Origin of the sequence: Paenibacillus sp. O199 (genome assembly GCF_001636635.1) — a bacterium.
GTDB classification, from domain to species: Bacteria; Bacillota; Bacilli; order Paenibacillales; family Paenibacillaceae; genus Paenibacillus; species Paenibacillus marchantiae.
The window spans coordinates 173,015-230,685 of record NZ_LGRP01000007.1 but is presented as its reverse complement, the minus strand read 5'-3'; the positions used below and the strand labels follow the sequence as shown (position 1 = coordinate 230,685).

Below are 57,671 nucleotides of genomic sequence, written 5' to 3'. Positions count from 1 at the left end.
TAGCGGTATCGCAACAAGTGGAGTAGTGCTGTCTACCTTGTGTGAGGCGGCGGATAAGGATTACGCGCTGACTGTACTTTCTGATGCTTGTCTGGATAGGGACCCTGAAGTTCATCGAGTTCTCGTAGAGAGCGTATTCCCCAAACAAGCTGATGTGCTGACAGTAGATGATTGGATAAATTCATTAATGTAAACCAATAAAATGGTCGAAGCGAAGGGATGGTAATTATGAGTGAGTTAGATCTTAATGTTTCACAAAAAGCAGCACTGAGCCTGTTTAGTGGGGAAAGTGGTGAAAATCCGTTTTCACTGATCAAGCAATTGCGTGAAACAGGTCCTGTTATTCCAGTATCCTTGCCAATGGGTGGTACAAATCGCGGGCAGTGGTTGGTCACACGAATGGAAGAAGCGTCACAGGTACTCAAAGATCATGCCCACTTCACGGTAGACCCACTCTCCATCGACGGCAATGAGAATATTCTGAAAGCCTATGTGGAAAACGTAGATCCAGATGCTCCTCCAACGTTCTTTACCGGAAAATCAATGCTCTCTGTAGATGATCCTGATCATCGGAGATTACGTCGACTGGTCTCCAAAGCCTTTACCCCCAAATATATGGAAAGTCTTCGTCCACGTGTGCAGCAGATCGCTGATGAATTACTGGATCAGGTTCAATCCCAGGGTGAGATGGACTTGGTCAAGGACTACGCCTTTCCCTTACCGATTCATGTGATATCCGATATGCTGGGAGTACCTAAAGCAGATCGCTCGCAAATCCAGACCTGGTCCTCCGCGATTGCACACGGTCTGGGCCTCGGAGTGCGTGAATCAGGAGTGGAGGAACACCTCAAAGCCTTCGGTGACTATACCGCACAACTGGTAGCTGAGAAACGCAAACATCCTGCGGATGATTTGATCAGTCAATTGATTGCTATAGAAGAAGAGGGCGATCGACTAAGTGAACCAGAACTGCTATCCATGATTACGTTATTGATCTTTGCTGGCCATGAGACGACATCCAATCTGATTGCTACGGGTGCAATGATGTTATTGGATCATCCTGAACAATTGGAGAAGCTTAAGGCTGATCTTAGTCTGGCACCTTCCGCTGTTGAAGAATTGCTACGTTTTAACGGGCCTGCAACCATTGCTGGACCTCGTTTTGCGACTCAGGATATAGAGCTGGCAGGGCAACAGATCAAAAAGGGAGATATGGTCATCCCCGTGCTGAAATCAGCCAATCGGGATGAACTTCAATTTGAACAGCCAGAGGATCTGGATGTTACACGTCATATTAATCGTCATCTGGCTTTTGGTCATGGCATTCATTCCTGCTTGGGAGCTCCACTTGCTCGTGTGGAGGGAGATATCGCCTTTACAACATTGTTAAGACGCATGCCTAATCTGCGACTTAATATTCCTCGGGAAAACATTGAGTGGCATTTGGCGCTAAGTTCTCAGAGCTTGGCTGCCTTACCTGTCGCATTTTAGCAGCAAGAGTTAGAGCTAGCTTCTATCGGCAAGAAAAAAATATATACCCAAAAAATCCGCCATGTTTGGCGGATTTCTTGGGTTAGGCTATAAGTTTTATGACGATAGGCAACACTCCAGGAATAAAGCTGTTTGATTTTGAACTTATGCTAGATTGATCATCGCACATTAACCGGAAATTGTATGAAAAACGAAGAAGAATGATGAAGTGAAAAGCAATTTGATACAAAATAAATGATTTGTTACAATATTATCGACTGAATTAAACTTTACGTTTAAATTTCCTGTTTCATAAATACATAAGAGGTGGTGAACGAATGCTTGAGCTGAGTTTTGATAATCCGGATGAACTGGTCACGGTCACGCATGCGTTATCGACTCGATCCAGAGTGGATATTCTCCGACTATTGATCTCCCAAAACCTGAATATCGTTGAAATCGCGGAAGCTCTCAAACTTCCCGTATCCACAGTAGCCAGCAACATCAAGGTTTTGGAAGCAGCAAGGCTGATTAATACCGAACTGCTGCCTGCCTCTCGCGGGGCGATGAAGGTATGCAGCCGCAATTACGATGATATTCATATTGCTCTTAATCTGGAGAAAGCAATTCCCAAAGGCGACATTCAGGTGTACGAAGTGGATATGCCTATCGGTCATTATAGTGATTGTGAAGTGTCACCCACATGCGGCATGGCGAATGGCGAGGGCATGATTATTCGTGAGGATGAACCCGCCAGCTTTTATCATCCGAAGCATGTCGGAGCGCAGATTATGTGGTTTCGTAAGGGATATGTCGAATATTTGATGCCACTGGAGATTCCGGCAGAAGCGGTAATCGAATCGCTGGAATTGTCCATGGAAATATGTTCTGAAGCGCCAAACTATGATCATAATTGGCCTTCCGATATCTCCGTATGGATTAACGGTGTGGAAATTGGTATGTGGACATGTCCTGGTGACTTTGGAGATCGGCGCGGAAAGCTCAACCCGGCGTGGTGGTTTGAATGGTCAACACAGTATGGTTTATTAAAGACATGGCGGGTGGATAAAAATAAGACGACGCTGGATATGGAGAAAATTTCAGCAGTGGATCTGGCTCAGCTTAACCTTCAAAACAGCCATAAGTTAAGGGTGCGGATCGGTATGAAGCCGGATGCGGTTCATCAAGGAGGCGTAAATCTCTTTGGGAGACAATTTGGAGATTATGACCAAAATATCAAGATGACTGTACATTATGCTGTTCATTAGAATGAGATGAGGAAGAAAGGCCTTGGTTGCAGATATTATGTAACTAAGGTCTTTTTTTATTTGATAATTACACTAAATATGTTTGAAAGCGTTGACAAGTGATAATTACCCTTATATAATCCCCTATAGATACAGTAATAATGTAATAAAACAATTATATCGTTTGTATCTACAAATTAGAGTAAAGGGGATACTCGCATGAAAAAAAAGATCGGCAGGTTAGCACTGACATTATTGCTCTCATTCTCAACCGTGTTAAGTGCATGTAGCGGAGGCAGTAATGAGGCGGGTGAGAGTGGCACTGGTGATGGAAAAGTGACATTGTCATTCTGGACATTGTTCGATGGTGGTGATGGCGCAAACATGCAGACATTAGTCGATGAATTCAACAAAACCCATCCGGACATTGAAGTGAAGAATACCAAATTGGCCTGGGGCGAGTATTATACGAAGCTCGTTACTGCTGTTGGTAACGGTAATGGACCGGACATTGGGATTTCCCATTCCTCCAGACTGCCCGATCTGATCAATCAGGGGGTTGTCACAGAGCTTGATACTCCGGCTACGGATGCAGGTGTAGATTGGAGCACCTATAACCAGAATCTCTTGGATGCGGTTACTGTAGAAGGTCAACATTATGCAGTCCCCATTGACACACATCCCTTTATCATGTTCTACAACAAAAAACTGCTAAAAGATGCAGGCTTGCTTGGTGAAGACGGAAAACCGATTCTGGAGCAATCGGCTGACGGGTTTTTGAGTTTCCTTCAAACTTTAAAAGAGAAGTTGCCTGCCAAAACGACCCCGTTTGCATTGTCCAATAATAATGATGACCCTTACCGCTTGTGGTGGTCGCTGTACTCCCAGTTGGGTGGTAACGACGTGGTGTCGGATGATCTGAAGTCCGCAGCCATTGATAAAGAGAAAGGCATCAAAGCCGCTGACTATATCCAGAAGCTTTATACCGAAGGCTATATCAAGAAGAATGATCCGGACTTCTATAAAAATTTTCAAAGTGGAACAGCCGCTATTATCATGACAGGGGTCTGGACGACAGGAACGTGGGAATCCACCAAAGGACTTGAGTTTGGTGCTATGCCAATTCCGAAATTCTACGACCAGGAAGCAACATGGGGAGATTCTCATACCATTGTTTTGCCACTGACTAAGGATGAGGATCCGGCTAAACGCAAAGCAGCGATGACTTTCGCCGACTGGGTTGCTGACAATGGTCAGGTGTGGGCGAAAGCCGGACATATTCCATCCAAGCCATCCGTGCTGGAAAAACAGGAATTCAAGGATCTGCCATACCGCAGTGATTATTCCGAAGTTGCGAGTGTAGTTAAATTCAGCAAACATTCCACCAAAAATGCACAAATCCGCGATGAAGCTGCCTTTAAATTTTTGAATGAAGTATGGATGAACAAAATGACTCCTGCGGATGCCATGAACAACATGGAGACAGCCATTCAGAAAATACTGAGCGAATAGAAGGAAGACGGGTCACGCAAGCCTGCGTAATCACCATCTCTAGACAAGAAATCGCCGGCTTGCGTGCCAATCAAAGGGGAGACGCATATGAAGATCAAAAAAATGAGAGCGGATATGCAAGCGCTGGTATTTCTGCTTCCATTCTTAATTATTTATGGTTTATTTACGATCTGGCCCATGATTAAAGGTGTGGAGATGACCTTCTACAAATGGACGTTGATCAAGAAAATGGATTTTATTGGCCTGGATAACTTCCGAAAAGTTTTTCAGGACAGAGAGGTTTGGGAAGCGATCTGGCATTCAACCTTCTTTGTTTTCTTGAGTACACCGACCATGATTATACTCGCGATTCTGCTGGCTTTGATTGCCAACCGAAAATCGTCTTTACAAAAGTTCTACCGCATCATCTTCTTTATACCAAGCGTACTCTCCGTTGCCGTCGCAGCTTATCTGGGTTTATTCGTATTTCAGCCTTATACGGGATTCGTCAATTCCGTCCTGCATCTTGTCAGGTTATTGCCTCAAAATTCCGAAATATTCTGGCTGACGGAAACGGGGCTCGCCTGGGTCGTTATTACCGTAATTACCTTGTGGTGGACAGTCGGATTTAACTTTATTTTGTATCTTTCCGCCATGCAGGAAATACCGGATGAAATTTATGAAGCAGCAAGGCTGGATGGTGCGAGTGATACACAAATATTTTGGAGGATTACTCTTCCTTATCTGAAGCCACTGACCAAAACCATTACCATGTTGCAGATTATCGCTTCCTACAAGGTCTTTATGCAGATTTATGTCATTACAGGCGGGGGACCGCTGGATCAGACACGTCCGATTATTCAGTTAATCTATCAGACCGGATTCAAGAACAACAACCTGGGCTATGCCGCAACGATGTCCTATATTTTATTCGTGATCCTGCTTGTGCTGTCGGCGCTGCAATACTGGATGACTAACCGGAAAGGGGCGGAATACTGATGAAATGGTTATATCGCACAGGTTCTGCGTTGATGGCGGTTATGTTTGCGGCCCCACTTGTGTGGATGCTGATGGTCTCCATCAAAGAAGAAGGCATGAAGATTATTACGGTCCTGGACTGGTTTAAACCGCCATATTCACTTGCCGTCTATAACGAAATTCTGACAACGACAAAGCTGTCACAGTGGGTGGTTAACAGTCTGTTCGTCGCTGTAGTTGTAACAGTACTGACTGTGATTTTCGCTGCCATGGCTGGATTCGCTCTGTCCAAAGTACCGTTTCGTTTCCGTACATTTGTTTTCTTCTTCATTCTTGGCGGATTGCTGATTCCGGGTGAAGCAACCATTATTCCGCTCTATCAGGTAGCCAAGGATTTGCATTTGCTGAACTCATACAGTGGATTGATTATTCCTGCTTTGGCTTCACCAGTAGCTGTCATAGTGCTCAAAAGCTTCTTCGATGGGGTTCCCAATGATCTGCTGGAGAGTGTGCAAATTGACGGGGGAGGCTTTTGGCGAATCTTTACCAGCATCATGCTGCCTTTGACACGTCCGGCCATGGCATCGATGGCGATTCTGACATTTATCGGTTCGTGGAACAATTTCTTATGGCCATTCCTTTCCATAACCGATGATAATCTGTTTACGCTGCCAATGGGTATCCCAACGCTAATGGGTCAGTATTCAGAAGATTACGTCAAACCGATGGTTATCAATGCAGTGGCCTCTGTTCCCATCATTATATTGTTTATCATTTTTGAGAAACAGATTGTTAAAGGCATCAGCATGTCCGGTATTAAGGGTTAACACTTTTTCAGGCCTATGAGCCAAATACAGAGGAGATCGGAGAGAACAAGATGACAACTAAATTTTATAACAAGGATTATCCAAGACCGCAATTTGTACGCAATGAGTGGTTGGATTTGAATGGAGAATGGGATTTTAGTTTTGATGATAATCAGGCGGGTGAAAGCGAGCAGTGGTACGACCAGAATCAGTTTCCGGAAGGGACAAAAATCAAGGTTCCCTTTACCTATGAGACCCAAGCGAGCGGTATCGGAATCGAGACATTTCATCCTCTGGTCTGGTACCGCAGAAGTGTTCAGATTCCCCAGGAAGCAAAAGGAAAACGGAGCATTCTGCATTTTCAGGGAGTGGATTATCACGCAAAATGTTGGGTGAACGGAACGGTTGTTGGTGAACATGAAGGAGGGTACGCAGCGTTTTCATTCGACATTACCCCTTATATCACTTACGGCTCGGAGAATAACATTGTGCTTGAAGTAGAAGACAGTCAGAGCGCGATGCAGCCTCGGGGGAAACAACGCTGGGTGGATGACAATTTTGAATGTTTTTATGTGCAAAGTACCGGGATATGGAAAAGTGTCTGGCTGGAGCATGTGAGTGAAGCAAGGGTTGAAGCAGTTAAGATGACACCGGATATCGATCGTCATATGATTCGTGTGGACTTTCAATTGAATGGGATTGAAGGCAAGAACAACTTGCGTTTGGAGACACGGATTGAGTTAAAGGGTCAGCATGTGCAAACTATTAGCCTATCTCCAGACAGACCCTGGATGACCGTGGAAGCCAGTGTCAAACATGAAGCAGGCGGTCCGTGGAAACAGTCGTTATGGTCACCGGGCTCACCGAACCTGTACGATATCGAGTTTGTGATGTACGAAGATGAGAAAGAAATCGATCGGGTTCATTCCTATTTTGGTATGCGAAAAATATCGATTGAAAATGGGCAGATTCTGCTGAACAATGCTCCGTTGTACCAAAGAATGATTCTGGATCAGGGCTATTGGACAGAGAGCCATTTGACCCCACCTTCAGTGGAAGCGCTGATTGAGGATATCGATAAAATTGCCGAGATGGGATATAACGGAATCCGTAAACATATGAAACTGGAAGATCCACGCTTTTTGTATTGGTGTGATGTAAAAGGCATGTTGGTCTGGTCAGAGATGGCAGCAACTTTCGAGTTTAATGATGAGGCAGTGAGCCGATTCACCAAAGAATGGCTTGAAATTGTTCCCCAGCAATACAATCATCCCAGCATCATTACCTGGGTGCCATTTAATGAATCGTGGGGAATACCGACGATTGGTCACGAGGTAAGGCAGCAGCAATTCACGCAATCCATTTACCATCTAACCAAAGCCATTGATCCGTATCGTCCGGTCATTACCAACGACGGATGGGAGCATACGGTATCGGATATTTTGACAATCCATGATTATGTGGAGACGGGAGAAGCTTTTCTGGAACGGTATCAGGATAAGGACTTGATCGTAAATAACAAGATTGCTTCCAATCGATGGAAGTTTGCTTTTGCTGAAGGTTATCACTATAAAGGACAACCCATTATCATCAGTGAATTCGGCGGTATTGCTTTCCAATCGGATAAAGGCTGGGGTTATGGCAATCAGGTGGACTCAGTTGAAGCCTTTATTGAACGTTTCCGTTCCATCACCGAAGCGATCAAAGCCATTCCCTATATCTCGGGCTATTGTTATACACAGGTCACCGATGTGCAGCAGGAGATTAATGGTCTGTTGACGGAAGACCGTAAACCGAAAGTGCCACTGGAAGTGATCCGTAAAATCAATCTGGGGTGACAGGAGAGCTGAACATCATGCTACGACAGGATTATCCAAGGCCTCAATTTGTACGTAAAGATTGGCTGAGTTTGAATGGGGAATGGGAATTTGAATTCGATGATGATAACAAGGGACGTTCGGAAAAATGGAGTGAGGGCAAGCGAGCATTCAGCCGGCGAATCCAAGTGCCATTTGCTTTTCAAAGTCAACTTAGTGGCATTGCAGATCCGGAATTCCACGATAATGTATGGTACAAACGAACCTTTGACATTCCGAAGAACTTCACTGGCAAACGGCTGCTGCTGCACTTCGGAGCCGTGGACTATGAAGCCTCTGTCTGGGTCAATGGACAGCTTGTGGTTCGGCATGAAGGGGGACACACCCCTTTTCATGCCGACATTACGGATGCTCTGCTGGAAGGAAACAATACGCTGACCGTACAAGCGATAGATTATAGCAGGGATGTAACATTACCACGCGGGAAGCAGTTCTGGCAGGAGCAATCTGCCCAAATTTTCTATACCCGAACTACTGGAATATGGCAATCGGTGTGGCTTGAAGCTGTCGCACCCGTTCATCTACAGAAGGTGCGTCTCACTCCCGATGTCGATCGCAACGAGATCGAAGTTACGGCTCATCTTCAAAGGGAGCAAACAGAACCAAGGGATTGGCACGCACAGGATGTCAGGCTCCGTGTACAAATTGCCTATCAAGGAGAGCAGCTGTCTGAGGATGAATATCGGATTAGCGGCAGGACAGAGACCCGTACCATCGGACTTCACACCTTTAACGAGCATGGCCTTGGCAGGCTGTGGTCACCAGAGCAGCCCAATCTGTATGACATTCATTTCACTGTATTGGTGGATGGTGTGCCTGTCGATGAGGTCGATAGCTATTTCGGCATGCGCAAAATCTCTATTGAACAAGGTAAGCTGTTTCTGAATAACCGTCCTTATTATATGAAGCTTGTTCTGGATCAAGGGTATTTCCCGGATGGAAATCTGACTCCACCGAGTGACGAGGCCATCCGGCGTGATGTGGAATTAACGAAGGAACTGGGGTTTAACGGCGCCAGAAAACACCAGAAGATTGAAGATCCGAGATATCTGTACTGGTGTGATCAACTGGGACTGCTGGTGTGGGGAGAGATGGCGAATGCGTACGATTTCTCGGATCAATACGTCGCCCAGATAACAAGGGAATGGCAGGAGGCGCTGGAAAGGGACTACAACCATCCATGTGTTGTGGTCTGGGTACCTCTTAATGAAAGCTGGGGTGTTCCGAACATCCTGACCAGCAAGGAGCAGCAGTATCATGCCTTGTCGATGTATTATTTGACCAAGTCACTGGATTCTACCCGTCCGGTCATTTCCAATGATGGCTGGGAGATGGTTCAGACCGACTTGTATAACATCCATGATTATGAATGGAGAAGAGAGGTTCTGGAGGAACGCTACCGCACTCGTGAAAATGCGGTAAAAGCCCTTCCGGGCAGTCGAAAGCTTAGCGTGGGTAACTATCGTTATGAAGGACAGCCCGTTTTAATTACCGAATTCGGTGGAATCGGGTATAAAAAAAGTGACTGGGAAGGCTGGGGTTACTCCGGAGCGGAAAATGACGAGGATTTTGCACAGCGATTGCATGCCGTAGTACAGCCACTATTGGATTCTCCAGTAGTAGAAGGATTTTGTTACACCCAGCTGACGGACGTGGAACAGGAAATTAACGGTCTGCTGACGTATGACCGACAGCCCAAGATGCCGATGGAACAGATTCGGGCGATTATTGAAGGACATTATCCATCGTCGGCCGGCGAATAAGGAGGGGAATACGTGTTGAATACAAAGGAGAAAAGTAGATCCTGGGAAGGCGATTTTCAAGGGGAAAAGGCCATTTACCTTCGCTTTGGTTCCAGTGAGGCTGTTATGCTACCGGAGATCGGTGGTAATCTGGTCGCTTATCGTGATCTTGAACGGGGGCTTCGCTTCCTTCATGAACCTTCACCGGAAGAGATGGATTCATTCAAGGCAAGACCCATGATTCACGGGATCCCGGTTCTGTTTCCGCCAAATCGCTATGAGGACGGGCGGTTTGCCTGGAACGGGCAGACGCTTCAGTTTCCGGTCAATGAGGAAGCAACAGGCAATCATTTGCATGGATTTTTGTATAATGCGCCCTGGGTTGTGGATGAGTATGGGCATACCGAGAATGAAAGCCATGTCTCGGTGTCCATAACTGTTGACGAAACTCATCCGATATACGTATGCTTTCCTTTTCAATTCAGTATTACATTACGCTACTCGCTGAGCAGTGATGGACTAATGCAGCATGTCCGCATTCGCAATCATGGAAGCTCCAGCATGCCGTGCCTGATCGCTTTTCATACTTCAATTAACGCTCCCTTTAATTCCGGGGGATCGGCTCGTGATTACAAGCTCAAGCTAACCATTGGAGACAGATGGGAATTAGATCAACGTATGCTGCCAACGACCTGTTTTCGGCCCTTGATTCAGGAGGAAGAGCAGATGCGTGACTCCGGGGTATATCCCTTCTTTGCAGAAATGGATAATCATTATACTGCTGTACCGCAAAACGGGAGAAACCGGATGGAGCTTCAGGATACGAGGAATGGAATGACCCTGATCTACGATGTGGGAACTTCTTATAAACAATGGATGATTTGGAACAATCATGCGGAAGAAGGGTTTTTCTGCCCCGAACCGCAGATTAATCTTGTGAATGCACCAAATCTGGATATGCAGGCCGAGGAAGCTGGATTATTTAGTTTGCAGCCGGGAGAAATCTGGGAGGAAACGAGCAGATTATATCTGCGTCATTCGTAAAAATAAAGATGAAGGGGAGCAGCCAGGACAGCTAATGCTGTGATCGCTGCTCCTTTTAAAAACCATTGAAGGCAGTGAATTCAGCCTGTCGTCGCCACACTGAATTAAAATAAGATAATGCCTGCTGCTCCAGCCACACTAAGAATCAGAAGGGGATGAAGCTTGTACTTGAGCAGAAGAAACAAACAAACTCCGCTAATAAGTAGTGTCGCAATCCATACCCAGCTTATGCCTGAGTTTTCACTTGGATATCCAAAATGAATGGCAGCATAGATAATGAGTCCCGTCGTTACGGGGCGCAAGCCATATAAAGAGGACTTTACCCATGAATTGTCGTGCATCCGATAAAATAAGGCGGAGAGTAGCACAATTACGACGAGTGAAGGCAAAATCATACCTGCAGTAGAGACAGCGGCTCCGATATAACCTGCCGTCCGATAACCAATCAACGTTGCGGCATTGGTTGCAATCGAGCCTGGCGTCATACCGGCCAGCGCTACGGTTTGTTGGAATTCAGCGCTTGTCAGCCATCCTTTTTCCGTTACCTCGTGTTGAATGATCGGGATAACGGCGTAACCGCCACCAAATGAAACGAGGCCTACACGTATAAACATCATGAACAGGTCCCAGTACATCTCAATCGCTCCGATTCGTCTTACTTAAATGTAATATTCCAGTTCCGGGTAGCTGCCTGTTACAGACTTCTTCTCCATTTTCACTTGAAGGCCCAGCCGTTTTTTGATCCGAATCACGGCCATGCCGCATATCAATCCCGAAATAATAAGATAGAGGGGATGGATTCCTGCAAACAGAAGAACAGCTACGGTCACAATGGCAGCTATCGCTGTTGTTGTATCTAAGATAGAATACCTGGCCGTCCGATAAGTTGCCATGCTAATTAGTGCAATAATTCCACCGTTCATTCCTTTTAAAGCAGCTTCAACTTTGGGTTGGTTACGAAATAGGATGGCGAACACGCTGATCAGGATCACAATCAAAAACGTGGGACATGTCACGCCCATGACGGCATACACAGCTCCCGCAATTCCTGCCTGGCGATGTCCGATCATCGCAGCGGCATTGACGCCAACTCCTCCGGGAGCAGAGCCGGCAAGCGATATAAGCTCACCGATCTCGTCCTCTTGTATCCATTTTTTCTTGTTCACCACTTCGCGTTCAATAATAGGCAGCATTGCATATCCGCCTCCAAATGTGGAAGGGCCGATGCAAAAGAAAGTCCAAAAAAGCTGTGTCAGTAACATAAATTGTTCTTTCAGGTTTTGGATGCTACCCTTATCCTTTCCATCACGCATGATGAATTCGAGGCATCGGCATGGACTCCTTGCCAAGCTCAGCCCAGATGTATTTGAGCAGAAGCTCAGACTTGAGCTGGGTGTACTCAGGTTCATTCCACAAGTTAAAACGTTCATCGGGATCCTGTTCAAGATCGAAAAGTTCACCATAGATTTGATTGTAATAGACGGTGATTTTATACCGCTGTTCGACATATGTTTTTTGATGAATCGTCGTGGGTTCGTGTCGAAATTCGCAGAGAGCATGATTACGAACGGCTTCCTTGGCGCCCATCCACACTTTCTTCTGATCGATGCCCGTCATGGCGTGCGGAATTGCAATGTTGCAAAGAGACAAGAAGGTAGGAGCCAGATCGACCAGCGATTGTATGGCATTTGATTTTTTCGCAGCAGGCACCTCACCAGGGTATCTTACGATAAATGGGATTTTGATAAGATCTTCGTAATGGAATCCACCCTTGGCCTGAAGACCATGCTGTCCGAAGAAATGACCATGATCGGTTGTGAAAACGACGATTGTATCGTCTGCAATACCCAACTCATCCAGCTTATCGAGAATTTTGCCAATATATTTATCCATCATGCTGATCATTCCGTAATACACGCTGACCAATTTTTTCTTGTCATACGCCGTTAGCCGGGATTTGTCGCCATATTCATAATAATGATGGGAACGGTAACCGTGAATGCCGAATCCGGTTTCAACCAGATGCTCAAAATTCGGATTCTCCTTCTGGGTCAGTTGAAAATGGGGTGGGTTACGATCATGCTCTCCAGGTGTTATCGACGGAATCGTCAGATCATCGGGGTCATACATCGAATCCCAAGGTTCCGGTACCAGATATTCCGGATGCGGATCGAAAAAGCTGGCCCACAGAAAAAATGGATCATCAGCATGGGTGTATTGCTCCAAAAGGGAATTGGTTCGTTCGGCTATCCAGGTGTTGTAGTGATATTTCTCAGGGATGGGCCACGTATACGTTACCGAAGGGTCCATCGTCCCAGTTGGGGGAAGGAAGTAATCTCTCCAGTTCGTACATCCCTGTTCTTCCAGCCATAGCGCGTAATGCTGACCGACATGCGCTTCATTCGTATGATTACGTGTTAACTCTACGTGGTCAAAGCCGTAAAATGGACCGTGGAAATGTCTCCAGCACTCCAAATCCTGTAAGATGGGATACGCTTCTGCCGACGGGTATTCCTCCGTAGATTTCAAAGGCTGAAAATGTGCCTTACCTACTAGGGCAGTGCGGTAGCCTGCCTCCTGGAAACTGTCTCCGACGGTATGACGGTCTTCAAGCAGTTTTGTGCCTAACGTCCAGGCTCCATGCTGACTGGGATACATACCTGTAATAATAGAAGCACGGCTAGGGGTACAGGTAGGGTTTGGGCAATAAGCCCGATCAAACGTTGTTCCTTGCCGGGCAAGACGGTCCAGATTGGGCGTGGAAATCTCAGACTGAAAAGCTCCGATCGTGTTCCAGTGCTGCTGGTCACTAGTGATTAGCAAAATGTTAGGTGTTCTCGACAAGTGTAATCGCCTCCTAGTAAGATGATATTGAAAAAAACGAGTTATAAAAATAGCCCGGTGTTATATTTTTATTGTCATTTTGTTATGATCAAACAAAATAGGAGAAGGAGGGAACTCCCTACGATGCAGGAATATGAGTATGAGCATGCAGAATTCATCTACTATAAGCCAGGTTATTTGGATAAAGAAGAACACATCTGGCCAGTCCGGGCAGGGCGAAGTATAGCCAAATCCAATTACCGAGTTGGCCCCAAACGTATCGAGTGTTACAGTCTTCATTTTGTGCATGAAGGTAGGGTCAGGCTTGAATTTGATGGCAAGCGAGTGGACCTGCAGAAGAATGATCTGTTTTGTCTGTTTCCCGGCAGAACCTATTACTATCACATGCTTCCCTCGGAATCTCCGCTGCAAATGAACTGGCTGGCATTGGATGGGCCTAAAGTCAAACCTTTATTGGAGCTGGCTGGTTTAACTCCGGAAAGTCCGTTTGGCAAACAGATGTGTTCTCCACAGGTCCAGGAAACGTCCGAACGACTGATTCATGCATTAGCATGTGTGGAACGGTGGAAGCCAGCAGTATCGCTGGAGTTGCATGGGTTGGTATATGGATTGTTAGCCAGCCTTGTTCCAGACACCAACTACGCACAGCCTACAGAACTAGCGGGCTGGATTCATGAATGCATGGATTACATGGAATTGCATGCAACAGAGGGTATTTCCGTGCAGCAGGTCGCCGACTTCGCAGGGGTACATCGTTCATACTTCTCCAACATGTTCACCACTCAGGTTGGACTGCCTCCGTTAAAATTCATGCAGAGAATACGAATGGATAAGGCCAAACAGCTTCTAAAGGATACGGATGCTACCGTTACGGAGATTGCTTTGTCGCTGGGTTATCCGAATCTATATTCATTTACCAGAGCATTCAAAATCTATTATAAAGTACCTCCAATCATGATGCGGAGAACCTCAAGCTGATCCTGAACAAACGCATGACCAGTAAGGAGAACGCTTACTTTTTTATTGGATCTTGAAAAAGGAGACTCCCACAATGAAGCTCTCTACATTGCAGAGATGGATTTCACCGAAACGCAGCATTCAAGGGAAAATTTTTATCGCTTTTATTGCCGTTACCCTAGTATCCATTATTTTAATTACGGTCATTGTTTATATGAGCATGCGTGAAACGATTACGCAAAATGCGATTACTTCGGTTTCGGACAGCATAAGGCAGGCAGATGAATCATTGAACATAATGCTGGAAGAGATCGACCGTCTGAATACGGTCGTGGTGACTAACAAAAACACGGTTATTGACACTTTGCTCAGTCCGAATGAGGAAATCAGTTACGAGTGGTTTCAGGAACAGAAGCGGATGGATGAATTTCTATCGTCCCTGATCGATTATAAGGCCTATATTTCACGGATAGCTGTGGTGGGCCTGAGCGGGAAGGTATTTTTCTCAGGTGGACCTTGGCTGGACAGGACCATCTTGGGTACGCCAATGATGAATTACATGCTGCAAAATGGATCAAAGCACGCATATTTCAAGCAGACAGGAGTATCAGATGCGGTTACCATTGGTCGGGAGATTCGTTATAACCGTGCGACCATAGGGTTTGTCATGGTGGATCTTAATTATGAGTTTATCCAGAAAACATATGACGTGAGACCAACTACAGATAGCATGATCTATGTGCTGGACAAGGGAAATCAATTCATCTATGAAACCCGAACTGACTCACCTCTTACTCCATCTTATCAGCAAATCAAGGAGATCAATCAGCAATTTAAAACGGATGGTGAAGCGGTCAGGCGGTACATTGATGGAAAAGAATATATCGTTGTTTGCCGTCAATCCGACTATACTGGGTGGAGTACTATTTCTTTGGTTCCGATGGATTCTCTGCTGACCGAATCGGTGAAGCTGCGCAAACTGTTGGCAGAGGTGTCCATTATCGTGTTTGTCGTTGTACTGATCGTTTCACTTCAAGTCTCTTCCCGAATTACCCTGAATATCCGAAAACTAAAATCACTGATGATGTTGGTGAAGGACGGAAATCTGACACTTCCCCAAAATGAGATTAAAAGTGAAGATGAGACAGGACAACTGTACCATGTCTTTAACGGTATGGTGGAAGAATTGAAAGATCTGCTCGAAGGAATCCGCGTCAGCGAGAAAGAGAAGCGGGAAGCTGAGCTTACTGCGCTCCAAGCACAAATCCATCCTCATTTTTTATACAATTCGCTCAATACGATCAAGTATCTGGCCAGGCTAAACGGAGTTCCAAACATTGAAGCGGTCTCGGGATCGTTGATAGAGCTCATGCGAAGTGTCCTCGGTAATTCAAGCGAATTTCTTACGGTGCGTGAAGAATTGGCATATGTTGAGCATTACATCTCCATCATGAAGTACAGATATATGAAGCCGATTCGGATGATTACCGAAATTGAGGATGACGCATTGCTGGAATGCCGGGTGTTGAAGCTGATGCTGCAGCCCCTGGTTGAAAATGCAATTATTCATGGAATCGGACCACTTGAACAGAATGGATTCGTGTTGATACGGGTGTATGAAGAAGGAAACAATCTCAATATTGATGTGGTGGACAACGGAAAGGGGATCACGGAGGAGCAACGGGAGTATTTACTGAAAGGTACGGGTACAAACGGAGAAACATCACGTTTTAGTGGAATGGGTGTACGTAATGTACACGAACGAATCGTTCGCACATACGGCGACTCATATGGTGTCCATTTGTGCAGTGAACCGGGGGTGTACACCAAAGCTGAAATTTGGCTCCCCAAACTGGAGAAAAGTATGGAAAATACCAAACGAGAGGTGATATAAGCCATGTTTCAGGTGCTACTCGTCGATGATGAACCGTTAGTACGCCATAATCTATGGACCTTATTGGACTGGGCTGACTATGGATTTGAATTATGCGGTCAGGCGCATAATGGGTTAATTGCTTTAACGATGATTGAGCAGTCGCCACCGCATATTGTCATTATTGATGTAGATATGCCTGAAATGAGCGGTGTAGAGCTCAATCGGACAATCAAGGAACGTTTTCCAGGGGTTAAGACGATTATGCTTAGCAGCTATGACGATTATGATTATGTGCGGGATTGCCTGAACAATGGCTCCATTGATTATTTGCTTAAGCATCGATTGGACGAGTCAACACTGCTCAACATCCTGAATAAAGCCGTATCGGAATTGCAGCAGGAGAATCGGTTGCGGGAGAAACAGGTCGCCGAGAGCATCATAGCCGAGAAAGTGAGTCCCGAGGATATGCGCGATTATTTGTTGTATTTGCTCAAAAGACAGACGAAGACAACGTACGGGTTTGAAGACGTTTCCCAGAAAGACAATCTATATCCGCATGCGTCCAGATATGCAACAGCAGCTTTACAGATTGTTCCGTTCCTGCTGCTGACAGAGTCATACAGTGACGTGCAGACCAATGGCCTGGTTCAGCAGGTCGTCGATATGATGCAGCAGAGCCTGGGTGATATCCATGAGCGGACAGCGGTGTACGTTGAGGAAGGGCGATTTGTTATCGTGTTTTCTTTCAGGGAACGAAGCGAGCACATCATGCAGCGTGAGGTAGATGGACAACTGCGGAAGATTCAGCATGCGTTGGAACTGTTCCTGAATCTGCAAAGTGTAACCGCAGTAGGGCCAATATGCACCAGTCTATCACAGCTTGCATCCAGTTACTGCTCCGCCGAATACGAACTCGATGGATCTTCGTCTGTGAAAACGCTCAGAAGCCATACCCTCCAAGTTAAAAGTCCATGTTCGGACAAGCGTTCACATGAAAACGATCAGAGTCAACGAGTTTCTCTGACCATTGAGGAGCACAAGCAGCTTCTGTTATCCATTGAAAGGTTTGACAAGCAAGGCGTGCATAAATTGATTTCCACTATTATTGCTTCGATTGACCACTTGCCTATCCATTCACATACGGTTCAGATGATTGTCAGCGAGCTCATGCAAACGGGTGATAAAGCATGGAGGACCTGCTTGCCTTCCACAGATCCAGCGGTAGCTAATCTGCCTTCAAGAAGCGAGCTTGGGCGCATGAAAACGATAAGAGAACTGGAGCAAGGCCTGCAGTCCTTTTTCTCCAGTCTGTTTCATTTGTTGAATCAACATCGTGTAATCGGTTCCTATTCTCGCCATGTCACGCAGACGATCCAATTCATTCTGGAGAGGTATTCCGGTTATGTCACATTGGAGATTGCGGCAAGCGTTATCGGCCTGAATGCCTCCTATTTAAGCAGAATATTCAAGGAGGAGACGCAGCGGACTTTTTCAGAATATCTGAATCAGGTTCGGATTGAAGCAGGGTGCAAGCTGCTGGACAGCGGCCGATACTCGATCAAAGAAATAAGTATGCAAGTGGGATTTACGACACACAACTACTTTTTTAAAGTATTCAAAGAAATAACGGGTTTAACACCGCAAGCGTATTTGAGCAATCCAGGAAAAAGGAAGGACGAAACGAAGCTCCCGTCTTTGCACTTGGGAAACTAGGCAGATAAGAGCAGAACTCTAAACTCGTAAAATATGTGGAGTAAAGGGTCATATTATTGTAATTACCTTCCATGCCCAGTGAATTATAATGAGCACACACCAACCGTGAACGCTTACAAATTACGTTGGTGATAAAGAATTGTGGGGGGCACAACTTTATGCGCAAACGCTGGGGAAGAAATATGATCATGATGATGATCGCTTCCAGTTTGATGCTGGCTGGATGCAATTCCGGTGGAACCAATAACGAAGCTTCACCAGAGGTTTCGAAGAACGACATTCATACGACCGGGTTTCCGATTGTGGACGAACCGGTGAATCTCAAGATGTTTACCCGAATTGCACCCGTAAATGGCCCTTTCAAGGAGATGCCGGTCTTTCAGGATTACGAGAAATTAAGCCATGTGAAGGTGGAATTCATTGAAGCACAGACGGATGGTTTTCAGGAGAAAAAAAATCTGTTGTTTGCTTCGAATGAACTGCCGGATGCCCTGTTCCGTTCAGGTATTTCCCCGCTTGAAGCCATCCGCTACGGCTCTGCCGGCCAATTGATCCCACTAGAAGGTCTTATCGATGAATATGCTCCGAATTTGAAGAAATTAATGGAACAATATCCCGAAATTCGCTCAGGCATTACTACACCAGAGGGCCATATTTATACGATTCCGGGTATTGTTACGCTAAGTGCGGCGCGTACGGATAAGAAATGGATCAATCAGATGTGGCTGGACAAGCTGAATCTGAAAGTGCCGGAGACCACCGAAGAACTTTACAATGTATTGCTTGCCTTCCGTGATGGTGATCCGAATGGAAACGGCAAACAGGATGAACTTCCGATGACAGCCCGCGTAGGATTGGCTGTTGTAAACGCGATGAGTGGGTCATTCGGATTGGATTCACAGCTCGGCTATAACATTAATATTGAAAATGACAAAGTTAGTATCTGGATGGGCAGCGACCAGAATAAAGAAATGCTGATGTACTTAAATAAGCTGTATAAGGAAAAGCTGTTGGATCAGGAAATATTTTCACATACGGAAGCGCAATATCTGGCCAAGCAGGGATCGGGAAATACAGGTTTTTTCTTTGACCAGACGAACAATAACTTCTTGTCGATCAAAGACCAATATACCGGTATCGCCCCACTGGAAGGTCCACAAGGTGACCGTTTACAGAGTCAGGCTCTGCCAGTAGCCAGGGATTTTGGAGCCTTTGCAATCACATCCGTCAATAAATATCCTGAAGTCACGATGCGTTGGATTGATTATTTCTACAGTGACGAGGGTTCTACCCTGCTCCGATTCGGAAGAGAAGGCGAGCATTACGAGATGAAGGATGGTATTCCTTACTATAAAGAGGACTTCTTGAAAGAAATCAGTAACCAGGCCAAAATTACGCCTTATGCCGGCGGAGGCACGCCACATCTCATCAGTGAACAGGTTGCTTCCTTTATCAATCCACCTCAGGTGCAGGAGGCGCAGCAAAAGCTCGATCCGTTCATGCCAAAAGTTCGCTATGCGGCTCCGATGTTTGATGAGCAAACCGCCCAGGAAGTTAACATCCTTCGAAATGATATCGATAAATATTACGAAGAACAGAGTACAAAATTTATAGTCGGTGCAATCGGTTTTGACAAGTGGGAGCAATTCCAGGCCACGCTCAAAAAGATGAGAGTTGAGGAACTGGATAAGTTGTATCAGGATGCCTTTGACAAGATGCAGAAATAATGCTGAAACATCATGGATGAGGAGCAGTTGCCTATGAAAAGCGTCAAAACCGATACAACGATGACGATGCCACGAAGCCATCCGAAAAAGAGTTCAGGCCTGTTAAGGCAAATGGGTAAAAGATTGGACCTGTACCTTATGCTGCTTCTGCCAGTCACTTGGTATGTGGTATTCCACTATGCCCCTATGTATGGACTGCAAATTGCGTTCAAAAATTTCAATCCGGCTAAAGGGATTCTGGGCAGCAGCTGGGAAGGCTTTGGACACTTCGAACGATTCTTTGATTCCTATTATTTCTGGAGACTTATATGGAATACATTATCCATTAACTTGTTCTCCTTATTGATTGCCTTTCCGATTCCGATTCTGCTGGCACTAATCATTAATGAAATTCGCAATAAAACCTTCAGCAAATGGCTGCAAAATATTACGTATATTCCCCACTTTATTTCAGTGGTCGTTATCGTTGGCATACTGAATGTGTTTCTCTCGCCCCATACGGGTCCAGTCAATCTGCTAATTGAGGCATTCGGAGGTACACCGATCCGTTTTCTTGAGGAAGCAGGTTGGTTCAAAACCATTTTTATCAGTTCGAATATATGGCAGAACATGGGCTGGCAATCCATCATCTATATTGCAGCCTTGAGCGGAGTGAACCCGCATTTGTATGAAGCTGCCAAGATGGATGGAGCATCAAGGCTAAGGCGGATTTGGCATATTTCGCTACCCGGCATCGCTCCGGTCGTCATCATTTTGCTCATTCTGGACATCGGTCATTTCATGAACGTAGGGTTTGAGAAAATTTTGCTGATGCAAAACAATCTCAATCTGGAATCGAGCGACGTCATTTCAACGTTTGTCTATACGACAGGTATCCTCAAGGGAGAATACAGCTATACAGCTGCTATCGGGCTTTTTAATTCAATCATTAATCTGCTGTTACTTTTACTGGTCAATCGGATTGCGCGGAAGACGTCTGAGACGAGCTTATGGTAAAGGAGGGTAAGATCCTATGTCCAAGCAGGCGACATTACAAGCCAGTTCCAATGAACGGATTTTCGATGTAATCATCTACATCATAGCCTCAATCATTATTATCGCTGTGCTGTACCCGCTGATTTTTATCGTGAGCGCTTCGTTCAGTGATCCCACAAAAGTATTAAACGGAGAAGTCTGGTTACTGCCCAAAGGACTGACGTTGGACGCCTACACGAATATTTTGCACAACGAGAAGATATGGGTGGGGTACCGCAATACGATATTTTATACGGTCGTGGGCACTGTGATTAACATTATCATGACCGTGTTGGCCGCATACCCTCTTTCCAGACCTGATCTTCCTGGACGTAATGTAATCATGGTGTTTATCACGCTAACGATGTTCTTCAGTGGCGGATTAATTCCAACGTATCTATTGGTCAAAAATCTGGGCATGGTGGATACGATGTGGGCTCTGATCATTCCCGGCGCAATCGCCACGTACAATCTAATCGTGATGAGAACGTATTTTCAGTCGAGTATTCCCTGGGAGCTTCAAGAAGCTGCCCACATGGATGGGTGCTCCAATTGGCGGCTGCTTGTGAGCATTATCCTGCCCCTGTCCAAGCCGATCCTGGCCGTGATGGTGCTGTTCTATGCCGTAGGCCATTGGAATTCTTTTTTTAACGCGCTCATCTATATTCGTAACGAAAATCTGCATCCGCTTCAGTTGGTACTGCGCGAAATTCTGCTGATCAGCCAATCCGATGCAGTGGACGGCAGCCTTGGTTTGGAAGACAAAATCCTGCTCGCGGAGAGCATCAAGTATGCGGTGATTATCGTCTCCAGTTTGCCTGTACTGTTGATGTATCCTTTTGTGCAGCGCCATTTTGTTAAAGGGGTCATGATTGGATCGATTAAAGGTTAAATCCATATCAACCACAATGATGGAGGACTTATGTTGAAATCAAACGCCAGAATTAGTATAGATTGTAGTCGTGTAAGCGAACACACGGTCAACCCTTATTTGTTTGGGCATTTTGTGGAAGACATCCGAGACCATATGGAAGCGATGCTTGCATTTCCATTGAAGGATATGGACTTTGAAAGCGAGGCTGAATCAAGCGCTTCTGTATCGGGAAGCTGGAGTACCTACACCAACGGAAGAAATACGCAATATGCAATGGAAGCCCCGGCTCCCAGACATTCGGGTCGCGCTCAGCGTATTCGTATCTTTAGTGATGATGAAGCGTACGCCGGGATTGCACAAAGCTGCGCATTGAAAGGGCCTATGGACTACACCGTTCGTATAGTTGCGCGAGCCTCCATCGAACTCCAGTATTTGATGGTGGAGGCGGTCGATAGACGTACGGAAGAAGTGCTCGGTCAGTTGAAAATCGAATTGCACAGCCATAACTGGCAGGATTATGAAGGACGGCTGACGATCCTACGTGCTTGTTCAGATGCAGAGATTCGGGTGTATGTTCCGACAGAGCATCCAAGATGGATCGATCATGTCTCCACGGGAATGCTCTGGCTGGACCATGTGTCTTTATTGCCTGTGGATCATATTGCTCTGGTAAAAAGCGAAATAATAGAGATGACCAGAGAACTAAACGCAGGCATGATGAGACTTGCAGGGAACTACATTAGCGCCTATCACTGGGAGCATGGCGTTGGGCCGATTCTGGAGAGGCCAGTCATGTACAACGAGGCATGGGGAGGATGGACCAGCAAATATTTCGGAACGGATGAATTTATCCGCTTTTGTTACGAGCTGGAGGTGGAACCTCTGATTTGTGTGAACGATGGATCGGGTACACCTCAAGAGGCCGCCCAATGGATTGAATATTGTAATGGAAGTGTAGATACCCCAATGGGGGCTCTTCGGGCGAAGAACGGATCTCCGGAACCATATCATGTGAAGTATTGGGAGATCGGCAACGAGGTGTGGGGGCAATGGCAAGTTGGAGTTTGCTCTGCGGAGCAATTTGCGGAGCGGACCGTACAGTTTGCCAAAACGATGAAGGAAGCAGATCCTTCCATTGTATTGCTGGCCTGTGGACATTACGAGCAGGATTGGAATAAAACTGTGCTTGCTCTGGCAGGGGAGTATATCGATTATTTAACATTACATTTATACCACGGCTACGGTCCCTTTGGCATGAATCGGGATACACCGGCTGAGGATCGGTATAAAGCAATGGCTAGTTATCCCGAGTGGACCCGGCACTATATACACCGAACAATGGAGGTCATTCATTCCGACATCAAACATCAGCATGTGAAGCTGGCCATCACCGAATATAACACGATGTACTATCCAAACACTGTGCGAAAAGGACTGCCAGACGAGCATACCCTTGGAGCAGCCGTGGCGAATGCCGCCAATCTGAATGAAATGATTCGTTGCAGCGATAGCGTGCAAATTGGCAGTTTCTCCGATCTGGTCAATGGTTGGCTTGGGGGATGTATCCGTGTCGGGGATTTCTATGCGGATCAATATCGGGGCAAGTATGCTGGATGGAGTGGACACCCACTCACGATCTATGGAACTCCAACCTATGAAGTATTAAAGCTTTACGCGAATCGGGATATTCATCATATCCTACCTGTAGAAGCTGAATGTGGAACATTCTCTGTAACTTCAAACCAAAAAACGCCTGTAGAGCTGGATGCACTCCCCGATCTGGATGTTGTAGCCGGAACGAATGTTGATGGCAGCAGGGTCACCTTGTTTATTGTGAACCGAAGCTTGGAGGAAGTATCGGTTGAGCTGGATTTACAAGTTTTCGATGTGAGTGAAGAGGGGACCTTATATGAGATTACCAGCGATTCGTACAATAACATCAACTCCGTGTTTCAACCCAATCATATCAAGTGCACAGAACGGAGTGTTTTGACCGAGGATTGGCAGCGTGGTTACGCATTACGTCCTTCATCCATCTATGTACTGGAGTTTGGAAAGGTAGACTAATTGTCTCGACATCCCGAACTGCAGACAAATAGGGTTTCAGAACCTGTACCTAAGTTCTGAAACCCTATTTTCTGTTCTGTGGTGTCTTGCCCACCAATCAATCCAATACTTGCCTGATGAAAGTAGGCATTTTAAATAATTACTTGTTTTCGCTTATACAAAACGGGTATTGCCGCTGCTATAAGGATCACACCCATAATGGCGGGTGCAGCATGACCAAGCGATACATAGATTTGACCTCCAATGATAGGACCAATCATTCTTGCTAAAGCCTGGATAGATTGGCTACCGCCTTGAACCCTGCCTTGTTCACTAGAATCGACAGATTTGGAGAGCATGCCATTGAAGGAAGGCCCGAAGATCGAATCACCAAAACCAAAGATAAACATGCCCACGATAAACAGTGGATAGAATGAGAACAAAGTAGACAGTGCAATGAGACTGTAACCTATAATCTCTGAAATCATTCCAAGAATGGCTATCTGTTTATCGCTAAGCTTTTTCAAAAGCTTAGGCATGATGAGACCTTGTGAGATGATGTCCTGGACACCCATAATCGAGAACATTAATCCAATTATTGCAGGCTTCCAATTGAAAGTATCCATTGAAAATTGTGAGAAAACGGCCTGTAAAGATCCGTTGGGTATCCAAAGTAAGAAGGCTGAGATCAGTAGTCTGTTTAAGTTTTTCATGGAAAGCAGGTTTGCAAGCTGTATGAATGGATTAAGTCTCACCAAAGTAATTTCTTTCAGTCTATGTTTCTTGGCAAGACTCTCAGGCATAAAAAAGAATCCATATATAACATTCACCAAAGTTATGATTGCTCCAAAATACATGGGTGCAGAATAATCAATCTTGGCGAGTAATCCGCCTACAGTCGGGCCAATGACGGTGCCTACACCTACAACCGCACTCACCCATCCAAAGTATTTGGTTCTCTGTTCGGGTGGGATGATGTCCGCAAAATATGCGAAGATTGTACCTATGCTTCCTCCTGTTATACCCTCGATTATACGCCCCGCAAAGAGTATCCATAGGGCTCCACCTATGCCGAAAACCAAGTATCCGATTGCGGAACCCAAAAGGCATACCAGGAGCAATGGACGACGGCCATATTTATCGCTCAGAGCTCCAAGCACGGGGGACGCAAAAAATACGCAAAAGGCATAAACAGAGGTCAGCAGCGTAACAACGATAGCTTGTTCTCCTGGACTGCTTGTATAAGGCTGTACTAGAAATGGGACAACAGGCGCGATAATACTGAAGCCTATTCCGCAAAGAAACACAGAGATCAGACCGAATAATAAAGCGTGTTTGTCTATGGTTTGTTCTGTGTTCTGTGTATGATGTGATCGTGATTTAAACATTAATTTCTCCTCTCAAACGTCGTGATTTTATTTCCTTGGAAACATTAATATCGTACAACTGCTTTGTTTCCTTGTCAACAAAATAATAACAATAAAAAAACAGCCTGTTCTCAAATAGAGTCCGGCTGCCTTTAGTTTAACTTTCATTATTGAGATTTATTCCGACTTCAGATCTGTACCCAGCTTCTTTATTTCTGCATCCAGATGCCGATTATACTTGTCCACGAAGTTAAGCATACTGTCAAATTGTTCGTCGGTTACCTGTTCGAATACAACTTTATCTCGCTCTTGAAACTCGTTGTGAAGATCCTCATGGATTTGATAAATGACTTTCCCTTGCTCTGTAAGCCTAAAATAGATCTCTTTCTTGTTATCCGATTTCTGATAGCTTTCGATCAGGCCTTTTTCTATGAGCTTCTTCGTTAATTTACTTATCGCACCTCGAGTCATATAAAAGGACTCTGCAAGCTTTGTTACATTGGAATCTGCATTTTTTTCAATGTATTCGATGCAATGTACTTCAGAAGGTTTATACCCCTTAAGACTTTCTTCCATCTTATCTTTATTAAGCCAAACCAGCTTGTTATATAAGTCCCTGAAACCCACTAAGACCTGTTCCTCTTTATTCATGGCCTATCCTCCCACCCATTGGTGCATTACAATATTATATTCAATTTTGGTTTCCAGTTCAAAAATATTGAAAACAATTATTTAGGAAGGGATCTATACGTGATAAAAGAGAGACAAAAGCTTCTAAATTACAGTGTAAATCAAGGTTAATTTCTGAATAAACTTTTTTCTTAACGACATACTACTTCAGAAGAGGTGGTAAAATTTGCAGCGAATCCATGAACAGGATCTTCACGATATTGAAAAGCAACTCTATGACCGTTTCGAAAAGAGCACGGATTTCAGCAATAAAGACGTGCTTATCGCCAATCAGAAATTCAGAGCATACTTCGTGAAAACGCTAGTCGATCTTCCGACAACGTTGTCCACAATAAATCAAGCGGCAAGTGGTAATGAGAACGAATCTTTTCTGAAAATGTTCAGTCCTTTTGAAGAAGAAGCATCCATGTCATTGGACGAACTATGCAACAATCTCCTGCATGGGAAACTTGTGTTGTTCAGCACAAAAGGATTAGCAGCAGTCATTGAACCGGAACCTCCTGGAATTTCACGGTCCGTAAGCTCGCCAGAGAGCGAAAATCCCCTTCAATCTGCATTCGATGCTTTTACAGAAGATATTGATAAAAATATAGGTTTGTTGCGAAAAAAAATGATATCCGACCAGTTGGTGATCGAAAGCAGAGAGACAGGGGTTCAGTCTACCAAGAAAATTGCCATGGTGTACATTGAGGGAGTTGCCCAACCGAAAGTCATTGCGGCAATTCGGGATAAGCTGGAACAAAATAAAGATAAGGAACTGAATACGGTAAGGGACCTGCTTAGTATACTGGGGCATCCCAGATTCTCAATAACGCCAACGTATATCTCTTCGGAGCTACCGGGTGAGATGGTACAGAATATGATGAACGGAAAAGTGGTTATTTTGATTGACCAATATTCGTTTGCTTTTGCTTTCCCAGCGATCATAACGGATTTGTGGTCAACTACGTTGGACGTCAACTACCCGTATCTATTTCAGGTGTTTTTACGAACCATCCGGGCGATTGGTGCACTTTTGGCTATCACACTTCCAGGTCTGTATATTGTGCTTAATTCGGTAAACCCGGAACTGTTGCGAATCCAGTTAGCCATCACGGTAGCCAAGAGCAGGGAAGGGGTCCCTTATCCTTCGTTGATCGAAATGCTGCTGGTAATGTTGCTTCTGGAGATGATTATCGAAGCCACGATTCGACTACCAAAGAACATCGGACCCACCATAACCATGATTGGCGGTATTCTGTTGGGTCAAGCCATTGTCCAAGCTAAACTTGTCAGTAATCTATTAATTATTATTCTAGTTGCCTCTGCGATCGCTAATTTTGTGCTGGCGGGTTATATGAATACGACGGGTATACGAATGTATAAATATGTTGTCATGATCATCAGTTCCTTCTTTGGGATATGGGGTCTTGAGGCTGCGATGATTTGGATTATATTGTATTTTTCCTCGTTGAGTACTTGCTCCGTTCCCTACTTAAGTTTAAGTGTGAAAGGAAAGGCTCAGGATGAATAAAGCCCAGATTCTTACTATGTTTGTTCTGCTTCACCTCGCTTCGATCTTTGCCATCTTTCCTGAACGGATCATCTCTGCGACTTCAAAAGGACACTGGGAACCCATAACGATCCTCTTTTTGGCAGAGCTACTGGTTCTATGGATGTACTTAAAAGCGTTGTCGCAGTTTCCGGGGAAAACAGTGGTGGATATCTGTAATGAATCACTGGGCAAATGGCTAACGAGACTGATCGTTCTGCCGATGTTGATCTTCCTATATATCGAGCTGTTATTGCTTATGTACTTCCAGTCTGTCGAAATCAAAGCTGTATTACTACAGAGAACACCGCCAGTAGCAACATCAGCTCTCTTTATCGTTCTGTGTTTCTATGCTGTTTGGAAGGGACTCGAGGTCATGATTCGGGCGAGCATCGGATTGTGTATTCTCTTGATGCCATTCATTTTTTTCTCCATGATGATCAGCATCCAGAATTTCAGAATCAGCTACATTTTTCCGATTTGGGATAGTGGAATGTCGTTTTTCTCCAATTCGGATTTCTATGTATGTACGGTCATTTCAGCCGGGTTCCTATTCCTTGGCATGATTCCCTCCAAGCAACGGCTTAGTTTTGGTAAAGCAGCTGCTGCGGTTGGTATCATATTTGTGTTTGCTTTGGGATCTGTATATGTTCCGCTTCTCGTATTCGGTCAGGAAACGGTAATTCATTTGCAATATCCCATGCTTATGGCATCGGATACCATTGATCTAGAGTGGGTTGTATTTGACTGGCTTCCAAGCTTCTACGTGGTAGCCTCCAGTGCGCTGGGTGTTCTAAAGGTTTCCGTTTTACTCTGGATTCTGGTGTCCCTGCTGAATCAGTTATTTATGCCGAAAATCAATCGATTATGGGTTCTTTCCGTGGTGTGCTTCACCTTGTACGTGTTCAGTCTCATGATACCGGATGTCAACGCTTTGAATTCATACCTGTACCTGAATTCTTTCTTTTGCGTTTATAGCGTTATCGGTTTTCCAATCATTGTATTCCTCGCGGCGCAATGGCAGCGAAAGAGGGTGAGTACATGAACATGCGCATCATCAAGACTCTGATTGTAGGCTTATCTATGATGATGTTACTTCCGGGATGTTGGGATACCAAGGATATTAACAAACAATATCTGCCTGTTGTCATGGGAGTGGGAAAGGGAAACACTGAAAAATACAGGATCATTCTCCAAATACCCGATGCATCAGGTAAAACCCAAATTCTTGACAAAGAAGCGAAATCCATCAGTAAAGCCATTGATTTGATTCGCACGGATTCCGAAAAAAGCATCGAATTGGTACATTTGAGATTATTGCTAATCGACAGGAAAGTCGCAGAGCAGGGAATTGATAACATCATCAATTTTGCTGTGAGAGCGAATGATATCTCGATTAAAGGCTTGGTAGGGGTTATTGACGGTGATTTTGAGAAGACGATGTATCATCAAATTTCGCCAACACCTGAAATTTCTTCCTACGACTTTTTTAGCCAGGATGCCGGGTGGACGCCCAATCAATCCATCGTCCGAATATGGGAAGCTTATCAAAACCAAAATTCATATACGGAAGACATGGCCATCCCCATGCTCAAAAACGGCGATCGAACTTTGTTCACCTTTAAAGGCACGGCCGTGATGCGGGATGACCGCATGGTAGGAACGCTCAATCAGGAAGAGACACTTTTGTTTAATTTATTTAAAGGGAAATATTCAGGGGGAACCATTGAAGTGGCACAGAACACGAGTGTTCTTATTCAAGACACCAAAATCAAACACAAGACCTCTTGGTCGGAGAACGGGCCATCCATCCTGACGGATATTCTTCTCAATGTAGTGATTACGGAAAGCCCTGAAAGTAAGGGTAACGCGGTGATTGAGAAAGAAATGAAAGAACAGATCAGCCAACAGTTTAATGAAACGGTAAGGAAGGTTCAATCTTTTAAATCGGATGTATTGGGTGTAGGCATGATATTTCGACCCCAACTGTCGGAGGGGAAATTAAAGGAATGGAAAACCAAGTGGTTTCCGAAGCTGGAGCAAAAGATCAACGTTCGTGTCAACGTTCTGAACGAAATTTATTTTAAAGAAAATGCCAATGATAATGATAGTCAGGGGCAAATGTTAAAAAAATAGCTTAGCATTGTTAACTACGCTATAAGCGAGGAAAATGCTATACCGTTATGAAGTCGCCCTGGTGGCGACTTTTTTTATAATATCAGAAAGGTTCAGCGTGAGTTTTTATTTATGAAAGATTCAGCTCCAATAACGTATTCACTTGTTCTTCCATGACATGAGGTGGATAGGGCATTTGGTTTATAAACCACCATTCCACAATTCCCACATACGCTGGCGCAAAGAATTGAAGCAAAATATCTTCACTTATCCCGCGATTTTTTCCCTCTTTCATGTCCCATCCGTTCTTTATATCCTTGATGACAAATTGGAGAAAACGGCTGCGAAAGAAGGGGGCTCCTTTACTTGTTAACATAGCTGAAAAGAATAAATAGTTGCTCTCAAAGTATTCAAACCAGCTCATTCCCCCATCTGTAGCATTCGTTTCAGATTCGGATTCACACAATACCTGTAGTTCGTTCACATGTTCCTCGATGAGCTTATCCAGTAAATCATACTTATCCAGATAGTGAAGATAGATGGTTCTGCGGCTAACATTCGCTGTGTCGGAAATATCCTGAATCGTAATCTGGTCAAAATGCTTTTGAGACATAAGTTCAATCAACGCTTTTTTAATGGCATCTTGAGATTTGAGTATTCTTCGATCCACTTTGGGCATTTCGAGTCACCTGACTTTCCTCTGTTTGTATCCAAATTTCCACGATCTGTGCACTAATGCACAAATCATCATCTTTTAGTCATTGTAGATAAGACGTACTTTCTATAATAATACACATAAGCGCAAAAATACATTCTTGTGTATTTATTTTTATCTGCGCCATTTGTAAGTTTAGAGAATGAATCAGAAATAGTGAAGGAGTTTTGCTTGTGGTCAAATCAAATCATGTACTCATGTATATATTAATTATCGGTGTTTTCGGCATCCTAACTACAGAGATGGGAGTCATTGGGATATTACCTCAAATAGCTGATTATTTTCATGTCAGTGTTTCCAAGGCTGGCTTACTCGTGAGTCTCTTTGCACTCGCTGTTGCGATTGCGGGTCCTACGATGCCTTTATTATTTTCCGGTATAAACCGTAAAACGGTGATGTTACTCGTGCTCGGTATTTTTGTTGCATGTAATATTATTTCCATCTTTGCACCAACGTTCACCGTTGCCCTCGTGGCTCGTATCATTCCGGGCTTTTTCCATCCCATTTATTGTTCATTGGCTTTGACCGTAGCAGCGACCTCTGTAAGCAGTGAAGAAGCTCCCAAAGCGGTATCTAAAGTAATGCTTGGAGTCACCGCAGGAATGGTACTTGGCGTACCAATCACAAACTATATCGCGAATGGAACATCGGTAGAAATGGCAATGGTATTCTTTGCGATCGTAAACGCGTTGGCATTTCTGGGTACATGGATATTTATCCCCTCTATGCCTGTTAAGGAAAAACTTGCGTATGGAGCACAATTGGGAATCTTAAAAAGAGGTATCACTTGGCTAGCCATCGCTGCAGTGATCCTTATGGCTTCGGCAACAGCAAGTGTGAATAGTTACATCGCAGAGTACTTGGGCTCTATCACTCATATTTCGGGAAAAACATTGAGTATCGTGTTATTTATATATGGTTTAGCCAGTCTAGTGGGAAACGTGGTGGGAGGCAGGCTGCTTTCTAAAAACACACGTAAAACCGTTATACTTTTTCCCGTAGTATTGGGCATCGTATATCTTTTATCCTTTTGGACGGGCACATCCACTGGACCTATGATTTTAACCGTGATTTTATGGGGAGTATGTTATGCAATAAGCAATCTAATTGGTCAGTATTGGATCACCTCTGCCGCGCCAGAAGCGCCCGATTTCTCGAATGGTTTGTTCCTTTCATGCGGTAATTTGGGAATAACCTTGGGAACTGCTGTAGGCGGGCTGTTCATCTCGGGGATTGGCACACAGTACATCGTGCTTGGAGGTGTATTGTTCCTGGTACTAAGTCTGTTATCCATTTTGCTGAGAATTCGATTATTTGACCCCGTAAAAAACAACATGTAAGCTAAGCAACCTTAAGTGACATACACAAAAGGGAAATGTTCATTATTCATCATCTTGCTTACCAAATAATGAACATTTCCCATCGTGTTGTTTACTAATGCACGTTTTATAGCCATTTGGGAATTGCGAGATTTTTTCTCATGCTTAATACTATACTCAAGAATAGTTATTCTTCCGTGTGTATCTTATGCAGGCATCAGAGCTATCTGCAAAGGTAGCAAAAACCATCCGAAAGCGAGGAATACGCAAATGGATTATGTGAAGCTTGGCAATACAGGTCTGGATGTGTCCCGTCTGTGCTTGGGCTGTATGGGATTTGGTACAGCCGTTCCTGGAGGCCATCAATGGGTCATTAATGAAGAGAACAGTCGTCCCGTTATTAAAAAGGCGTTGGATTTAGGCATCAATTTCTTTGATACAGCAAATGTATATTCAGCTGGAACCAGCGAGGAAGTGATTGGGCGCACCCTACGTGACTATGCCAATCGAGATGAAATTGTACTTGCAACGAAAATTAATGGTCGTATGCACCAAGGCCCAAATGGTGCCGGACTTTCCCGTAAGGCCATTATGAGTGAGATAGATAAAAGCCTGAAGCGGCTGGAAACAGATTATGTGGATTTGTATCAGATCCATCGCTGGGATTACACTACACCCATTGAAGAGACGATGGAAGCCTTACATGATGTGGTCAAAGCAGGAAAGGTAAGATACATAGGCGCTTCTGCGATGTACGCGTGGCAGTTTTTGAAAGCGTTACATGTAGCTGAGCAAAATGGGTGGACCCGCTTTGTATCCATGCAGGATCACTACAATCTTATCTATCGTGAGGAAGAAAGAGAGATGCTTCCGCTCTGTAAAGCTGAGAAAATCGGTGTGATTCCGTATAGTCCGCTTGCAGGAGGCCGATTGACAAGAGACCCTCAGGAAAAAACACATCGTTCCGAAACCGATCAGATTGCAAAGCAAAAATATGATGCAACTGCAGATACCGACCGATTGATCATTGATCAGGTTGCCGCGATCGCTGAGAAGCATGGGGTTCCTCGTGTACAAATCGCACTTGCCTGGTTACTGCAAAAGGAACCGGTCACAGCTCCCATCATTGGTGCTACCAAAATATCGCATCTGAAGGATGGTGTAGCCGCTCTTTCGATTAAGCTAACACCTGAAGAAATAGCATCGTTAGAAGAACCTTATGTGCCTCACCGAATTGTTGGTCATCAATAATCAAGATGATTGGATAAGGAAGATGGAAAAAACGTAAATTAACAGGTTCATCACATATACAAACAGAAGTCGCCTCATTGGCGGCTTCTTTATGTTTTTATCTGGCAATGCAGCATCGAATTTATTCGTTTTAGAGTGTAATGGAATTAAGCATTCTGAGATGGAGGAAGTCTTCGTAAAATAACATATCGCAGTGCTTACGATTATAAGGCTTGGTTAAGGGGATAATTGTTAATTGGAGAAAATCATTCACAATATACAGCTGTAAAGGAGCGGGATCATGTCCTTCTTTAGAACACTTTCCGTACGGGCAAAGGAAGACGAGTTGATGGACGATTTCTCCATGGGGGGAGAAGAATTGAGCGAAGCGCTCAAACATCTGAGAAGGCTGAACAAAATATTTGCTGCTCCCGCTCCAACCCGCGCAGGGGTGGAAAAGTTATGGAAAGCGATTGGCAGTCCAACTACGCTGACCCTTCTTGATGTGGGAGCAGGTTCAGGTGATGTGAACCAGAAGTTATTGCGCTGGGCGGACCAGAAGGGAGTTAAGCTTGAGATTACTCTGGTCGATCTGACAGAGGAGGCATGTGAGCAAGCGAGGAACCTTTTCCGGAATGAACCGAGAATCAAGGTTCGGCGTGCCGATGTCAAGGAATTGCCGGATGCCTCAGCAGACATCGTAACCGGCTCGCAATTTGTCCATCATTTTGAAGGAAAGCAACTCGTGGAGATGGTCTCGCATATGCTGCGTGCCTCCAAATATGGTGTTGTGATTAACGATATCCATCGGCATCCCATATCTTATGCGGCTGTCTGGGTAACCACTCGAATAATCTCACGCAATCGATACATTCGTCATGATGGACCGCTGTCTGTTGCAAAAGGCTTCACGGGAAGGGATTGGCGGGAATTGAAACAGCAGTTGAACCATGACACGCTGACCTATGAATGGAAGCCGTTGTTCCGCTATTCTGTCGTGATACCCCATCAAGGGACGTTATCATAGCGTCATTACATCAATAGGCAGTTATTATAAATGGACAATGAAAGGCGGGTGTTCTTACGTGTCTACACCATTGGATGCCATAGTCATCGGAGCGGGAATTGCCGGCAGTACCTGCGCGTTGCAGCTTGCCAGGCAAGGGCATCGGACACTGCTGCTGGATCGGCAGGAATTTCCACGTCACAAAACATGCGGTGAATTTATGTCACCTGAGACAACGGAGATGCTGGATTATTTGGGGATCAACCTTAGTGAACAAGAGATAAAGCCGAGTACCCTGGATCATGCCAAGATCATTATGCCTCAGGGAGGGGAGATCGAGGCGCCTTTGCCGGGATTGGCCTATGGCATTAGCCGATATGAGCTGGATCGGATTTTACACGAGCAGGCCACAGCTGCAGGCGTTGAGATCGTTACGAAGGCAACGATAACCAACATTCAGCAGTTAGATGACTGTAGCTATGAAGTCGAAGCCAAACAAGGACATGAACGAATTCAGTATCGAGCAAAAACCGTTATTGGAGCCCATGGCTCGAAGAAGCCGCGCGGGATGACCTCGCCAGCCGAGCTGCGGGATAAAACAGCATATGTTGGTGTCAAATCACACTATCGGGGGATCACCATTCCGCCACGGGTAGAGCTGTATTTTTGCAAGGGAGGATATGTCGGCATTTCTCCGATTGAGGATGGTATCGCAAATGTAGCTGCATTGCTGACACTTGATACGGTGCGGGGAAGCGGCAAGTCTGTAGAGGATATTTTGCAGGCAGCATCCCTAACCAACGAAAGATTGGCCGCGAGGCTTGCTGAGGGAAGCCCAGTTCCAGGAACACAGGTCTCGATCGCACCACTCCATCTCTCCAATGTTCCTGAACCGTGGTCCCAATATCCTCATATTGGGGATGCGATGCTGATGATCCCTCCCCTGTGTGGTGACGGGATGTCCATTGCACTTCGTTCCTCACTGCTGTGTGCTGAATGGACTGACAGGTATCTTCAAAGAAAGATCAACTTTACGCAGTGGCAGCAAGAGTATTCGAAAGAAGCCAATCTTGAATTCTCCCGACTGCTCCGGCGTGCACGAAGAATTCAGAAGCTGGCTTTTGCCAAAACGAATAAATTCTATCCTGGTTTGGCCCGGATGGTACCTGGTCTGGCGACTTATCTGGTTAAGGCAACACGGTTATCAGAAATCAATCTTGTCCATCGATCATAGATGGCAGCAAAGTGACATCCATAAAGTAAAATCCGTAGGAGTAGGGGGCGGCTTATGTCAGCCTCTTTTTTGTTGTTTCTCTGCCAATTTTGACGAGACCGTTTAGAAATCTGCCAAATACTCGTATAATAGAATCTAATTGTAGCTATAGAGACAAGAGTCTGATTTGAATTCGGGAGGCATTATTTTAAGATGAACTATTCATTTTCCAACCGGATTGCTGCATTGCAGCCATCCATCATTCGTGAGATCCTGAAGGCTTCTTCGGGCCAAAATGTAATTCCGTTCTCTGCGGGGAATCCCGCTCCGGAGACGTTCCCTATTGAGGCGATTCGCACATTTACTCAATCGATTCTGGAACAGGACCCGGTAACAGCACTGCAATACGGAATTACCGAAGGCTATGCCCCGCTGAGGGATACATTGACTACACATCTGAAGACAGGCTTTGACACGGGTAAAGCATCGGATGAACTGTTCATTGTATCTGGAGCACAGCAAGGAATTGAACTTGCTTGTAAAGTATTCTGTAATGAAGGCGATACGATTATCTGTGAGAGCCCGAGCTTTATCGGCTCACTGAACTCTTTCCGGGCTTCAGGTGCAAACCTGGTCGGCGTTCCGATGGAGACGGACGGTATGGATATCGGGAAGCTGGAGCATGCCCTGCAAACTGAGCAGAATGTAAAGATGATCTATGTGATTCCGAGCTTCCAAAACCCTACAGGTTTTACCACCAGCCTGGAGAAGCGCAAGGCAATTTATGATCTTGCCAAGAAGTATGGAGTTATGATTCTGGAAGATAACCCATACGGAGAACTTCGGTTTCGTGGAGAAGATGTAGCGACAATTAAATCGATGGATGATGAAGGTCTGGTTATTTACGTAGGTTCCTTCTCCAAGATTCTGTCCGCTGGCTTGCGTGTTGGTTATGTTCTGGCACCTTCCGAGGTTGTTCAGAAGATGGTTGTTGCCAAACAGGGAGAGGATGTACATACAGCCATGCTGCCGCAGATTCTGGCACACAAGTTCATGACTGAGTATAACTATGCAGAGCATATCAGCAGTATCCGTGCGATTTATCGCAGGAAGTCTGCCTTGATGATTGACAAGCTGCAGGAGCATATGGGTGAGTCCATTACCTTTACCCAACCGGATGGAGGACTGTTCCTCTGGTGTGATCTGCCGGCTCATATCCCGATGCTTGATTATGCCAAAACAGCCGCTGCGGAAGGCGTAGCTGTTGTTCCAGGAACAGCTTTTCTCGTCGATGAGAACGAACCCTGCAATGCGATCAGACTTAATTTCTCAACACCTTCCGATGAGCAAATTGTGAAGGGCATCGAAATTCTGGGACAGGTTCTGCACAAATTCTAATTGGAGGCATATTTCATGAATCAACGTTTTCGGATCACTCGATCCATGCAAGAAAATAACGAGGAGCAATCCATCTCCTTGGAAGAATGCAAACAGTATTTTGCATCCAAACCGGACTTCACGTACTCACCTGTTCTTACCGTCCAGGGACCGGAGAGCGTCATGTCCATCGATGGGGATTTCTTCATGTGGACGTATGAGAACCTGCAGATTCCATTTCGTCTGTATATGGGAGATCTGTATGTTGCCATTGTCAATGAAGCTGTCGTTCCGCAAATGATTGAAGTTGCAACGGATTTGCGATCCGATGTGGTTGAAGGGTAAGATAGAGGCTTGGAATGAAGTCATCCGTCCAATTGTAACCATAAAAGTGTCGGGAGAGTCGCCAATCTGGCGACTTTTTTGCTCTGAATCTATTCGTCAATTGCTTATTGAAATATTCAATCGATGGGGAATTGACGCTTAGGACCTGTTCGTGATAATTTATATAAATCACAAAATCCAATAAATCCAATGAGGGAAAGGGGTTTTACGCAATGTCGTCGATCGTACTTGCTGCCGCCGAAGATATTCGAAGCGAGGATTCGGAACTTTTAATCAAGGAGCTAAGCGAAGAACTGGGATTGTTATATGGCGGCGATGGGACAGCGGGATTTCAGCCATCCGATGTGGAGACACCGCGAGCAGCCTTTATTGTCGCGCGTTTGGATGGATATCCGGTAGGCTGCGGAGCCATCAGGCCCCTTGATGATACATCTGTGGAGGTCAAGCGTATGTATACACGTTCGGATTTCCGTCGTAAAGGTGTGGCCCAGGCCATTCTGGCCGAAGCAGAACGTCTTGCGCTCGAATTCGGCTACACCAATCTGAAGCTGCAGACTGGCCCCAAGCAGCCTGAGGCGGCGGCCCTTTATGAAAGAGTTGGGTACTATCGGATACCGATTTTTCACGGGGATTGGGATCGAGTACTTGCTTATCAGAAAGATCTGGTACTCAGTGCAACCCACAGAAACGAACACTCCTCATTGAACACATAGATATCATCTATAACAAACGAACCGAAATCTCTTGTCAGCATCCAGAGATTTCGGTTCGTTTTTTTTGGTGTGTGGAAAGCCAATGGAGTCAAGAATATCGAAATTCCTTTACTCTTTTATAACAGAGGCATTGACAGCGCCTTCCATCTGATTATTGTAGGTACGGAATAAGCCAAGGCGCCAAAAGGCTGCTCCTTTTAGATCATACCGCTTGGCAAGACCCAGTTTATCATCTATGGAAGATGAGGTTTCACTATTTAAGCTGATACCGAGCAAAAGCTTTTGTTTGGAAACGCCAGCATTTAACGCAAGCTGGATGGCCTGATCCACAAGACTGTTCGGCTCAGGAACCTGCGATTTGGTGCCGACCGGATTATATTGGTAAGCCATAATGATGATGTCGTCTGCCAACGAAGCGAGCGTTTTGTAATCATAGCCTTTATATGCACTATTTAATGGAGGTACAGCCAAAGATAAAGCGATGTCTTTAGGCAAGGAATCCTTCAATTGTTTGACATAATTGTTCAGCAACTTCTGCTGCTCTACTGCGTCTAGCTTAAAACCTAGTCCTTCAAAATCAAGAACAACCCCTCCGAAACCATTCTCAGCTATGGCAGCAGTTATGCCCTCAATGGACTTCTGGCGCATGCTGCTGTCACTCAACACCTTGGTCAGTTCCCCGTTTCCATCCAAAGAATAAACCATAAGATACGGTTTAATACTCTGTTTCGCTGCATCAGCAACGATGGATTTAGGTGTAACGTCACCGGCAGCAGCAGGAATTTGATACTCATCACCCTGAAGCGTAAATTGACCTTCACGATCGATGCGACTCCAGCCAAAAGCGACGGAGTTCATGGATGGTACCAAATCGATTTCCTTATAGGATTGCAGCGCATAGAAGGCTCTCAAATGCATTTCACGTTGAGGTGAAACAAGAGAGACGGTACGAGTTGACTGGTTCCAGCCTACATTAACACCGAACTGACTACTGAACGAACTGAGTGGAATAAGCACACGACCTTCCCGCTGAACGGGTGGCGCTGCGAGCTTAACTTTTTCTCCATTGACGGTTGCTGTGGTGCTTCCCACTTGAAGCAGGACTTCTGTCGCTTGACCTTTTACCTTTCCAATCGCTTTTACGGTTTGCGCCTTACTGTTCCATGTAATGCTAATTCCCAGGGCTTCGCCAACCGTCCGGAAAGGGACATAGGTAACACCTTTATCAATCAGAGGGGCTGCATCGAATTTCAGAGGAACATCATCTAGCAAGACTGAAATGGCCGGTGCAGCATAGGCATCATTAAGGTTTGCAGTGGTTCCGAGTAAGGATATGGCAAGAATAGTGGCAGCAGCAGTCTTTCCTATTCGTGTATGTAACATGTTTTTTGCATTCCTCCAACTCATCAAATATAGTAGAATTGCCTCTCATCTGAATCGTAATCTAGCATAAAATAGTATAGCAAAATTTTCATAGAGTTCCAATTACAAGATATGATAGGTTAAAGTAAATACGCAAAGAAACGGAAATTCGTACAATTTCGGTTTCTTTGCGCATAATCGCATTTCCATTTTTTTATTTTTAAAGGGAATGAAATCAGAGGAAGTTGAATGCTCATTTTACAGCTGTGGTATTACCCATTTTATTCGTATCGGCAGCCAGATTCGCTGCTTCTTCCTCCGCTTTGAGGATCGAGAAATAACCAAGTATATCCCCGATCACGTTTAACGTTAGTCCGATTTTAGCTAATTCCAAGGAAGTTAGCTCCTCGTTCATCAGGTTATTTCTTTTGCCTTTGGCCACGACGTCACCCCGAGAATCAATTTTATTTCAACATATGTTAATCATGCTCTGTATACTTATGTATACGCCTAATTGTTGGATTAAATGGGCGGAGCAATAATTGTCCCTTCGGACAGAAACTTCTGATTTTCTATTTGGTTCGAAGGATTTATATTGGCAGGGTAGTAAATCATAGGCTGGAATATTAACGAATGATATTATGAAGAGTAATAATTAAACCAGCGATATTAATTTTAGTCAGGAGGAGGAGAATGCTATTGGACTTTCGTGAAAAACTGGAGCGTTATGCAGCACTTGTGGTCAACGTTGGTGTTCATGTTCAGAAGGGACAAACGCTTGTCATAACCGCGCCAATATCGGCTGCACCGTTTGTTCGACTAGTTGTAAAACATGCTTATGAGGCCGGCGCTCATGATGTCTACATCGAGTGGAACGACGATGAGATTACGCGTTTAAAGTATGAACTTGCACCTGATTCGGTGTTCCACGAATACCCGGCGTTCCGGGCAGACGGTTGGGAGAATTTTGCCGAAAAAAATGCAGCTTTCCTGACGATCACGGCACCCAATCCCGATCTTCTGCATGGAATAGATCCACAGCGGATCATGAATTTGAATGCAGCCAAAGGAAAGGCATTAGCCAAATTTCGCAGCTACGGCATGTCCAACAAGGTCAGTTGGTCTATAGTTACGGTTCCATCAATGGCTTGGCTTCCAAGGTGTTTCCTCATGTTGTCGAGGAGCATTTGATTGATACGATGTGGGAAGCTATCTTTAACGTTACGCGGATTAATTCGGAAGACCCCGTTGAGGCATGGAAGACACATCTTGAGCTGCTTAGAAACAAGACAGAGCAGCTTAATCGTAAAAAGTATCGAGCACTTCGGTATCATGGACCTGGTACGGATCTGCGGATAGAACTGTCGCCTAAACATATCTGGGTAAGTGATGCGGATAACATCAACGAAAAGGGTGTTTCATTTTTGGCAAACATTCCGTCAGAAGAAGTATGGACTGTTCCGTTAAAGCAAGGGGTGAACGGCACGGTTCGCAGTACTAAGCCCCTAAGTTATGAAGGATATCTAATTGATGATTTCTCCTTGACGTTTGAAAACGGGAAAATTATTAATATTCAAGCAACGCAAGGGCTTGAGGTGCTAAAAAGATTAATTAGCATCGACGAAGGTGCGGCCTATCTGGGCGAGATTGCGTTGGTGCCGCATCATTCCCCGATTTCAGAATCAGGGCTTGTTTTTTACAATTCTCTCTTTGACGAAAATGCATCCAACCATCTCGCGATTGGTAATGCTTATCCATTCTGTCTTGAGGGAGGGAACGAAATGACTGAAGCGAAAAAGGCGGCAAACGGTGTCAACTCAAGCCTCATTCATGTCGATTTTATGATTGGATCGGCTAATATGGACATTGACGGAGAACTTGCAAATGGTGGATTGGAACCTGTGTTTCGTAACGGTAACTGGGCGTAGAATTAATAATCATAGATCAATAATTGGTAATAAAACGGAGGAGGATTCAAATGTCACCCAGAAACATTCTGAAGGACCAACAAATGAGAAAGGAACGCATTGAGCATATCTTAAATTCAGCCTTGCAAACCATGGCGAAACGTGGGATTGATTCAACCAATATTAAAGATATTGCCAAGGAAGCAAAACTTAGCGTAGGCAATATCTATACCTACTTTACTTCGAAGGACGAAATTTTCAGTGAAGTTCTGCGTCGAGGACAAACGATGTATGGGAGGACTATTGCACAAATAGCAGACATGGATATAGATCCTCGTGAAAAACTATTCGAGATTAGCAAAGGGTGGTTATCAAACGAGAGTAACTGGGCCTTCACCATCATGCTCCAAAGTATACGAACAAATCATGCTGTCAGCACTGAAATAAAACAAGCTGCAACCCAGAGATTTACGGACAATCTGGAACCTTTGGCAGAGATTTTTCGCCAAGGACAGGAGGCGGGCGGCATCATACAAGGAGATACTCGACAACTTGCATTTTATTTTGTAAGTCTGATTCAAGGTCTGACCTTGCAGCTCGCTCCCGGTTATGAAATACAAGTAGATATTGACCCCCAAAAAATTGTTCGTCTTTTTATGGAACCAGAAACAGTGGTATCAACCGCTGGTCTATTTGAAGGAAATAACGATTTAAGTTACATAAATAAAAAAATGTTTGACAGGTAAGAAATGGTATTGGTAATATATCGTATAACAAAACGAACCGAAATTCACTTTGTTGATTTGCAATCGTAGAGATTTACACTGCCCCGCTTTATTTGCAGTGGAAAGGGGTAAATCTCTTTTTTTTGCCTCAAAACCAAGTAAACATGTAAGTATTATTGATTAAATGTGAAAGGGTGTCTTTAATGTCTGGGGATATGCTTATGATCAGTGACCTGAACAAAACGTTTGTCGCCCCTGTAGGCGAAATCATTGCGTTAAACAACATTCAGCTCAAAGTTCGAAAAGGTGAATTAGTAACTATCATTGGTCCGAGCGGATGTGGAAAAAGCACTTTGCTTAAAATTGTGGCTGGCTTAGATACACAGTATACGGGAACCGTGCTGCTCAACGGCAAACCGATTGCAGGCCCCAGCATAGAGAAAGGATTCATTTTTCAGGAGCCCCGGCTATTTCCATGGTTAACGGTGGAGAAAAACATTGCAGCCAATCTCTCTCTTAGAGATCCTGTTGTCCGCCGAAAGGTGGAGGAACTAATTGAACTGGTCCGTTTAAAAGGGTTTGAAAAATCATATCCTCGTGAATTGTCAGGAGGTATGGCACAGCGCGTCGCCATTGCCAGAGCTTTGCTGCGTAACCCGGATGTATTGTTGCTGGATGAGCCTTTTGGAGCGCTCGACGCATTTACTCGGTCTCATTTGCAGGAAGTACTGCTTGATATTTGGCAACGCAATGGAACAACAATGTTGTTTGTAACCCACGATCTCGATGAAGCCGTCTTCCTAGGGGAACGAGTCGTCATTATGAATCCGCGTCCAGGTCATATTCGGAGTATTCTCTCGATTGATTTACCTTTTCCTCGAAAAAGATCAAGCAGTGCATTTCAGGAGATGCGGAGACTGGTATTAAATGAGTTCGAAAAAGTGGATGAGCCTTTATATGATGTAGGCGGCGGTATATAGCATTGTCCAAAGGATAAGAAGAATGTACAGCATATTAAAGGGAGAGTGGTTTATATGAAAAAATCTCATCTAGTTCTTGTTATGGTGCTCGCGTTGTCTTTATTGACTATGGCTTGTGCAACCAAAAGTTCAAATGAAAACGCAAGTGGTTCAGGCAAGAGCCAAAATGTAACCGTCAAAATTGGGATTCAGGGAAGTGGGGGCTTATTCGGTAAAGCACGTGAAGAAAAATGGTTTGAACAAGAATTTGAAAAAACAGGGGCCAAAGTGGAGTGGATTGAGTTTCAGAGCGGACCGCCCATGACAGAGGCTATTGCTTCCAATAAGCTGGATATCGCCAGCCTGGGGAACATGCCAATTATCGCAGCACAAGCAGCGAATATTCCTTTCAAAATCGTATCGCAAGTTCTAGACGGAAAAAATAACGTTGCAATTATTGTACCTGCCGGTAGTACCGCCAAGTCACTTAGTGACTTGAAAGGCAAGAAGATTGCCGTGACAAAAGGAAGCAATGCATATAACTTTCTATACCGTGGCTTGGAGAAGTCCGGTTTAACAGATAAAGATTTTGAAATCATTCAGCTACAGCCTGACGAGACACAGTCTGCGTTTGAAACCGGCAGTGTGGATGCCTGGGCGACATGGGACCCTTACATTACACTTAATACCTTAACGGGAAAAGGAAAAGTGTTGTCTGACGGAGAGCAGCTTGGCGTATTGTCTCCTTCGTTTACGATCGCGGGATCTGATTTTGCAGAGGAGCATCCAGAGCTTGTTACTCTGTACTTGAAGGTAGTTAATAAAGCATTGAAGTGGGAAAGCGAGCATGAAACCGAAGCGATCGACAGATATGCAGCTGAACGTAATGTTCCTGCCAGTGTTATTAGTGGGACATTCGAACGTTCCCGGATGATTAACACGCCAGTTAATGAAGATATCGTAGATGAAATGCAGCAAACAGCGGATTTTCAATATAAAGTGAAGAACATTCGGAATCAGGTTGTGATCAAAACTATAACGGACAATCAATATATCGACGCAGCTCTCAAGGATCCACTGAAATAAACATAATGACCCCTATAGAAGAGAGGCGTTCACTAGATGCAAATGCGTGCGGAAAAGGCGGTTATCCCGCCTTTAATTCAAAAGAAGAATTCGGTTAAGAGGAGAAAGCTTTACTTAAGAGCTAGCAATATGGGACTAGGGCTTATCGTTCCGGTGTCTTTGTTAATCGTGTGGGAGGTAGCCGGGGCTATGGGGTATTTGAACCCGGTGCTGCTTCCAACGCCAAGCAGCATATGGAAAGAGCTTGTCAGCATGACGGAGACGGGTGAACTTGTGAGGCATTTGGGCATATCGACGTGGAGAGCTCTACTTGGTTTTCTAATCGGAGGCGGTCTTGGTCTAAGCATGGGCTTGTGGGTCGGATTTTCTTACAAGACAGAGCGACTGTTGGACCCTTCTTTTCAAATGCTGCGGACGCTGCCGCACTTGGCCATTGCCCCCTTGTTCATTTTGTGGTTCGGTTTCGGTGAAACTTCAAAATTGCTGCTGATAGCCAAAGGCTCTTTCTTTCCACTGTATGTTAATACTTTTCTGGGTATCCGATCCGTTGACAGCAAGTTATTTGATGTAGGAAAGGTGCTGCAATTCAGCAAATGGCAGATGATCACGAAGTTAATTCTTCCAGCATCTCTGCCGAATATCTTTCTGGGGATACGTTTATCCGTCAGTGTCGCCTGGCTGGGTCTGGTCGTTGCGGAATTGATGGGTTCTAGTGCAGGCTTGGGATATCTGATCAATGATGCTAGATCGTTCTCACTCACCACCGTAGTGTTTGTGGGAATCATTGTTTTTGCTGTCGTGGGCAAACTGTCAGATTCCATCATTAAGCTTCTGGAGGCGAGAGCGCTACGGTGGCAAGACGGTTTTAAAGGAGAAGAAGCAAAATGAGCAAGCTGGAGATTGGTAAACAAACCGAACGAGCAGGAGATTGGCTGAGCAGAATTCCGGGTCGTCTTCACGGGTGGATTATTCCGTTGGCTATTCTCCTCATCTGGGAATTGGCTTCTGCCCTTCAGCTGGTTTCAGCGACCATGCTACCTGCTCCTTCCAAGATTGCAGAGCAGTTCATCCGTCTAATCTTGAACGGCGAGTTGCTGGAACATCTCGGGATCAGCTCCTATCGAGCGGGCTTGGGTTTTCTGCTTGGAACAGCTACGGGGCTCATGCTAGGCCTATCCACAGGGCTTGGAAAATTGGCGGAGCGCACACTTGACCCTTCATTACAGATGCTGCGGATGATCCCGCTTCTTTCCCTCATTCCATTATTCATTTTATGGTTTGGTGTAGGTGAGTTTTCAAAAATTCTAATGATTTCGCTAGGCGCGTTTTTTCCTGTTTATGTGAATACATTTCTCGGTATACGAAATGTTGATATGAAGCTGATTGAAGTCTCCCGGATTTACCAGTATTCAAGATGGGAGCTCCTTGGCAAGCTCATTATCCCTGCGGCACTTCCTAATATTCTGCTAGGAGTGAGACTGTCTTTGGGCGCGGCGTGGCTAGTCCTTGTTGTGGCTGAAATGATGGGAACCAGTGCAGGCGTCGGCTACATGATACAGGATGCTCGTGCTTACTCACAAACGGATATTGTATTTGTCGGTATTGTAGTCTTTGCGGTTGTAGGCAAGCTCTCGGATTCGGCTGTGCGACTGCTTGAAGACAGCTGGCTAAGCTGGCGAGATACGTTCAAGGGGTAATCCGATAATTGAAACAAGAAGGGAAGATTTATATGGGGACGAGACAAGAGCAGCTTCATCTAGGAGCATTCATTTATTATACAGGTCATCATCACTACGGCTGGCGCCGCTCGGATTCAGGAGCTGAACAGATTTTTGATTATAAATTTTACCGATCCATCGCACAGACAGCTGAACGAGGCAAGTTTGATATGATGTTTCTGGCTGATCTTCTCTATGTAATGGGTGCTGATCAATCGGCTGCAGGGATGCTGGACCCGCTAACGCTCCTGTCGGCATTGGCTACGGATACAGAAAAGCTGGGTTTGAGCGCCACGGTGTCGACTACCTATAACGAGCCGTATAACGTAGCTCGAAAATTTGCCACATTGGACCATATCAGTGAAGGCCGCGCAGGATGGAACATCGTGACCTCCCAATTGGATGTTGAAGCAAATAACTATGGACGAACAGAGCATCCTGAGCATGGGCTTCGATATAAAATGGCGCGGGAATTTGTCGAAGTAGCCACTCTGCTCTGGGATAGTTGGGAAGATCACTCCTTAATTGTGGATCGGCAGGCTGGACTATTTGCGGACCCATCTAAATTAAAGGAAGTTTCATATAAAGGGCAGTGGTATTCCACCCAAGGTACGATCAATGTACCTCGTTCGCCGCAAGGATACCCTGTACTCATCCAAGCTGGATCATCCGGACCGGGACAGGATTTTGCTGCCAACTATGGTGAAGTGATTTTCACGGCCCAACAGTCTCTGAATGCTGCGAAAGAGTTCTATAATAACGTCAAATCCAAACTCGCTCTATATGGACGCGAACAAAGCAGCATGAAAATAATGCCTGGTTTATCACCGATTCTGGGTAAGACGGAGGAGGAAGCTCAGCGAAAATATGGAGAGCTGCAGGAATTAATCCCTCCGGCAGCAGCAGTTGGTTTGTTATCTGGAATGCTTAAGTTTGACCTTTCGGAGTATCCTGTTGAAGGCCAGTTGCCTGACATTCCAGATCCCGTAGAAGCTTCCAATGGCATGAAAAGCCGGGTACAGCTGATTATGGACATGGCACGAAAAGATAAGTTGTCCATTCTCGAGCTGGGTCGGAGGCTGGTAGGGGCAAGAGGGCACATGCAGTTTGTGGGGACCTATGAACAACTGGCTGATTTGATGCAACAATGGTTTGAAGAATATGGTTGCGACGGATTTAACATCATGCCACCTGTTCTGCCGGGAGATTTGAATGAATTTGTGGATCATGTGGTGCCGATTCTTCAAGCACGTGGACTCTTCCGCACGGATTATACGGGCAGCACGCTTCGTGATCATCTTGGGCTGGATCGCCCGGGTATAAGTCATTTTCAAAAAGAGAAGACGTTAGATAAGACCTCCATAACAATATGAAAACAGCTGTTTCAGTCTGATTTTCAATTGCTGGTCTCCCTAATGAAGAAAGAGAAAAGAAGTCGCCTATTGGCGGCTTTTTTTCGTTTGGGACGATATAAGTTCTTGTTCCCAAATAAAAAAATTCATTTCTTTAAAACTATTTTCGACTCTCAGCTGTCTAACATGCGAAACAACATACAAAGTAAGCTTTATTAAAAATGCGGCAATAATCAAAATATACAGTCGCAACGGGGGTGGACAAACTGAGTAAGGAAAGTACAGCACTAACTGAACAGCAGTTCAGTGATCGTTTGGAGGCATGTAAAGAAAAGCTTTATCGCTTCGCGTTCTCTTATGTGAAAAATGAACAGGAAGCCTTGGAAATTATATCTGAGGCATCTTATAAAGGTTTTCTATCTTATGAAAAAGTGAAAAGTCCTGATTATTTTGAAACCTGGATGACCCGGATTGTCATCAACTGTTCTCTGGATCACATCAGACGAAAGAAGAAATACACGTATATGGAAGACAGTACAATACCGTTTGCAGCCGAGGAAAGTTCCATGGGGCTTGAAGAGCAATGGGATTTATACGAAGCACTTGATCATCTGCATCCCGAAGATAGGGCATTTATCGTTTTGAAATTTTTCCAGGATCAGCGATTCAAGGATATGGCGGAGGTACTGTCCCTGCCGGAAAGCACGGTGAAGACCAGGTTCTATAAGATCTTAAACAAACTCAAAAAACATCTGACCAAGGAAGAGGTTGATTTTACATGACAGGAAAAGAACGATATGAACAGATCAATATCCCATCCGGCCTTTCCGGAGTTATTCAGCAAGCCCGTCAGCGCGCACGAAACCAAAAGCGAAGAAAAATGATGATCTGGCGTAGTTCATCCCTGGTTGCTGCCTGTGCTGCGGTGATGATAACAGCTAACGTTCCAGGTGTAGCCAAGGCATTATCCGATGTACCTGTTATAGGTTCTGTCGTCAAAATTTTGCAAGTTGGTGGGGGCGGGGAGCGCACAGATGGGGTTTCGGTTACAACGACCAAAGAATCGGATACACTAAACATTAATTTTCAGATCGATGGTGAACAGATCACCTCTGCTCCATCGTATACTGTGGATCACAAAGAAGGGCCGAATCGTCTGATCTTCACCTTCAATGGGGTACGTCATCTGGATTATGACAAGTTGGAGAAGGATATTAAAGAACTTAAGAATGTAAAAGATGTCTATCAAAATATCATTTTGGATGATTCTGCGATTGGCTTTGTGGTTGAACTTAAAGATGATGTGGATTATTCCGTGTCAGAGTATCAGCAGCCTGGATATATTCAATTGAAGCTTTCTTCCGACGGGAAGTCAACGCAGTCGCATAAACTTTTCTTCGTACGGAGCGAAGACATGGAGCAGGGTGAAGCATTGGCTATGTTGGCTGAACAGTATTCTGCCGATGGCAGCAGCGTAGTGCAGACCCAAAATGGGAAATTCACCGTCGTTATGGGTGCCTTTGAGAATCGTGCAGATGCAGAGAAACACCTGAAAGAATTTACTGACCGGGAAGACTACAGTGAACCACTGCATGTCGACAGCTGGATGAGTAATGAAAATCCGCAATAATGGAAGAAGCCTGCCCTAGCGCAGGCTTTTTTGTTGTAACTATGAGATGTGCAAATCTGTAATCTTACATCGTTGTCAGTTTTGTGTAAGTTTGATCGATAGGAGCTGAAGTGGCCTTAATATACACTTAAATCAATTCAACGCACTACATTCACACCTTTAGGAGGCCAAACAATGAAAAGTGCATATGCGGATCTACTGAAAATATTAAGTGAAAACAAGCTATCTATTCGGATGAGGAGATCATTCGGATGTACCGAGATACTTGGGCTGAAATAGATTTAACGCAAATTCGCAAAAATATCATAGAGATCCGCAAATTTCTACCCCGTTCGACCAAATTAATGGCCGTTGTTAAAGCAAATGCATACGGGCATGGAGATATCGAGACAGCCAAAGAAGCAGTAGAGGCAGGCGCGGATTATTTAGCGTGTGCCTTCATTGAAGAAGCCATCCGCATTAGAAATGCCGGCTTAAAACAACCGATTCTTATTTTGACTCCGATTCGTCCTGAATTTGTACCTTTGGCTCTGGAACATGATTTGATGCTTACCGTTACACAAGCGTCTTGGTTTCATGAGATGAGAAAATACAAGCCTGTTCATACCGCGCATAGGTTATCTGTGCATGTGAAAATGGATACTGGACTTGGGCGAATCGGTATACGCACGCAAGAAGAGTGGCAAGAAATGGTTCCTTGGCTCAGAGCATCAGATGTAGTAGTCGACGGGTTCTATACCCACTTCGCGACTGCAGGTGAGGCAGGCAACTTTTATCTACAGCTTCAGATTCAACGCTTCCTGGAAATGAAAGAGTGGAGCAGTATATCGCGGATTCCGATCAATCATTATCACTGTGCGGGAAGTGTAGCAGCACTTCGATTTCCGGAATTGTGCATGGATATGGCTCGAATAGGAGCTGCAATCTATGGCTTTTATCCGGAAAAATTAGTGCCTAACATCCAACTAAAGCCAGCATTCAGTTTACACAGTAGACTCTTGCAAACGAAAAGATTAAAAAAAGGCGAATATGTGGGCTACAACAATGCTTATCAAACAGACTCAGATCAATGGATCGGAACAGTACCTATCGGCTATGCGGATGGATGGTCGCAGAGAATGCAAAATTCGGAGGTGTTAGTGGAGGGGTATCGTGCAGAAATTATAGGAAAAATCTCCATGGATCAATTGATGGTCAAGCTTCCCATGTATTTTCCGGAAGGATCAAAGGTGACCTTCATTGGCTATTCAGGTGACCAAGAAATTCAGATTCAGGAACTGGCCAATCATAACGGTGGTGTCTCTCAAGAAATAACGAGTTCCATCACGGACAGAGTGTTACGAATTTATAAAGAAGGTGGGGGAGTTCATCATGAAATCACGGGAAGTCGTACAAAAACATATTGAAATCAGCGTAAGTAACGAAGAGCGATTTCAAGGGCACTTAGTGTTAATAAATGATCAAAACCCAATCAGAAGGCAAGTACAAGTCCATCAACTAGAGTCATTGGATTCCTTGCCTTCAATAAAGAAGTTAAATGAGGAGATGCTTCTGGAGAAGCAGTGTTTCAATCAATTTCATGCTCTGCTTAAAGCTTGTGGGGGGACGGATGAAATTGTCGCCGTCAGCGCATATCGAACAAAAGAAGATCAAGTCCAGATCTATCAAGATTGTTTGATAGAACAAGGTTCGGAATATACTTCCAAATACGTAGCCTTACCTGACCATAGTGAACACCAAACGGGGTTGGCTATCGATGTAGGTAAATTGAAATCGAATATCGATTTTATTGCTCCTTCCTTTCCGGATACAGGCATTTACAAGTCCTTCAGACAACATGCCATACAATTCGGTTTTATCCTTCGATATAAACAAGAAAAAGAATCAATCACGCGTATTGCTTATGAGCCATGGCATTTTAGATATGTAGGATATCCCCATTCCAAAATCATGGAAGAGAACAATCTATGTTTAGAGGAGTACATCGATTTTGTACAGCAATATCGGTACTCTGGAGAGCAGCTTACGATTAAAGAAAAGGACATGACAATCCAGATATATTATGTTCCCGCGGATAAAGGGACATCTAGCCATATCCCGATCTTGAGTTGTGATTCTTATCGCATATCAGGAACGAATCGTGAAGGATTCATTGTTACGACATTCTCTAAAAATTAAGTTATAGCAATAAGGATGATCTAGATTCATATCACATTTTAGGAGGCTTTTACGATGCAGAAGAAGTCGATTGCGGTATTGTTTGGCGGATGTTCAGGTGAGTATAACGTTTCTTTGAGCTCAGCCGCTTCAGTGATTGAAAATTTGGATACCGAAAAATACAATCTTGTGTTAATTGGAATTACACAACAAGGTTCTTGGCTCAGATATAGTGGAACGGTTGAGGATATTCGCAATGATCGGTGGTATTTGCATCCGAGTTGTATCCCATCCTTTTTCTCGCCGAGTAGAGAAGTCAGAGGACTCATTGAGCTAGTTCATACGGAATATCATGTAACAACGATTGATGTTGTATTTCCAGTGCTTCACGGCAAATACGGTGAGGATGGAACCTTGCAAGGATTATTGGAACTGTCGGGTATACCGTTTGTTGGATGTGGCATGTTATCCTCTGCGTTATGTATGGACAAGGAACTGGCTCATAAACTGGTGCAGGCAGCAGGCATAGATACGCCGTGTTCCCTTACAATACATAGGAGTGAACGGATGGAAGAAGTGTTATCAGAAGCAGAAGCACTGGGCTTCCCACTCTTTGTTAAGCCGGCTAGATCAGGATCATCATTAGGCATATCGAAGGTGAACAATAGGAAAGAGTTGATTACTGGAATTGAACACGCCTTCATACACGACAGCAAAGTTGTCATTGAGCAAAATATTAATGGTTTTGAAGTGGGGTGTGCTGTATTGGGCAATTCTGATCCCAAAATCGGCATGATTGATGAGATTGAACTACAGGGGCACTTTTTTGACTTCTCGGAAAAGTACTCCTTGATCAGTTCGAAGATTCACTTGCCAGCCCGCATTAATGAGGACACTGCAATGAAGGTTAAAGAGAGTGCCTTGACTATTTATAAAACGCTTGGGTGCAGAGGGTTTGCGCGAGTAGATATGTTCCTGACCACTGACGGAAGAATGGTGTTCAATGAAGTTAACACGATACCTGGTTTCACGTCGAATTCCCGCTATCCTAACATGCTCCAAGCTAGCGGCATGACTTATGCAGATATTCTTAACCAGCTCATAGAGCTTGCCATTGATGAGAACTGAGAGCGGCCAAATGGAACATAAAACTGAAAAGAAATATTTGATTACCCATTGTGTAATAATACACAATGGGTAATAGTGTTATCATGAAGGAATGAAGACTAAATCTACCCTAACAGAAGGGCGGGCATTATTTAGCGATGAATAAATTAAGTTTGCGTGATATCAAAAGAGAGGCAACCACCAAAGCGCTGGCCAGCGCAGCGTTTGAACTTGCGGTTGAGCGGGGATTGGATGGATTCATTATCGATCATCTCGTTCAAAGGGCTGGGTACTCCAGAAAAACGTTTGCCAACCATTTCTCTTGTAAAGAAGAAGCGATAGCCATGGCGGCAATACTTACAACAGACCATTACGATGACGAGCCATTCAATGAAATTACACAACAAAACATACTGCCGTTGGATGCTCTATATGTATTGATAAAGAGATCACTAACCGCAGAGTATGTTTCTAAAATGCGTCAACTCGTATCGCTTACCAAACAGTACCCGACGCTCGAACCGTATCTTCTCAGCGTACTTTCTCGTTTGCAAGCTACGGCTCAGGAAACACTAACCGATTTATCCCAGGGACGGTATCCCCAAGGATACTCCCATCTTCTTTCGGGGGCTGTATACGGCGCTGTCCTCGCGATATTCGACGGAAGTATCAACGTGCTGCTTCCAGGGCAAGGGACAACAAATTCTCCTGGGGAGATGACGTTGGATCAATATTTGGATGACATGTTCAACTACTTGCGAACCGGATTTTAGAAAACTCCTGAAAGGATGGCGAATATGATAAGAGTTACAACTAAAATGATTGATAAACAATTAAGATTGAAAGGCAAACTGATTGATTTATTAATGAAATCTTCTCATGAAGAAAAGTGGCTTAACTCGATGAGGAAAATCAAAAAAAGATCGGATTCAACAGCGGGGAAAGACATCGACGGTTTACAGTGTAGTGAAGAATGGATACCACGTACAAGTGATGGCTCCAAGATACGTGTTCGAATTTATAAACCTCTACACGCCAAAGGTAATGCGCCAGGTGTCCTTTGGATACATGGAGGGGGATATGCCATGGGAAACCCGGAGCAATTCGGGGCAACCTACAAAAAATTAATCGATGCAGGGAACTGTGTAGTCGTTGCACCAGATTATCAATTATCGATTGATGCTCCCTATCCAGCAGCTTTAAATGATTGTTATGATACCCTTTTATGGATGAAAAGCCATGTGAAAGAACTTGGGATTAGAGAGGATCAACTCATGGTAGGCGGAGAAAGTGCTGGAGGGGGTCTAACCGCTGCACTTACTCTTTACGCCAGAGATAAGGGAGAAGTAAACATTGCATTTCAAATGCCGCTTTATCCCATGATCGATGATAGAATGATTACTGAATCCGCTAAGGACAATAATGCCCCCATTTGGAACTCTGATTATAATCAGTGGGCTTGGAAATTGTATCTTGGCGAATTGGTAGGGAAGGATGTACCTCCCTATGCGGCTGCTGCCCGAGCTACCGACTACAGCAATCTTCCTCCGACAGTCACTTTTGTTGGTGATTTAGAACCGTTTCGAGACGAAACGATTCAATATGTAGAAAACTTAAGAAAAGCAGGTGTACCTGTTGATTTTGAACTCTACAAAGGCTGCTATCATGGCTTTGATATCATTCAACCCAATGCAGAAGTGAGTAAAAAGGCAGTTTCAGTTTTTATTCAATCATTTAAATATGCAGTGGATCATTATTTTGCTGAGCAGACAGCGAAATAATGATATTAAAAGGCGGACATTCCATAGCATAGGAATGTCCGCCTTTTATAAACGAATTCTTGAATTATTTATCTATTCAACTTAAACCGTTGCTGCAACGTGCTTTTCACGAGCAATCTTGGTTGCATCAACCATGTTGCGCAAGGAAGCGACGGTTTCTTCGAGTCCACGAGTTTTGAGACCGCAATCCGGATTAATCCAGAACAATTTAGGGTCCAGCACACGCAAGGCGCGTTCGATCATGCTTGTCATTTCATCCACACTTGGAACACGTGGGCTATGGATATCGTATACGCCAAGTCCAATACCCAGTTTATAAGTGTTCAACTCAAAGCTGTGAATCAGTTCACCGTGACTGCGGGATGTCTCGATCGAAATAACATCGGCATCCATCGCTTCGATGGAATCAATCATGTCATGGAATTCGCAATAGCACATATGTGTGTGAATTTGAGTTGTGTCTTGAACCGTGCAAGTAGAGATACGGAAAGCTTTGACAGCCCAAGCCAGATAATCGGCTTGCTCGTTTTCCTTCAACGGCAGTCCTTCGCGAACTGCAGGCTCGTCGACCTGGATCATGCCAATACCTGCCTGCTCCAGTGCTTCGACTTCTTGTCTCAGTGCATACGCCAATTGATATGCGATATGCTCGCGCGGAATGTCTTCCCGTACAAATGACCAGTTCATGATGGTGATCGGTCCAGTCAGCATACCTTTTACAGGACGTTGTGTCTGGGACTGTGCATATTTGGTTTCTTCAACGGTCATTTCTCCGGTAAATGCAACGTCTCCGAAAATAATTGGTGGTTTTACGCAACGGGAACCGTATGATTGAACCCATCCGAATTGTGTAAAGGCAAACCCTGCAAGTTTTTCGCCAAAGAACTCTACCATGTCGGTACGCTCAAACTCACCATGTACGAGAACATCGATCTCGATCTCTTCCTGAATTTTGATCCAGATATCAATTTGATCCCGGATGAAGGCAGCATACTGCTCATTGTTCAACTCACCCTTACGCCACAATTGACGTGCTTTACGCACTTCTGCGGATTGTGGGAAGCTGCCGATAGTCGTTGTCGGGAAAAGTGGCAATTTCCATTTGTTCTGCTGCGCGATATGACGCTCGGCAAACGGTCGGGAACGTTCCGGCTGTTGAACGCTGAGTGTAGCCACGGCTTCTTGAACAGCAACACGATTGCGCTCTTCAGATTGCTGGAGAGCCTGGATCGTACGATCGGAATTTTCAATTTCAGCGATGATTTCAGCGTTTCTTGAAGACAATGCTTTCGTCAACAGAACGATCTCGTCCAACTTTTCATCTGCAAACGCCAGAGCATTTTTCAGTTCGGATGTGAGTTTAGTTTCACGCTCTGTCGTTACCGGAACATGAAGCAAACTGCATGAGGATTGCACGATTAAACGTTCAGGTGCCACGAGTTCAGCCAGTTCATCCAACAGCTTCAGTTTTCCTGGCAAAGAGGCTTTCCAGATCCCACGGCCGTCAATAACCCCAGCACCCAAAACTTTATCCGCTGGGAAACCGGACGCTTGAATGGACTGAATGTTACCCGTAGCTCCATGTACAAAATCAAGTCCGATACCTTGAACCGGTAGGGCAACAATGTTGCTATAGTTCTCTACGGATTCAAAGTAGGTTTGCAGCATAATGTTCAGACCTGGTACAGCAGATGCAAACGTCTCATAAATTTTACTCAGCAGATCTAGGTCAGCATCACTTGTTTTGGTAACGAGGATTGGCTCGTCAATCTGTACCCACTGAACTCCTTCATTTGCAAGCTCTTGAAGCACTTGTACATAGAGCGGAAGCAGGCGGTCCAGCCAAGCGTTCGTTTCGGATTTATCATATCCTTTGGACAGCTTCAGGAAGGTCAACGGTCCGACAAGAACCGGTTTTCCTTCAATACCGAGCTTCTCTTTAGCTTCGCGATAAGCAATAAGTGGTTTATTTTCCGTAAGGGCAGGGGAAGCACCGTCCAGTTCAGGCACGATATAGTGATAGTTCGTGTTAAACCATTTTGTCATTTCACTTGCTGCTGCATCTTTCGTTCCCCGTGCAATTCCGTAATAGACGGACAAAGGTACAGCGCCACCGTCATATGCAAACCGTTTTGGAACAATTCCGAACATAACGGCAGTATCCAGAATGTGATCATAGTAACTGAAATCATTGACAGGAATAAGATCGATACCTTTTTCTTGCTGCTTGCGCAGGTGATCTAACCGAATCTCCTGCAATTTTGCTTGAAAATCTGTTTCTTCGAGCTTACCTGACCAGAATGCCTCCAAGGCTTTCTTCCATTCCCGATCCGCACCAATTCGTGGATATCCCAATACACTGCTTTTTGCCATGACGTAAAACTCCTCTACAATATGTTACCAAAAAGTTATCACATATCCGGAGTTATAATGTAATTCCATTAAGTTATATCTAGCTATAGCCTATGGCTATACCAGAAAGAGGTTGAGAAAACCGCTGTCGATTCAGACTGGGTTAATCGATCGTTTTAGTATATAATGACGTTTGATTCAGAAAGGAGAGGTATCCATAATGCGCGGAATAGGGGCATTCACAGGTTCAAGGCATTTCCGATTGAATGAGGTTACTGAGGGTGTATTTGCTGCGATTGCAGTTCCCGGTACAGGTTCATTGGGCAATGCCACAATCGTTGACTTAGGCGATGAAACGCTAGTTGTGGACACATTCACGACGATACAGGCTGCAGAGGATTTGCAGGCAGCCGCTGAGTACCTCACGGGTAGAAAGGCTTCTTATGTAATCAACACGCATTGGCATAGTGACCACACATGTGGCAATCAAGTATTTGTCCCTGCAGCACAGATTATTTCCACATCGATTACTCGCGAAATTATGGATACTTTTGTTAGGAACAGGATAACGCAGCAGTTGGCAAAACCTGAAGCGATATATGATGCTATAGACGAACTCGATGAACAAATACAACGAGAGACAAACGAAAAGTTAAGACAGGAAATGCAATGGGATAATGCCAGTGACCGTGAATATATGAAGATGCTCCCCGATCTGGTATATTCATTACCGAACTCAACGTTTGATCAGCACATGACTATTCATGGCAGTAAGCGCAGTGTTGAACTTATTACTTTTGGCGGAGGTCATACTCAAAGCGATGCCCTGGTGTTTATTCCGAAAGACAGAATTGCGATAATGGGGGATCTGGTCTTATCTAAACATCATCCGGTTCTCATGTATGCTAATCCTCAGCAATGGCTGGATATTTTGAACAAAGTCGAACAGCTGGATATAGAAATCATCGTACCGGGGCATGGAGAAGTATGTTCATTGAACGCACTACATGAAGTCAAGGACTACATAACGGATCTATTGGAAATTGTGACCGATGCTGCTCAAAGAAACCAAAGCTTGGACGAAATTACTGTACCATTAGCCTATCAGGAATGGTTCTTCACTACGTATTTCAAGTCCAATTTGCAAAGCATGCATGAGTGGATCAAGAAAAGTGGTAAAAGTTGAACCTGACTCGATCCGTTATTGTCCTCACATCATACTTATAGTTTTTAAGAAGTCGCCCTATAAGGCGACTTTTTTGTTTTGATCCTTCTCAGCAGGTACTATTCAGGATCATGGTTGTTAAGAAGATAGACTCATAATAGAGACTCCTTAACAAATGTTGGGGAGCTTTTTTTTCGTTTTTTCAATCGTTTTTTATCTCGATTAGAAGGGACAGCTATACTTGATGCATAATAATGATAACTAGATCATTGTTGAACTGGAAAATGTGGAAAGGGTGATTTGATGGGGGTACCTACTTTTCTTGAAACAGGTCATATGACTGAAGGTTTTCCAATCAAGGTAATTCATACCGAGGAACAGTTTAATTTTGCCGCACACTGGCATGAAGAGGTTGAATTGGTTGTAGTCAATGGGAAAAGCGCGAGAATTGGCATCAATAACCATGTATTTGACCTTGAACGCGGAGATGTGCTGCTTATTAAACCGGGAGACATTCACTGTTTCTTGCCAGGTACAGATCATTTAACTATTATCCTGTTTCGGCTGGAGTTATTAACGGGAAGCTTCACAACCGAAAAAGAAACCCATGACCTGGGGGAGCTTTTCAACAAAACGACGGTCATCCCGTCCAACCTTTGTAATGAGAAAAATCTTGGGAAATATATAGATGCTTTAGCGAATGAAGAGAAAGATCAACAGGCGGGGTATCGCTGGTTAATGGTTGCCAGATTATATGATCTCATCGTTCATATGCTGCGCACAAAGGCACCGATTACAGATGAATTAACTTCAGGATGCCTTTGTACGCCTTCCAAAAAATTTGAATTTCTTGAATCGGTCTGTGAATACCTGGAGGAGCATTACGCTGAACCCGTCAAACTGGATCAAGTCGCAGAGCACATTAAATTCAGCAAGTTTCACGTATGTAAATTGTTTAAAGAGATCAAAGGAATCACACTGATGGAATATCTGAATCATTTTCGAATAATCAAATCGGAATGGGCGTTATTGTTTCGCGACGA

General features: G+C 44.6%; 50 protein-coding genes and 1 pseudogene (2 of these 51 running past the window's edge). 42 read left to right on the top strand and 9 right to left on the bottom strand.

Annotated elements, in window-relative coordinates; translation table 11 throughout:
- The 9 genes from A6049_RS13405 to A6049_RS13365 form a co-directional block, all read left to right on the top strand.
- Positions 1–193 carry the 3' portion of a cysteine hydrolase family protein gene (locus A6049_RS13405; protein ID WP_063565123.1) on the top strand. 389 nt of this gene lie to the left of the window's left edge, so 193 of the gene's 582 nt are visible here — the last part of the coding sequence; its start codon lies off the left edge, out of view; its stop codon occupies positions 191–193.
- 35 nt (positions 194–228) lie between these two features.
- A complete protein-coding gene (locus tag A6049_RS13400) occupies positions 229–1,491 on the top strand; it encodes a cytochrome P450 family protein (RefSeq protein ID WP_063565122.1) in 1,263 nt (420 codons plus the stop codon).
- Between the two features lie 317 nt (positions 1,492–1,808).
- The gene (locus tag A6049_RS13395; RefSeq protein ID WP_063565121.1) at positions 1,809–2,738 is read left to right on the top strand and encodes an ArsR/SmtB family transcription factor; all 930 of its coding nucleotides are present in this window, start codon (positions 1,809–1,811) and stop codon (positions 2,736–2,738) included.
- A 198-nt stretch (positions 2,739–2,936) separates the two neighbouring features.
- On the top strand, positions 2,937–4,229 hold the full coding sequence (locus A6049_RS13390) for an ABC transporter substrate-binding protein (RefSeq protein ID WP_063565120.1): 1,293 nt from the start codon (positions 2,937–2,939) through the stop codon (positions 4,227–4,229).
- A gap of 87 nt (positions 4,230–4,316) precedes the next feature.
- Positions 4,317–5,207 (top strand): carbohydrate ABC transporter permease, encoded by an 891-nt coding sequence (locus tag A6049_RS13385; protein ID WP_063565119.1) that lies wholly within the window; start codon positions 4,317–4,319, stop codon positions 5,205–5,207.
- Positions 5,207–6,013, top strand: coding sequence for a carbohydrate ABC transporter permease (locus A6049_RS13380; protein ID WP_062318999.1), 807 nt, complete (start codon positions 5,207–5,209; stop codon positions 6,011–6,013). The genes A6049_RS13385 and A6049_RS13380 overlap by 1 nt, the downstream gene beginning before the upstream one ends.
- 50 nt (positions 6,014–6,063) lie before the next feature.
- Positions 6,064–7,830 carry a glycoside hydrolase family 2 protein gene (locus tag A6049_RS13375; RefSeq protein WP_063565118.1) on the top strand — a complete coding sequence of 589 codons (1,767 nt, stop codon included), beginning with the start codon at positions 6,064–6,066 and terminating at the stop codon, positions 7,828–7,830.
- Between the two features lie 17 nt (positions 7,831–7,847).
- Positions 7,848–9,632 carry a glycoside hydrolase family 2 protein gene (locus tag A6049_RS13370; protein ID WP_063565117.1) on the top strand — a complete coding sequence of 595 codons (1,785 nt, stop codon included), beginning with the start codon at positions 7,848–7,850 and terminating at the stop codon, positions 9,630–9,632.
- Positions 9,633–9,644: 12 nt separating this feature from the next.
- Positions 9,645–10,655: an aldose 1-epimerase gene (locus tag A6049_RS13365; RefSeq protein WP_240321388.1), complete on the top strand. Its 1,011-nt coding sequence runs from the start codon at positions 9,645–9,647 to the stop codon at positions 10,653–10,655.
- A gap of 104 nt (positions 10,656–10,759) precedes the next feature.
- Here the strand turns inward: A6049_RS13365 and A6049_RS13360 are convergent, their stop codons facing one another.
- Genes A6049_RS13360 through A6049_RS13350 form a run of 3 tightly spaced genes read right to left on the bottom strand, consistent with a single transcriptional unit; the run spans position 10,760 to position 13,499 of the window.
- Positions 10,760–11,290 carry a chromate transporter gene (locus A6049_RS13360; protein WP_063565116.1) on the bottom strand — a complete coding sequence of 177 codons (531 nt, stop codon included), beginning with the start codon at positions 11,288–11,290 and terminating at the stop codon, positions 10,760–10,762.
- A 24-nt stretch (positions 11,291–11,314) separates the two neighbouring features.
- Positions 11,315–11,917 (bottom strand): chromate transporter, encoded by a 603-nt coding sequence (locus A6049_RS13355; protein WP_342671822.1) that lies wholly within the window; start codon positions 11,915–11,917, stop codon positions 11,315–11,317.
- 43 nt (positions 11,918–11,960) lie between these two features.
- Positions 11,961–13,499 carry a sulfatase family protein gene (locus A6049_RS13350; RefSeq protein ID WP_063565114.1) on the bottom strand — a complete coding sequence of 513 codons (1,539 nt, stop codon included), beginning with the start codon at positions 13,497–13,499 and terminating at the stop codon, positions 11,961–11,963.
- Between the two features lie 123 nt (positions 13,500–13,622).
- On the opposite strand from A6049_RS13350, the gene A6049_RS13345 reads away from it, so the two are divergent.
- The 7 genes from A6049_RS13345 (at position 13,623) to A6049_RS13315 (ending at position 23,727) form a co-directional block, all read left to right on the top strand.
- On the top strand, positions 13,623–14,477 hold the full coding sequence (locus A6049_RS13345; RefSeq protein ID WP_063565113.1) for an AraC family transcriptional regulator: 855 nt from the start codon (positions 13,623–13,625) through the stop codon (positions 14,475–14,477).
- A gap of 73 nt (positions 14,478–14,550) precedes the next feature.
- A complete protein-coding gene (locus A6049_RS13340) occupies positions 14,551–16,350 on the top strand; it encodes a sensor histidine kinase (protein ID WP_063565112.1) in 1,800 nt (599 codons plus the stop codon).
- A gap of 3 nt (positions 16,351–16,353) precedes the next feature.
- Positions 16,354–18,045, top strand: coding sequence for a response regulator (locus tag A6049_RS13335; protein WP_063565111.1), 1,692 nt, complete (start codon positions 16,354–16,356; stop codon positions 18,043–18,045).
- A gap of 158 nt (positions 18,046–18,203) precedes the next feature.
- Positions 18,204–19,772, top strand: coding sequence for an extracellular solute-binding protein (locus A6049_RS13330; protein ID WP_063565110.1), 1,569 nt, complete (start codon positions 18,204–18,206; stop codon positions 19,770–19,772).
- Between the two features lie 33 nt (positions 19,773–19,805).
- A complete protein-coding gene (locus tag A6049_RS13325; RefSeq protein WP_063565109.1) occupies positions 19,806–20,768 on the top strand; it encodes an ABC transporter permease in 963 nt (320 codons plus the stop codon).
- A gap of 16 nt (positions 20,769–20,784) precedes the next feature.
- On the top strand, positions 20,785–21,678 hold the full coding sequence (locus A6049_RS13320) for a carbohydrate ABC transporter permease (RefSeq protein ID WP_063565108.1): 894 nt from the start codon (positions 20,785–20,787) through the stop codon (positions 21,676–21,678).
- 33 nt (positions 21,679–21,711) lie between these two features.
- Positions 21,712–23,727, top strand: a complete 2,016-nt coding sequence (locus A6049_RS13315; RefSeq protein WP_063565235.1) for an alpha-L-arabinofuranosidase C-terminal domain-containing protein — start codon at positions 21,712–21,714, stop codon at positions 23,725–23,727.
- Positions 23,728–23,858: 131 nt separating this feature from the next.
- Here A6049_RS13315 and A6049_RS13310 read toward each other — a convergent pair whose 3' ends face one another.
- Together A6049_RS13310 and A6049_RS13305 are read right to left on the bottom strand one after the other, a co-directional pair.
- Complete coding sequence (locus A6049_RS13310) at positions 23,859–25,094, bottom strand: MFS transporter (RefSeq protein ID WP_063565107.1); 1,236 nt, start codon at positions 25,092–25,094, stop codon at positions 23,859–23,861.
- 156 nt (positions 25,095–25,250) lie between these two features.
- Entirely contained in the window at positions 25,251–25,724 is a 474-nt protein-coding gene (locus A6049_RS13305; RefSeq protein ID WP_063565106.1) for a MarR family winged helix-turn-helix transcriptional regulator, read from the bottom strand.
- Between the two features lie 205 nt (positions 25,725–25,929).
- Between A6049_RS13305 and A6049_RS13300 the strand changes: the two genes are divergently transcribed.
- Genes A6049_RS13300 through A6049_RS13290 form a run of 3 tightly spaced genes read left to right on the top strand, consistent with a single transcriptional unit; the run spans position 25,930 to position 29,430 of the window.
- Entirely contained in the window at positions 25,930–27,276 is a 1,347-nt protein-coding gene (locus tag A6049_RS13300; protein WP_063565105.1) for a spore germination protein, read from the top strand.
- Positions 27,269–28,339 carry a GerAB/ArcD/ProY family transporter gene (locus A6049_RS13295; protein ID WP_063565104.1) on the top strand — a complete coding sequence of 357 codons (1,071 nt, stop codon included), beginning with the start codon at positions 27,269–27,271 and terminating at the stop codon, positions 28,337–28,339. The genes A6049_RS13300 and A6049_RS13295 overlap by 8 nt, the downstream gene beginning before the upstream one ends.
- Complete coding sequence (locus tag A6049_RS13290) at positions 28,336–29,430, top strand: Ger(x)C family spore germination protein (protein ID WP_063565103.1); 1,095 nt, start codon at positions 28,336–28,338, stop codon at positions 29,428–29,430. Before A6049_RS13295 ends, A6049_RS13290 begins: the two co-directional genes overlap by 4 nt.
- Positions 29,431–29,539: 109 nt before the next feature.
- Here the strand turns inward: A6049_RS13290 and A6049_RS13285 are convergent, their stop codons facing one another.
- Positions 29,540–30,088, bottom strand: coding sequence for a TetR/AcrR family transcriptional regulator (locus tag A6049_RS13285; protein WP_063565102.1), 549 nt, complete (start codon positions 30,086–30,088; stop codon positions 29,540–29,542).
- 209 nt (positions 30,089–30,297) lie between these two features.
- Between A6049_RS13285 and A6049_RS13280 the strand changes: the two genes are divergently transcribed.
- From A6049_RS13280 to A6049_RS13250, 7 genes are all read left to right on the top strand, one after another.
- Positions 30,298–31,464 (top strand): MFS transporter, encoded by a 1,167-nt coding sequence (locus A6049_RS13280; protein ID WP_063565101.1) that lies wholly within the window; start codon positions 30,298–30,300, stop codon positions 31,462–31,464.
- A gap of 249 nt (positions 31,465–31,713) precedes the next feature.
- A complete protein-coding gene (locus A6049_RS13275; protein ID WP_063565100.1) occupies positions 31,714–32,694 on the top strand; it encodes an aldo/keto reductase in 981 nt (326 codons plus the stop codon).
- A gap of 280 nt (positions 32,695–32,974) precedes the next feature.
- Positions 32,975–33,700: an SAM-dependent methyltransferase gene (locus tag A6049_RS13270; protein WP_063565099.1), complete on the top strand. Its 726-nt coding sequence runs from the start codon at positions 32,975–32,977 to the stop codon at positions 33,698–33,700.
- A gap of 58 nt (positions 33,701–33,758) precedes the next feature.
- The gene (locus A6049_RS13265; protein WP_063565098.1) at positions 33,759–34,913 is read left to right on the top strand and encodes an NAD(P)/FAD-dependent oxidoreductase; all 1,155 of its coding nucleotides are present in this window, start codon (positions 33,759–33,761) and stop codon (positions 34,911–34,913) included.
- Positions 34,914–35,105: 192 nt separating this feature from the next.
- A complete protein-coding gene (locus A6049_RS13260; RefSeq protein ID WP_063565097.1) occupies positions 35,106–36,290 on the top strand; it encodes an aminotransferase-like domain-containing protein in 1,185 nt (394 codons plus the stop codon).
- Positions 36,291–36,305: 15 nt separating this feature from the next.
- Positions 36,306–36,614: a hypothetical protein gene (locus tag A6049_RS13255; RefSeq protein WP_063565096.1), complete on the top strand. Its 309-nt coding sequence runs from the start codon at positions 36,306–36,308 to the stop codon at positions 36,612–36,614.
- A 212-nt stretch (positions 36,615–36,826) separates the two neighbouring features.
- Positions 36,827–37,327, top strand: coding sequence for a GNAT family N-acetyltransferase (locus A6049_RS13250; protein ID WP_063565095.1), 501 nt, complete (start codon positions 36,827–36,829; stop codon positions 37,325–37,327).
- A 108-nt stretch (positions 37,328–37,435) separates the two neighbouring features.
- Here A6049_RS13250 and A6049_RS13245 read toward each other — a convergent pair whose 3' ends face one another.
- Positions 37,436–38,710, bottom strand: a complete 1,275-nt coding sequence (locus A6049_RS13245; protein ID WP_063565094.1) for a stalk domain-containing protein — start codon at positions 38,708–38,710, stop codon at positions 37,436–37,438.
- A gap of 232 nt (positions 38,711–38,942) precedes the next feature.
- Positions 38,943–39,083, bottom strand: a complete 141-nt coding sequence (locus tag A6049_RS33245) for a hypothetical protein (RefSeq protein ID WP_157258453.1) — start codon at positions 39,081–39,083, stop codon at positions 38,943–38,945.
- Between the two features lie 299 nt (positions 39,084–39,382).
- Between A6049_RS33245 and A6049_RS13235 the strand changes: the two are divergent.
- The 14 genes and pseudogenes from A6049_RS13235 (at position 39,383) to A6049_RS13170 (ending at position 53,111) form a co-directional block, all read left to right on the top strand.
- Positions 39,383–40,617: pseudogene (locus A6049_RS13235) on the top strand (aminopeptidase).
- 50 nt (positions 40,618–40,667) lie between these two features.
- Positions 40,668–41,342, top strand: coding sequence for a TetR/AcrR family transcriptional regulator (locus tag A6049_RS13230; protein ID WP_063565092.1), 675 nt, complete (start codon positions 40,668–40,670; stop codon positions 41,340–41,342).
- A gap of 182 nt (positions 41,343–41,524) precedes the next feature.
- Positions 41,525–42,301, top strand: a complete 777-nt coding sequence (locus A6049_RS13225) for an ABC transporter ATP-binding protein (protein ID WP_063565091.1) — start codon at positions 41,525–41,527, stop codon at positions 42,299–42,301.
- A 54-nt stretch (positions 42,302–42,355) separates the two neighbouring features.
- The gene (locus tag A6049_RS13220; RefSeq protein WP_063565090.1) at positions 42,356–43,366 is read left to right on the top strand and encodes an aliphatic sulfonate ABC transporter substrate-binding protein; all 1,011 of its coding nucleotides are present in this window, start codon (positions 42,356–42,358) and stop codon (positions 43,364–43,366) included.
- Between the two features lie 42 nt (positions 43,367–43,408).
- Positions 43,409–44,254 (top strand): ABC transporter permease, encoded by an 846-nt coding sequence (locus A6049_RS13215; RefSeq protein ID WP_063565234.1) that lies wholly within the window; start codon positions 43,409–43,411, stop codon positions 44,252–44,254.
- Positions 44,251–45,063 carry an ABC transporter permease gene (locus tag A6049_RS13210; protein WP_063565089.1) on the top strand — a complete coding sequence of 271 codons (813 nt, stop codon included), beginning with the start codon at positions 44,251–44,253 and terminating at the stop codon, positions 45,061–45,063. The genes A6049_RS13215 and A6049_RS13210 overlap by 4 nt, the downstream gene beginning before the upstream one ends.
- 32 nt (positions 45,064–45,095) lie before the next feature.
- Complete coding sequence (locus A6049_RS13205) at positions 45,096–46,457, top strand: LLM class flavin-dependent oxidoreductase (protein ID WP_063565233.1); 1,362 nt, start codon at positions 45,096–45,098, stop codon at positions 46,455–46,457.
- A gap of 236 nt (positions 46,458–46,693) precedes the next feature.
- Positions 46,694–47,218: a sigma-70 family RNA polymerase sigma factor gene (locus A6049_RS13200; RefSeq protein ID WP_063565088.1), complete on the top strand. Its 525-nt coding sequence runs from the start codon at positions 46,694–46,696 to the stop codon at positions 47,216–47,218.
- On the top strand, positions 47,215–48,066 hold the full coding sequence (locus A6049_RS13195; protein WP_063565087.1) for a hypothetical protein: 852 nt from the start codon (positions 47,215–47,217) through the stop codon (positions 48,064–48,066). The genes A6049_RS13200 and A6049_RS13195 overlap by 4 nt, the downstream gene beginning before the upstream one ends.
- A 251-nt stretch (positions 48,067–48,317) precedes the next feature.
- Positions 48,318–49,472 (top strand): alanine racemase, encoded by a 1,155-nt coding sequence (gene alr, locus A6049_RS13190; protein WP_063565086.1) that lies wholly within the window; start codon positions 48,318–48,320, stop codon positions 49,470–49,472.
- Positions 49,438–50,244 (top strand): D-alanyl-D-alanine carboxypeptidase family protein, encoded by an 807-nt coding sequence (locus A6049_RS13185; protein WP_063565085.1) that lies wholly within the window; start codon positions 49,438–49,440, stop codon positions 50,242–50,244. Before alr ends, A6049_RS13185 begins: the two co-directional genes overlap by 35 nt.
- Positions 50,245–50,298: 54 nt before the next feature.
- Entirely contained in the window at positions 50,299–51,351 is a 1,053-nt protein-coding gene (gene vanG, locus A6049_RS13180) for a D-alanine--D-serine ligase VanG (protein ID WP_063565084.1), read from the top strand.
- Positions 51,352–51,488: 137 nt separating this feature from the next.
- A complete protein-coding gene (locus A6049_RS13175; RefSeq protein WP_063565083.1) occupies positions 51,489–52,103 on the top strand; it encodes a TetR/AcrR family transcriptional regulator in 615 nt (204 codons plus the stop codon).
- A 24-nt stretch (positions 52,104–52,127) separates the two neighbouring features.
- Positions 52,128–53,111: an alpha/beta hydrolase gene (locus A6049_RS13170; protein ID WP_240321387.1), complete on the top strand. Its 984-nt coding sequence runs from the start codon at positions 52,128–52,130 to the stop codon at positions 53,109–53,111.
- 81 nt (positions 53,112–53,192) lie between these two features.
- Here the strand turns inward: A6049_RS13170 and metE are convergent, their stop codons facing one another.
- Positions 53,193–55,484, bottom strand: coding sequence for a 5-methyltetrahydropteroyltriglutamate--homocysteine S-methyltransferase (gene metE, locus A6049_RS13165; protein ID WP_063565082.1), 2,292 nt, complete (start codon positions 55,482–55,484; stop codon positions 53,193–53,195).
- A gap of 199 nt (positions 55,485–55,683) precedes the next feature.
- Here metE and A6049_RS13160 point away from each other — a divergent pair, with 199 nt between their 5' ends.
- Positions 55,684–56,649, top strand: a complete 966-nt coding sequence (locus tag A6049_RS13160; protein WP_063565081.1) for an MBL fold metallo-hydrolase — start codon at positions 55,684–55,686, stop codon at positions 56,647–56,649.
- 282 nt (positions 56,650–56,931) lie between these two features.
- Positions 56,932–57,671, top strand: the 5' portion of a protein-coding gene (locus tag A6049_RS13155) for an AraC family transcriptional regulator (RefSeq protein WP_063565080.1). It continues 139 nt past the right edge of the window; the window shows 740 of its 879 coding nt (coding positions 1–740); its start codon is at positions 56,932–56,934; its stop codon lies off the right edge, out of view.

Bases quoted from the DNA above. Each gene is read 5' to 3' on its own strand.
- A6049_RS13400 (WP_063565122.1), top strand. From the start codon at position 229: ATGAGTGAGTTAGATCTTAATGTTTCACAAAAAGCAGCACTGAGCCTG.
- A6049_RS13395 (WP_063565121.1), top strand. From the start codon at position 1,809: ATGCTTGAGCTGAGTTTTGATAATCCGGATGAACTGGTCACGGTCACG.
- A6049_RS13390 (WP_063565120.1), top strand. From the start codon at position 2,937: ATGAAAAAAAAGATCGGCAGGTTAGCACTGACATTATTGCTCTCATTC.
- A6049_RS13385 (WP_063565119.1), top strand. From the start codon at position 4,317: ATGAAGATCAAAAAAATGAGAGCGGATATGCAAGCGCTGGTATTTCTG.
- A6049_RS13380 (WP_062318999.1), top strand. From the start codon at position 5,207: ATGAAATGGTTATATCGCACAGGTTCTGCGTTGATGGCGGTTATGTTT.
- A6049_RS13375 (WP_063565118.1), top strand. From the start codon at position 6,064: ATGACAACTAAATTTTATAACAAGGATTATCCAAGACCGCAATTTGTA.
- A6049_RS13370 (WP_063565117.1), top strand. From the start codon at position 7,848: ATGCTACGACAGGATTATCCAAGGCCTCAATTTGTACGTAAAGATTGG.
- A6049_RS13360 (WP_063565116.1), bottom strand. From the start codon at position 11,290: ATGTACTGGGACCTGTTCATGATGTTTATACGTGTAGGCCTCGTTTCA.
- A6049_RS13355 (WP_342671822.1), bottom strand. From the start codon at position 11,917: ATGTTACTGACACAGCTTTTTTGGACTTTCTTTTGCATCGGCCCTTCC.
- A6049_RS13345 (WP_063565113.1), top strand. From the start codon at position 13,623: ATGCAGGAATATGAGTATGAGCATGCAGAATTCATCTACTATAAGCCA.
- A6049_RS13340 (WP_063565112.1), top strand. From the start codon at position 14,551: ATGAAGCTCTCTACATTGCAGAGATGGATTTCACCGAAACGCAGCATT.
- A6049_RS13335 (WP_063565111.1), top strand. From the start codon at position 16,354: ATGTTTCAGGTGCTACTCGTCGATGATGAACCGTTAGTACGCCATAAT.
- A6049_RS13330 (WP_063565110.1), top strand. From the start codon at position 18,204: ATGCGCAAACGCTGGGGAAGAAATATGATCATGATGATGATCGCTTCC.
- A6049_RS13325 (WP_063565109.1), top strand. From the start codon at position 19,806: ATGAAAAGCGTCAAAACCGATACAACGATGACGATGCCACGAAGCCAT.
- A6049_RS13320 (WP_063565108.1), top strand. From the start codon at position 20,785: ATGTCCAAGCAGGCGACATTACAAGCCAGTTCCAATGAACGGATTTTC.
- A6049_RS13310 (WP_063565107.1), bottom strand. From the start codon at position 25,094: ATGTTTAAATCACGATCACATCATACACAGAACACAGAACAAACCATA.
- A6049_RS13305 (WP_063565106.1), bottom strand. From the start codon at position 25,724: ATGAATAAAGAGGAACAGGTCTTAGTGGGTTTCAGGGACTTATATAAC.
- A6049_RS13295 (WP_063565104.1), top strand. From the start codon at position 27,269: ATGAATAAAGCCCAGATTCTTACTATGTTTGTTCTGCTTCACCTCGCT.
- A6049_RS13290 (WP_063565103.1), top strand. From the start codon at position 28,336: ATGAACATGCGCATCATCAAGACTCTGATTGTAGGCTTATCTATGATG.
- A6049_RS13285 (WP_063565102.1), bottom strand. From the start codon at position 30,088: ATGCCCAAAGTGGATCGAAGAATACTCAAATCTCAAGATGCCATTAAA.
- A6049_RS13275 (WP_063565100.1), top strand. From the start codon at position 31,714: ATGGATTATGTGAAGCTTGGCAATACAGGTCTGGATGTGTCCCGTCTG.
- A6049_RS13270 (WP_063565099.1), top strand. From the start codon at position 32,975: ATGTCCTTCTTTAGAACACTTTCCGTACGGGCAAAGGAAGACGAGTTG.
- A6049_RS13260 (WP_063565097.1), top strand. From the start codon at position 35,106: ATGAACTATTCATTTTCCAACCGGATTGCTGCATTGCAGCCATCCATC.
- A6049_RS13255 (WP_063565096.1), top strand. From the start codon at position 36,306: ATGAATCAACGTTTTCGGATCACTCGATCCATGCAAGAAAATAACGAG.
- A6049_RS13250 (WP_063565095.1), top strand. From the start codon at position 36,827: ATGTCGTCGATCGTACTTGCTGCCGCCGAAGATATTCGAAGCGAGGAT.
- A6049_RS13245 (WP_063565094.1), bottom strand. From the start codon at position 38,710: ATGTTACATACACGAATAGGAAAGACTGCTGCTGCCACTATTCTTGCC.
- A6049_RS13230 (WP_063565092.1), top strand. From the start codon at position 40,668: ATGTCACCCAGAAACATTCTGAAGGACCAACAAATGAGAAAGGAACGC.
- A6049_RS13225 (WP_063565091.1), top strand. From the start codon at position 41,525: ATGTCTGGGGATATGCTTATGATCAGTGACCTGAACAAAACGTTTGTC.
- A6049_RS13220 (WP_063565090.1), top strand. From the start codon at position 42,356: ATGAAAAAATCTCATCTAGTTCTTGTTATGGTGCTCGCGTTGTCTTTA.
- A6049_RS13215 (WP_063565234.1), top strand. From the start codon at position 43,409: ATGCGTGCGGAAAAGGCGGTTATCCCGCCTTTAATTCAAAAGAAGAAT.
- A6049_RS13210 (WP_063565089.1), top strand. From the start codon at position 44,251: ATGAGCAAGCTGGAGATTGGTAAACAAACCGAACGAGCAGGAGATTGG.
- A6049_RS13205 (WP_063565233.1), top strand. From the start codon at position 45,096: ATGGGGACGAGACAAGAGCAGCTTCATCTAGGAGCATTCATTTATTAT.
- A6049_RS13195 (WP_063565087.1), top strand. From the start codon at position 47,215: ATGACAGGAAAAGAACGATATGAACAGATCAATATCCCATCCGGCCTT.
- alr (WP_063565086.1), top strand. From the start codon at position 48,318: ATGTACCGAGATACTTGGGCTGAAATAGATTTAACGCAAATTCGCAAA.
- A6049_RS13185 (WP_063565085.1), top strand. From the start codon at position 49,438: ATGAAATCACGGGAAGTCGTACAAAAACATATTGAAATCAGCGTAAGT.
- vanG (WP_063565084.1), top strand. From the start codon at position 50,299: ATGCAGAAGAAGTCGATTGCGGTATTGTTTGGCGGATGTTCAGGTGAG.
- A6049_RS13175 (WP_063565083.1), top strand. From the start codon at position 51,489: ATGAATAAATTAAGTTTGCGTGATATCAAAAGAGAGGCAACCACCAAA.
- A6049_RS13170 (WP_240321387.1), top strand. From the start codon at position 52,128: ATGATAAGAGTTACAACTAAAATGATTGATAAACAATTAAGATTGAAA.
- metE (WP_063565082.1), bottom strand. From the start codon at position 55,484: ATGGCAAAAAGCAGTGTATTGGGATATCCACGAATTGGTGCGGATCGG.
- A6049_RS13160 (WP_063565081.1), top strand. From the start codon at position 55,684: ATGCGCGGAATAGGGGCATTCACAGGTTCAAGGCATTTCCGATTGAAT.